Annotated in this window: 47 protein-coding genes and 3 pseudogenes (2 of these 50 cut by a window edge); 21 read left to right on the forward strand and 29 right to left on the reverse strand. The window is 48.0% G+C overall.

What is annotated here, in order from left to right; genetic code table 11:
* A protein-coding gene (locus MJO46_RS19920; protein ID WP_301541994.1) for a S8 family serine peptidase crosses the window boundary here: on the forward strand, window positions 1-4,849 show its 3' portion. 308 nt of this gene lie to the left of the window's left edge; only the last 4,849 of its 5,157 coding nucleotides appear in the window; the start codon falls outside the window, past its left edge; it ends in the stop codon at window positions 4,847-4,849.
* Window positions 4,850-5,031: 182 nt separating this feature from the next.
* Entirely contained in the window at window positions 5,032-6,195 is a 1,164-nt protein-coding gene (locus tag MJO46_RS14385; protein ID WP_253989894.1) for a GGDEF domain-containing protein, read from the forward strand.
* 61 nt (window positions 6,196-6,256) lie between these two features.
* On the opposite strand, the gene MJO46_RS14390 is transcribed toward MJO46_RS14385, so the two are convergent.
* The 4 genes from MJO46_RS14390 to MJO46_RS14405 form a co-directional block, all read right to left on the reverse strand.
* Complete coding sequence (locus MJO46_RS14390) at window positions 6,257-6,841, reverse strand: YSC84-related protein (protein WP_253989895.1); 585 nt, start codon at window positions 6,839-6,841, stop codon at window positions 6,257-6,259.
* A gap of 144 nt (window positions 6,842-6,985) precedes the next feature.
* A complete protein-coding gene (locus tag MJO46_RS14395; protein ID WP_253989896.1) occupies window positions 6,986-7,918 on the reverse strand; it encodes a hypothetical protein in 933 nt (310 codons plus the stop codon).
* A 64-nt stretch (window positions 7,919-7,982) separates the two neighbouring features.
* A complete protein-coding gene (locus MJO46_RS14400) occupies window positions 7,983-8,387 on the reverse strand; it encodes a nitrous oxide-stimulated promoter family protein (protein WP_253989897.1) in 405 nt (134 codons plus the stop codon).
* 117 nt (window positions 8,388-8,504) lie between these two features.
* Complete coding sequence (locus tag MJO46_RS14405) at window positions 8,505-8,864, reverse strand: DsrE/DsrF/TusD sulfur relay family protein (RefSeq protein WP_253989898.1); 360 nt, start codon at window positions 8,862-8,864, stop codon at window positions 8,505-8,507.
* Between the two features lie 273 nt (window positions 8,865-9,137).
* Between MJO46_RS14405 and MJO46_RS14410 the strand changes: the two genes are divergently transcribed.
* From MJO46_RS14410 to MJO46_RS14440, 7 genes are all read left to right on the forward strand, one after another.
* Window positions 9,138-9,983, forward strand: a complete 846-nt coding sequence (locus tag MJO46_RS14410) for a hypothetical protein (protein WP_253989899.1) — start codon at window positions 9,138-9,140, stop codon at window positions 9,981-9,983.
* 124 nt (window positions 9,984-10,107) lie between these two features.
* Entirely contained in the window at window positions 10,108-10,413 is a 306-nt protein-coding gene (locus MJO46_RS14415) for a hypothetical protein (RefSeq protein WP_253989900.1), read from the forward strand.
* Window positions 10,414-10,423: 10 nt separating this feature from the next.
* Window positions 10,424-11,875: a YdiU family protein gene (locus MJO46_RS14420; RefSeq protein ID WP_253989901.1), complete on the forward strand. Its 1,452-nt coding sequence runs from the start codon at window positions 10,424-10,426 to the stop codon at window positions 11,873-11,875.
* 13 nt (window positions 11,876-11,888) lie between these two features.
* Window positions 11,889-12,182: a DUF3630 family protein gene (locus MJO46_RS14425; RefSeq protein ID WP_253989902.1), complete on the forward strand. Its 294-nt coding sequence runs from the start codon at window positions 11,889-11,891 to the stop codon at window positions 12,180-12,182.
* 10 nt (window positions 12,183-12,192) lie between these two features.
* Window positions 12,193-13,233, forward strand: a complete 1,041-nt coding sequence (locus MJO46_RS14430) for a serine/threonine protein kinase (RefSeq protein WP_253989903.1) — start codon at window positions 12,193-12,195, stop codon at window positions 13,231-13,233.
* 106 nt (window positions 13,234-13,339) lie between these two features.
* Window positions 13,340-13,948, forward strand: coding sequence for a thiol:disulfide interchange protein DsbA/DsbL (locus MJO46_RS14435; RefSeq protein ID WP_253989904.1), 609 nt, complete (start codon window positions 13,340-13,342; stop codon window positions 13,946-13,948).
* 461 nt (window positions 13,949-14,409) lie between these two features.
* Window positions 14,410-14,622, forward strand: a complete 213-nt coding sequence (locus MJO46_RS14440; protein ID WP_011070699.1) for a DUF1107 domain-containing protein — start codon at window positions 14,410-14,412, stop codon at window positions 14,620-14,622.
* On the opposite strand, the gene MJO46_RS14445 is transcribed toward MJO46_RS14440, so the two are convergent.
* A complete protein-coding gene (locus tag MJO46_RS14445) occupies window positions 14,619-14,840 on the reverse strand; it encodes a cell division protein ZapB (protein WP_198781992.1) in 222 nt (73 codons plus the stop codon). The genes MJO46_RS14440 and MJO46_RS14445 overlap by 4 nt on opposite strands.
* 179 nt (window positions 14,841-15,019) lie before the next feature.
* On the opposite strand from MJO46_RS14445, the gene MJO46_RS14450 reads away from it, so the two are divergent.
* Window positions 15,020-16,537 (forward strand): Na+/H+ antiporter NhaC family protein, encoded by a 1,518-nt coding sequence (locus MJO46_RS14450; protein ID WP_253989905.1) that lies wholly within the window; start codon window positions 15,020-15,022, stop codon window positions 16,535-16,537.
* A gap of 79 nt (window positions 16,538-16,616) precedes the next feature.
* Window positions 16,617-16,970, forward strand: a complete 354-nt coding sequence (locus MJO46_RS14455) for a RidA family protein (RefSeq protein ID WP_253989906.1) — start codon at window positions 16,617-16,619, stop codon at window positions 16,968-16,970.
* Window positions 16,971-17,088: 118 nt separating this feature from the next.
* On the opposite strand, the gene MJO46_RS14460 is transcribed toward MJO46_RS14455, so the two are convergent.
* Window positions 17,089-17,430 carry a hypothetical protein gene (locus tag MJO46_RS14460; protein ID WP_253989907.1) on the reverse strand — a complete coding sequence of 114 codons (342 nt, stop codon included), beginning with the start codon at window positions 17,428-17,430 and terminating at the stop codon, window positions 17,089-17,091.
* A 13-nt stretch (window positions 17,431-17,443) separates the two neighbouring features.
* A complete protein-coding gene (locus MJO46_RS14465; RefSeq protein WP_253989908.1) occupies window positions 17,444-17,716 on the reverse strand; it encodes a Rho-binding antiterminator in 273 nt (90 codons plus the stop codon).
* 126 nt (window positions 17,717-17,842) lie between these two features.
* Here MJO46_RS14465 and MJO46_RS14470 point away from each other — a divergent pair, with 126 nt between their 5' ends.
* A complete protein-coding gene (locus tag MJO46_RS14470) occupies window positions 17,843-18,934 on the forward strand; it encodes a branched-chain amino acid aminotransferase (RefSeq protein WP_253989909.1) in 1,092 nt (363 codons plus the stop codon).
* Between the two features lie 62 nt (window positions 18,935-18,996).
* On the opposite strand, the gene MJO46_RS14475 is transcribed toward MJO46_RS14470, so the two are convergent.
* The 6 genes from MJO46_RS14475 to MJO46_RS14500 all read right to left on the reverse strand — a co-directional run bounded on the left by MJO46_RS14475 (window position 18,997) and on the right by MJO46_RS14500 (window position 30,774).
* Window positions 18,997-23,529, reverse strand: a complete 4,533-nt coding sequence (locus MJO46_RS14475) for an EAL domain-containing protein (protein ID WP_253989910.1) — start codon at window positions 23,527-23,529, stop codon at window positions 18,997-18,999.
* 299 nt (window positions 23,530-23,828) lie between these two features.
* Window positions 23,829-25,034: a 2-methylaconitate cis-trans isomerase PrpF gene (gene prpF / locus MJO46_RS14480; protein WP_253989911.1), complete on the reverse strand. Its 1,206-nt coding sequence runs from the start codon at window positions 25,032-25,034 to the stop codon at window positions 23,829-23,831.
* A 93-nt stretch (window positions 25,035-25,127) separates the two neighbouring features.
* Window positions 25,128-27,731, reverse strand: a complete 2,604-nt coding sequence (acnD, locus tag MJO46_RS14485; RefSeq protein WP_253989912.1) for a Fe/S-dependent 2-methylisocitrate dehydratase AcnD — start codon at window positions 27,729-27,731, stop codon at window positions 25,128-25,130.
* Between the two features lie 79 nt (window positions 27,732-27,810).
* Complete coding sequence (gene prpC / locus MJO46_RS14490) at window positions 27,811-28,938, reverse strand: 2-methylcitrate synthase (protein ID WP_253989913.1); 1,128 nt, start codon at window positions 28,936-28,938, stop codon at window positions 27,811-27,813.
* Window positions 28,939-29,081: 143 nt separating this feature from the next.
* Window positions 29,082-29,960 carry a methylisocitrate lyase gene (gene prpB / locus MJO46_RS14495; protein ID WP_198782002.1) on the reverse strand — a complete coding sequence of 293 codons (879 nt, stop codon included), beginning with the start codon at window positions 29,958-29,960 and terminating at the stop codon, window positions 29,082-29,084.
* Window positions 29,961-30,012: 52 nt separating this feature from the next.
* On the reverse strand, window positions 30,013-30,774 hold the full coding sequence (locus tag MJO46_RS14500; protein ID WP_253989914.1) for a GntR family transcriptional regulator: 762 nt from the start codon (window positions 30,772-30,774) through the stop codon (window positions 30,013-30,015).
* Window positions 30,775-31,098: 324 nt separating this feature from the next.
* Here MJO46_RS14500 and MJO46_RS14505 point away from each other — a divergent pair, with 324 nt between their 5' ends.
* The gene (locus MJO46_RS14505; protein ID WP_253989915.1) at window positions 31,099-31,674 is read left to right on the forward strand and encodes a hypothetical protein; all 576 of its coding nucleotides are present in this window, start codon (window positions 31,099-31,101) and stop codon (window positions 31,672-31,674) included.
* Window positions 31,675-31,852: 178 nt separating this feature from the next.
* On the opposite strand, the gene MJO46_RS14510 is transcribed toward MJO46_RS14505, so the two are convergent.
* The 5 genes and pseudogenes from MJO46_RS14510 to MJO46_RS14530 form a co-directional block, all read right to left on the reverse strand.
* Entirely contained in the window at window positions 31,853-32,797 is a 945-nt protein-coding gene (locus MJO46_RS14510) for an acyltransferase (protein ID WP_253989916.1), read from the reverse strand.
* 13 nt (window positions 32,798-32,810) lie between these two features.
* Window positions 32,811-33,707 (reverse strand): acyltransferase, encoded by an 897-nt coding sequence (locus tag MJO46_RS14515; protein WP_253989941.1) that lies wholly within the window; start codon window positions 33,705-33,707, stop codon window positions 32,811-32,813.
* A gap of 101 nt (window positions 33,708-33,808) precedes the next feature.
* A pseudogene (locus MJO46_RS14520) lies at window positions 33,809-35,342 on the reverse strand (YifB family Mg chelatase-like AAA ATPase).
* A 140-nt stretch (window positions 35,343-35,482) separates the two neighbouring features.
* Entirely contained in the window at window positions 35,483-36,472 is a 990-nt protein-coding gene (locus MJO46_RS14525) for a diguanylate cyclase (protein WP_253989917.1), read from the reverse strand.
* Between the two features lie 286 nt (window positions 36,473-36,758).
* Complete coding sequence (locus MJO46_RS14530) at window positions 36,759-37,406, reverse strand: ABC transporter substrate-binding protein (RefSeq protein ID WP_253989918.1); 648 nt, start codon at window positions 37,404-37,406, stop codon at window positions 36,759-36,761.
* Window positions 37,407-37,831: 425 nt separating this feature from the next.
* On the opposite strand from MJO46_RS14530, the gene MJO46_RS14535 reads away from it, so the two are divergent.
* Window positions 37,832-38,977: a DUF1963 domain-containing protein gene (locus tag MJO46_RS14535; protein ID WP_253989919.1), complete on the forward strand. Its 1,146-nt coding sequence runs from the start codon at window positions 37,832-37,834 to the stop codon at window positions 38,975-38,977.
* A 16-nt stretch (window positions 38,978-38,993) separates the two neighbouring features.
* On the opposite strand, the gene MJO46_RS14540 is transcribed toward MJO46_RS14535, so the two are convergent.
* The 9 genes from MJO46_RS14540 to gmk all read right to left on the reverse strand — a co-directional run bounded on the left by MJO46_RS14540 (window position 38,994) and on the right by gmk (window position 48,201).
* The gene (locus MJO46_RS14540) at window positions 38,994-39,590 is read right to left on the reverse strand and encodes a DNA-binding response regulator (RefSeq protein WP_253989920.1); all 597 of its coding nucleotides are present in this window, start codon (window positions 39,588-39,590) and stop codon (window positions 38,994-38,996) included.
* The gene (locus MJO46_RS14545) at window positions 39,590-40,669 is read right to left on the reverse strand and encodes a sensor histidine kinase (protein WP_253989921.1); all 1,080 of its coding nucleotides are present in this window, start codon (window positions 40,667-40,669) and stop codon (window positions 39,590-39,592) included. The genes MJO46_RS14540 and MJO46_RS14545 overlap by 1 nt, the downstream gene beginning before the upstream one ends.
* A 105-nt stretch (window positions 40,670-40,774) precedes the next feature.
* A complete protein-coding gene (locus tag MJO46_RS14550; RefSeq protein WP_253989922.1) occupies window positions 40,775-41,476 on the reverse strand; it encodes a hypothetical protein in 702 nt (233 codons plus the stop codon).
* A gap of 186 nt (window positions 41,477-41,662) precedes the next feature.
* Window positions 41,663-42,613, reverse strand: a complete 951-nt coding sequence (locus MJO46_RS14555) for a calcium/sodium antiporter (RefSeq protein WP_253989923.1) — start codon at window positions 42,611-42,613, stop codon at window positions 41,663-41,665.
* Window positions 42,614-42,795: 182 nt separating this feature from the next.
* Entirely contained in the window at window positions 42,796-44,460 is a 1,665-nt protein-coding gene (locus MJO46_RS14560; protein WP_253989924.1) for an AMP-binding protein, read from the reverse strand.
* Between the two features lie 221 nt (window positions 44,461-44,681).
* Window positions 44,682-45,065 (reverse strand): RidA family protein, encoded by a 384-nt coding sequence (locus tag MJO46_RS14565; protein WP_253989925.1) that lies wholly within the window; start codon window positions 45,063-45,065, stop codon window positions 44,682-44,684.
* 25 nt (window positions 45,066-45,090) lie between these two features.
* On the reverse strand, window positions 45,091-47,196 hold the full coding sequence (gene spoT / locus MJO46_RS14570) for a bifunctional GTP diphosphokinase/guanosine-3',5'-bis pyrophosphate 3'-pyrophosphohydrolase (protein ID WP_253989926.1): 2,106 nt from the start codon (window positions 47,194-47,196) through the stop codon (window positions 45,091-45,093).
* A 44-nt stretch (window positions 47,197-47,240) separates the two neighbouring features.
* Window positions 47,241-47,519: a DNA-directed RNA polymerase subunit omega gene (rpoZ, locus tag MJO46_RS14575; protein WP_007651394.1), complete on the reverse strand. Its 279-nt coding sequence runs from the start codon at window positions 47,517-47,519 to the stop codon at window positions 47,241-47,243.
* Between the two features lie 58 nt (window positions 47,520-47,577).
* Window positions 47,578-48,201: a guanylate kinase gene (gmk, locus tag MJO46_RS14580; RefSeq protein WP_198782018.1), complete on the reverse strand. Its 624-nt coding sequence runs from the start codon at window positions 48,199-48,201 to the stop codon at window positions 47,578-47,580.
* 244 nt (window positions 48,202-48,445) lie between these two features.
* Between gmk and MJO46_RS14585 the strand changes: the two genes are divergently transcribed.
* The 4 genes from MJO46_RS14585 to MJO46_RS14600 all read left to right on the forward strand — a co-directional run bounded on the left by MJO46_RS14585 (window position 48,446) and on the right by MJO46_RS14600 (window position 53,425).
* Window positions 48,446-49,888 carry a hypothetical protein gene (locus MJO46_RS14585; RefSeq protein WP_253989927.1) on the forward strand — a complete coding sequence of 481 codons (1,443 nt, stop codon included), beginning with the start codon at window positions 48,446-48,448 and terminating at the stop codon, window positions 49,886-49,888.
* 139 nt (window positions 49,889-50,027) lie between these two features.
* Complete coding sequence (locus tag MJO46_RS14590; RefSeq protein ID WP_253989928.1) at window positions 50,028-50,900, forward strand: NTP transferase domain-containing protein; 873 nt, start codon at window positions 50,028-50,030, stop codon at window positions 50,898-50,900.
* The gene (locus tag MJO46_RS14595) at window positions 50,893-51,957 is read left to right on the forward strand and encodes an aminoglycoside phosphotransferase family protein (RefSeq protein ID WP_253989929.1); all 1,065 of its coding nucleotides are present in this window, start codon (window positions 50,893-50,895) and stop codon (window positions 51,955-51,957) included. The genes MJO46_RS14590 and MJO46_RS14595 overlap by 8 nt, the downstream gene beginning before the upstream one ends.
* 43 nt (window positions 51,958-52,000) lie before the next feature.
* Entirely contained in the window at window positions 52,001-53,425 is a 1,425-nt protein-coding gene (locus tag MJO46_RS14600) for an MFS transporter (protein WP_253989930.1), read from the forward strand.
* Between the two features lie 128 nt (window positions 53,426-53,553).
* On the opposite strand, the gene MJO46_RS14605 is transcribed toward MJO46_RS14600, so the two are convergent.
* Entirely contained in the window at window positions 53,554-54,342 is a 789-nt protein-coding gene (locus MJO46_RS14605; protein WP_253989931.1) for a sulfotransferase family protein, read from the reverse strand.
* A gap of 290 nt (window positions 54,343-54,632) precedes the next feature.
* Here MJO46_RS14605 and MJO46_RS14610 point away from each other — a divergent pair.
* A pseudogene (locus tag MJO46_RS14610) lies at window positions 54,633-54,791 on the forward strand (DUF4172 domain-containing protein); the annotation flags it as partial.
* Window positions 54,792-54,819: 28 nt separating this feature from the next.
* A protein-coding gene (locus MJO46_RS14615) for an IS3 family transposase (protein ID WP_253987867.1) occupies window positions 54,820-56,048 on the forward strand; the annotation gives its coding sequence in 2 pieces (ribosomal slippage) (window positions 54,820-55,162 and window positions 55,162-56,048; 1,230 coding nt in all).
* Window positions 56,049-56,221: 173 nt separating this feature from the next.
* On the opposite strand, the gene MJO46_RS14620 is transcribed toward MJO46_RS14615, so the two are convergent.
* The gene (locus tag MJO46_RS14620; protein ID WP_253989932.1) at window positions 56,222-57,544 is read right to left on the reverse strand and encodes an ATP-binding protein; all 1,323 of its coding nucleotides are present in this window, start codon (window positions 57,542-57,544) and stop codon (window positions 56,222-56,224) included.
* Between the two features lie 114 nt (window positions 57,545-57,658).
* Here MJO46_RS14620 and MJO46_RS14625 point away from each other — a divergent pair.
* A pseudogene (locus MJO46_RS14625) lies at window positions 57,659-57,671 on the forward strand (Fic family protein) (its annotated part continues 451 nt past the right edge of the window); the annotation flags it as partial.

Below are 57,671 nucleotides of genomic sequence, written 5' to 3' on the forward strand. Positions count from 1 at the left end.
CGCAACTTACGATGGTCGCGTATCGGGTTTTGAAGCAACCGCCCAGGCGGTGATCCGTAATGAACTGACGACACAAAGTGTACAGCGTGGTATGAAACGTGGCGCTGATCAAATTTCTGCCGCTGAAGTTCGCGGAGTACAAGAAAGCCGCATCAGTGTTTATGAAAACTTCCTAAACAACAAACAAGAATCCGTGATCGCACAGGCACAACGTCTGGGCGTTGCAACTGATAGTAGTAGCAGATTTACCCATGCCATCAACGGCTTTGCGATGCGTATGACGCAGCAACAGGCTGCTCTGCTGGCTGAATCGTCTGAAGTTGCCTTTATCCAACGCTCTGAAATGTTACAGATCCAGACCGACCGTGGACCTGAATTTATTGGGGCGAAAAAGGTTTGGGTTGGCCAGACGCCTGATGCAAGCAGCTTTAAAGGTGAAGGTGTGGTGGTCGGTATTATTGATACCGGTATTAACTCAGATCACATCGCATTCCAGGATTTAGGTGAAAACGGTGGCGATGGCTATGACCATACTAACCCGCTGGGGAAAGGCAATTATCTGGGTGAATGTGCCACTGGCGTCAAAGAATGTAACGACAAATTAATTGGTATCTACAGCTGGCCTGTGATTACTGACAGCTACGAAGGTAAAGCACCGGCAACGGGTGAAGACTATAACGGCCACGGTAGTCATACTGCTGGTACCGCTGCGGGTAACTTAATTGAAAACGTGCCTATGCAGTCTGGTGGCAATGTCGATGGTACTAATACCAGCGATGGTCGTGATTATGGTGTCACTTTCGCCTCAGCCTCTGGTGTAGCACCAAACGCTAACATAGTCTCCTACCAAGTGTGTTTGGCTAATGGTGGTTGTCCGCAGGAAGCGCTGTTACTGGCCTATGAACAGGCCATTAAAGATGGTGTCGATGTTATTAACTTCTCCATCGGTGGTGGCGAACAATTTCCGTGGGATGACCCGGTAGAACAGGCGATTTTATCTGCCCGTGAAGCGGGTATTTCGGTGGCTGTCGCTGCCGGTAACAACGGCGGTAACGGTCAGACGGTGAATTTCTCCAGTATCGGCCACAGCTCACCATGGTCAATGGTAGTGGCCGCCAGCACCCATGATCGTACTATTGATAAAGTGAATAATGGCGTCAGTTTTATCGGCGGTAAAAGAGCGCCTTACGTCAGCTACAACCCTAGTAAACCTGCAGATGATGCCATTGCCGGTTACTCCACTGGCTCTGTTACTGGTCGTCCGGTACTTGCTGCCGACTTTGGTGATGAACTCTGTAAAACTAAGTTTGCCCCAGGCACATTCCAGCCAGATGAAATTGTTATTTGTAAACGCGGCGAGAATGGTCGGATAGAAAAGTCTGAAAACGTTAAAGCCGGTGGTGCTGGTGGTTTTATTTTGTATAACGACAAATTCAACCCTGCCGTACCGACAGATAATCATATTAATGATGATTTCTTTGAACTGCCAGGTCTGCATGTGACCAACAGCGCGGGAACTCAGATCCTGAACTGGTTGAAGGATGGTAATACTGATCATCAAATCACCATTCAGGGGGGATCCATCACCATTGGTGTGGATAAAGTTAAAGCCGATATGCTGGCTGAGTTCTCTTCCTTAGGCCCATCTCGTTTTGCCCTTGAGAATGGCTACTCGATGCCAATGGTGCCACAGGTTTCTGCACCTGGTGTCGATATTCTGGCTCCCTATGCCGATGAACATCCGCTGGACCCTGCGGGTGCAACCACTTCACGTGATTGGGCTATTATCAGCGGTACGTCGATGGCATCGCCCCATGTGGCTGGTGCTATGGCTCTGGTACGCCAAGCCCATAAGGATTGGACTCCAGCTGAAGTCCAATCCGCACTGGAGATGACTGCTTCTAACACAGTACGCCGTGGCGCGGCGTTAATCGGCGACGACATAGGCTTCCCGGCTACTCAACATCGCGCCGGTTCTGGGCGGATTGATGTGCATGCTGCGATAAACAGCGGCCTGGTGATGGATGAAACTGTGGCGAATTTTATTGCCGCTAACCCGACTAAAGGCGGCGATTTACGTCAACTTAACTTACCACAACTGGTAGACAGTTCCTGTAACCGTGGTGTGTGTAGCTGGACCCGGACGGTTAAAGCTACCCGCGATGGCAGCTGGACAATGTCTGGCGGCGAATGGGCTTACGATCGTTGGAATATTCCATCTTATGGCGAAATTGATATGAATAACGCCAAGCTGGAGTTTTTCCCGGCGCAGTTCAGCCTCAAAGCCGGTGAGTCGCAGACTATTGTCATCAAAGCCAATATCCAGGACATCCAGTGGAAAGATGCCCTGTTACTACGTAGTGCACAAGGTCTGGAAACGCTAGAACTATGGAGCCAGGTGCACCTGACGCCGGATAATAGCGATATTCCTGCAGCACACTGGCCTGTGTCGGTCAACTTTGATCGTAATAATCTGCCTGACTGGTTAAGTGCAAAAATGCACAGAAATACAGGTGCTTACCATATTGCCGGCCTGCCTTTGCCAGCGAGTGACAGTTTGGAGTTCAGCGCAGTGGGACATGCTATTGCTGATACCTTTGAACTGACTTTACCGCAAGACAATAACCATTTCCCTGTTTACATGGACAATGATTATACCCCGGGTCATATCGACACTCGGATTATCAATGTACCAGCGGACAGTGCCCGTTTAGTGGTTGAAGTACTCAAACACGTGGAGGGTTTAGGGGCGTCGAAATATGGCAATATTAATGGTGCTTTACAGATTTTTATCGGTAAAGACAGCAATAACGATGGTAAAGCCGACTTTAACGACGAGTGGCTCTGTGGGTCGATGACCGAGATTGAGTTGAACTACTGCAGCCTGACTAATCCAGAACCGGGTAATTATTGGGTGATGTTGTCCAACACCAGAACTCAGGCACCTGACAATGTCACTATTCCAGACCTGAAAGACACCTATAAAGTGGCTACTGCAGTTGTGCCTATGGCTGCTGGCAACATTACCGTGTCAGGCCCTGCAACGTCGGATGGTGTTAATCCTTCGAGTCTTGATGTTCAATGGGATATCGATGAGTTGGAACAAGGTGATGTGGTGTATTCAGCTATAAAGCTGGGTACCACTGGCACACCTGACGGTATTGGTACTATTCCGCTAAAACTGACCCGCGAAATGGACGATATCAGTATCAGTGCACCGACCAAAGTGAAAGGCGGTGAAGTCATTGATGTTGCGTTGCATGTGGTAGAAAACAACAGCGGTATGGACCGTGACTTTGACTTAAGTGCCAAACTGCCAAAAGGTCTGACCTTAATTCCAGGTTCTGTCACTATCAATAATGCTCAGCAGAAAGCCAACTTAACGGTTGAAGGCGATACCATTCGTATTGCCGGTGTGCAACAGGATTCATCCAACTGGATGCATACCTACAATGTTACCGACAGTGATACAGATCCATTGTGCCGCGTACCAAACTATGGCCGTAATGGTGAAGGTTTTGTTGGTCTGGCGAAAAACTACGGCTATGTGCCAGGTTTGGGCGGTAAGGCTGATGACTGGGCCGGTATGATTGTTAATAACAAGTGGGTCGATCCGTTCCAGATCAACCTTGCCGACTATTGGGGAGCTGATGCTAGCCTGTCGTTCTTCAACAACGGTGCCTACAATACCTACGACAAATTCCGCGTATCACCTCAGGGTTTTGTGTTTTTTGGTGATGCCTGGTTTGATTACCAGCATTTAATGCAATCGAAGTTCCCCTACTATATGAACCCATACGGGCCATTTATCGCGCCGTTCTGGCGTGGTCAGGTCGACGAAAACTTCGTAGGTTTTAATATTCCGGTGGAAGCGCTGAGTACGCCGCTGCAACAAAACAGTAGCAAACCATGGGAAGGTTCAGGTATTACCCTAGGATTCAGCGACGATGAAATCATTGTCGAGTGGGTTAACTCTCGAACCGAGCGTTTTACCTTTAACCAGTTTGGCGCTAAGCCGACTAACCCGGAAACTATCCGTGATGACCGTTATACCTTTGATCTGATTATGAACCGTAACTACCGTTATGGTGAAGGTCAGTTTGAAATTATGATGGCCTATGACACCATGGACTTTGGTACACAGGCTGACTTTGGTTCTATCGGTATGCACGGCCACTACGGCCCGCTGGATGTCTTCAATATTCCTTATACTCAGGAAACGGGTATTCAGTACGCCTTTGGTGGCCTGAAAGACAAAGTGAAGCAAAACAAAGTAGTTTGTTACGACTACACAGGTCCTGAAGCGACTCAGTTTGATATTAGCTTTAAGGTTCGCGTAGCAGAAACCGCTGCGGGTCAGACGTTGAATATGGATTGGATCAGCGAAGTAACGGGTCTGGAGCAGGTAACGGTGGCGCATCCTATTGAAGTGGTTGGTACTATTTCAATGGTTGGACTCTCAGACCTGACAATGGATGAAAACGGTACTGCGACCTTTGATGTGATGTTCTCTGATACTGAAAATGATGCCAAAGTCATTACAGTAACAGGTGAAAACTTCACCAGCACTATCAGCTCACATGAGAACGACGCCACAGTAACACTGACGCCAAACAAAGATTGGCACGGTAGCACTATGGTTACTGTGACTGTTGCTGATAAAACAGTACCTTCAGATCTCGCTTCTCAAAGCTTTGAACTGACAGTGACTTCAGATGGTGTTGACCCTGTCGTAACACCTCCACCGGCACCTAAGCCTAAGCCAGAAGCGGAGTCATCTGGTGGTGCCATGGGCGGTCTGCTAGCGTTACTGCTGCCGCTAATGTGGGTCCGTCGTCGTAAAATGTAAGTGATGTTATATAAGTGATGTTCTCTTGGAGCGGCGACGGTTAACCCCTTAGCCAAACCACAATCTTTAAACTTAGTGTAAAAGCCCGGTTGCTTAAGTGGCCGGGCTTTTTATATATGATGAGCACATAGGCTCTGCTACTATTTCTCCCTAAATCTAGGCATCAAGCATTAGTCCAAAATATGATAGCACTCGATTCACCAACGCTTATTATCACGCAGGCGATTATCCAATGGCTGCTTGCTATATTACTTATGGCAGAGAGGGGAACAGATCAAGGGACTAAATTTTGGGTTATAGCGCTGTTCATCCATGGTTTCGCTAACCTACTGCTTTTTGCTCGTCCCCATTTACCCCCTGTAGTTGCCATTGTTTTTTATAATTTTTGTGTCAGTTTGGCGTTTTCATTCAGCTATTTAGCGTTTGCTCGCCTAGTCGATAAAACAGTCTCAAGCTGGCTATTTGTATTACCCATATTGCTGATGCTCATAAGTATGTCGATTTATATCGATGACATTGTTATGCGGGTCATTTTTGCCAGTGTTATCGTTGGCATACAGCTGATGTTAATGTCATTAATTTTGACTAGAGGCTGCTGGTCTGGCAGCGAAAAATTAAAGAAATGGCTGATTTATGCAACGGGATTATTAGGGCTAGGATTTTTCGTAAGAGCTTTATTTTGTTATATAAAACCAGAACTATTTATCCAAATTATCGCCAAAAGCACTATTCAAGGTAGCTTAGTGATTGCTGGCATCATTTATATGATTTTCAGCACTGTGATCATACTTTTAGTTAGATTGTATAAATTAAACAAAGAGTTATCCACATTAGCGTCCCTAGATGGTTTGACTGGCCTATTTAATAGAAGGGCGTTTATTGATAATGCCAAAGACATCATGGTCAGTGAAAACTTGCCCCTGAGTGTTTTGATGTTGGACCTTGATAATTTTAAGAAAATTAATGACGCCTATGGGCATAATGTCGGCGATACTGCGCTCAAGTTCTGCGCCCATGCATTGCAGGATGGTGTAAAACAACAGGGTATTATTGGCCGCTTAGGTGGTGAAGAATTTGCCATTATTTTGCCTGGAACCGATAGCAAGCAGGCGCTAGCGGTAGCCGAAAAATTGCGGTTTGCGATTGAAACCCTTGATGTCCATCCCGATATCACCTTATCAATGAGTATTGGTGTGGCGACATCTAGCACAATCTCTAGCATTGAACCGTTACTCGTTAGTGCGGATAAAGCTTTATATGACGCTAAAGCTAAAGGCCGAAATCGGGTGACCCATGCCGATTTGTTGGCAACCGAGTTACTCTTGCAGCGACAGATTGTAGATTGACAATATAAAAAACGGCGAGCACTGGGGCTCGCCGTTAGTTTTAAGCATGCCACTTTTTGCGTTAGTTTGCTTTCGGCTCGAAGCTAAAGCTTTGACCTGCGAGCGCCGCCTCAAACATTAGGCCGCCCTTAGCCGCAGTAAATACCGCCATACCATTGATGTATGCGCCTTTGGCCGATTGATTACCACCGGATTGTCCAGCACCCGCAGAATTCCCCGTCGTGCCCACCTGCGCATTCGCGCCTACATTAATGGCAACAGCCGAGGCTTGGGCGTCAAACTCAAATGTACCGCTGGTGAAGTCATCATAGGATTTAGCATCTTTAAAGAAGATGATCTCGCTGTAGGCTTGCCCACCGAGTTGGAATCCAATAGAGAGTTGGGTCAGGCTAGAGTCCCCCATATAAACACCGCCTTTAAAGACGCGACCTTTACCATAGGCTGCGCCTATTCCAATGCCGCCTTTACCCACAGTGGGGAACAGGGCATAACCATAGGCAGTGTCGAAAAATTTACGTGTTTCTTTTGCTTGCTGAAAATTGGCTATGGCTTGATCGTAGCTTTCATCCGCTTGTACCGCGGGAGCGCTAAACAGGCTGGCTAATAGGCATGTGGATGCGGCAATGGCAGTTAAAAATGATTTCATGGGTTTCCTCCTCGAGTTTTTGTGCTATCAGACTACTCTTTGTGGTTACAAATGACAGCCTAAGCTGCAGAAATATCAGCTTAGGTTCAGCTTGTGTGGATGAGTTAGTGGGCGCGATATACCTTTTGAGGTTGCATTGGGCTTTTAGTTCTTAGTATCGGGGGTTATCTCGGCAGATTTTGGGTTAACTTCGTTTGATTCTTTTTGAAGCTGTTGAATAAATTCAAATTCCTCTGACGTTAACAGTTCCGTTGTCTGGGGCTCAACTTTAGGTGCCGGCGCCGCGATATGGCCTTTTAAGTAGGCCGTACGGGTAATTTGTTTAAGGCCATATGCGGCTAGGAAATAAAAACTCAGCAGTAAGCTTAAACGCGGCAATGCATGGGATAAGGGGGAGTGAATATCCCCAAGATAGAAGGGAAGTATCACCACAAATACACGAATTAACCAGTTAAGCAGCATGGCTACAGTCAGGCCAAATAACCAACGAAAATGAATTAACCTTAGGGTTTCCTGCGGGGCATTAACGGACTGGCGTTGGTGCTGTTGGTGTCGGCGAAACAAAAACCAGAGCGCAACAAAGTAACAGCTAGTTTGAATAAACAGAAATAGCGGGAGCGCTAACCCCCAATGGCTCAGATCTATACGTTGGCGATACAGGAAGAACTCAGCTTGGAACCAGATAGCATCATTATGCAGATTAAACCTAAGCGAAATATCCAGTATGGCAAGGCATAGGGTAAGGAGAGAAGGCCAATAATGCTTAGAAAATCCAATGGGTTCAGTGCTCTGCTCTAGGCTGCGTTTGCAGTAAAGGTAGAGCTGGGGCATGAGTAAAAAATAAATAGGGTTAATTAGGTTAAATAGGATATGTATAGGTATGGGGGAATTATCCCGGTTCAGCATACCCGTGAGGAAGTAAAGGGCGATAAGGCTTAAGAATCCAGCGAGCAGTTTTTGATTACTATTGGCTGAGTAAAAATAACGAATATAAATAGCTAACGCGAGGCAATGTAAGCCCCCAAATAACGACAACCACCAGTAGGCTTGAGCGAAAAAAGTATTAAATTCGTCCATTCAATCTGTTCATGTGCGATACCTCGAGCCCTGTTATAACAGGGAAATTCGAGGCGCAAAAGTGTTACTCAGTATTTTTCTGCGAAATCGCAATGCGTTGATGTCTATTGGATGCGGCTTCGGGGACGACTTCAGGCACGGGCGTCCGCTCTGCCAGTAAGTGCTTGATTGCGCGTATGGGATGCGGTAACAACATGCGGGGGCCAGAGAAAATCATGATCTCTTTGACCATTTTCTTCTGCTCAGGTTTGTAGCAATGCACTGGACATTTGTTGCAGGTCGGCTTGTTTTGACCATAGGGGCAGCGATCGAGGCGTACCGCGGCATAATCTAATAGCGCTAGGCACTCGTCACACAGACCGCTTTCACTTTGGCCTTGGTGTTTCGCCCGGCAGTAGATTTTCATCATGGCGGCAATCGTTTGGTGTTCGTAAAGCAGTTTACCCGTCAGTAGTTCAGCTGAGCCCATGGGAATACCTTAGTGTGTTACTCGGATATCCCATGATAGGCAGTGAAGTTGGCGCTGACAAAACAGAAGCGCCAAATTATGAAGATGCGCACAAAATAATGCTTTAAACCCATCCTATTAAATATGTATGACCTTATCGGCTTCTAAGGTCCAGCGGGTAAGATCCTGTAATGTTCCTATTTGTGCGCCATCGATAATCTGCTCCTCCGTCACGCCCCGCGCTTGGGCGCAGGTCTTACAGAGTAGGATAGGCACCTGCTGCGCTCGGAGTATTTCGAACATCTGCTGTAGGTTGTAGCTTAAGTCGGGGGTGGTTTGATGCTTGAGTACACCGAATACGGCATCTGACATTAAAAATAGTTTTAGATCAACAGCTTGTTCATCACAATCCTTTAGTGCTAAGGCAATGCGTAAGCTATTAAACAGTTTTTCAGTGCCATAGGGGCTCGCGTGGGCGACGATCAGTATTTTTTGCATAAGCTTTTCCTACTTTAAATGGGCATTCGCTAAGTCGTAGATTAAAGGGAGAGGTAAAGCGTCAGTCTACTGCAGTTTACTATAACGATTTGAGCGTAAGATCGTATAAAAAGGCATAAATACTTGATTTACACTGACACTATGGACTTTAATAGCGGTTAATCTCTGCTCAATTTTTGGATAGACCCCATTGCCAGCCACCTTATTGGTTTCGGTTTGGCAAGCCAATTGACAAGGCTTTGGACGAGAAGCGGCCATCAAAGGTGAACAAGAATGAAGATTTTAGTCGTATTTATACTGATCGTAGTCGGTGTGTTTTTATTTCGTCGCGCCCAGCGTTTGGCGAAGGAAGAACAAGCGGCAAGGATGTCTAAAGAGGCGGCTGACAAATCCGTTGCCGAGGTGACTTCTATCGATTCAACGGTAGAAGTCGTTGCTAATGATGAGGTGAAACAGTCAGTTATTAAGCAAACCGAGCCTCTGAACGTCACCACAGTGGAAGCAGAGCTGCTGCCCCGAGAATCCCAAGAGCAGATAAATCATACTGAGATCACCGAGGATATTATCGATGTCGATATGCCTGCGGCGCACAATAAAGACGCAGTGATCATCCTAGGTGAAGCCCCCGCAGAGCCAGAGGTTCTGACATCCGCCGCGGCAACCGAGCCTGTAATACCAGAGTCTGTCATTCCTGCCTCGACTCAGCCAATGGATATAGCTACCCCAGGCTCTTGGGGAAATATTACGCTGCAGCGGGCATTCGAAGAATACCAACAGGCTACATCTGTACTTGAGCGTTACACTGCGCTGCAAAATATCATTGCTGAATGTTATAAACAGCGAAAATCCGCCGACTATCTTAACTATGGGGCGCAACTTGCACAGCCTTATCTCCTTCTTTTCCGCAATGCTTGCGCCGAACAAGGTAAAGATGTTGAGCTGAAAACCTCAGGTTTTTTACACTTGGCCACATTACTTAACGATACCCAAGCGTTCGATGCTGCCATCGCACTATGCCGAGAGGCATTAACTCTGGGTCTTAGCGATGGCACTGTCACTGGGTTTGAGGGGCGCATAAGCCGTATCGAGAAAGCGCAGGCAAAGGCTACTACGGCATGATCTATTAGCGGGATAAACCCTTAGGCGAAAAGCGGTTATTTCCCTCGCCTAGGCAGTGTAGAATCCCTGTTAACTGAATGCGCAAAAGGCGAACTAAGGTTCGCTTTTTTTATGGGTTAACACGATGAAACTAAGTTTTGCCACGCCGAGGCTGTTCCTTACGCTAGGGTTAGTATTTTTGGGTGCTTGCACTAAAACGCCCGAATGGACCTTGTTCTACTATAACGATGTGAGCGCCTTACCTGTGGCACCGCTGCAAACTGAGGATATTCATGGCTATTACGACACCTTGGAACAATGCCAGCGCAAAGCCCAGGGTATGCAGCGTTTAAGGCAGGGGGATGATATGGGCGCGGGTGTTTATCAATGTGGGCACCTCTGTGGGCTCGATGATAAGTCGGTGCTTGTGTGTAAGAGCTTGAGCCAATAGGCGGGTAGAGATGAAGTTCAAACAGGATTTTTTTAACCAACTGCCAGAGTTCTATTCCCAAGTTTATCCCCAGGGGATAAGCCATCCCCATTGGCTTGCCTGGAGTGACAATGCCGCGCAATTAATTGGCTTAACGCAGCCCAACGATGAGTTATTGCTGGGGCTCTCTGGTAATGCCGCCGTCGATGGCGCAACTTACTATGCCCAAGTGTATAGCGGCCACCAATTTGGGGGTTATACACCGCGTTTAGGGGATGGCCGGTCGATCATTCTCGGCGAGGCGATAGGGCCTAATGGCGCATGGGATGTGGCGCTAAAGGGCGGAGGTCCAACGCCATACTCGCGCCATGGCGATGGCCGTGCCGTGATGCGCTCAGCGGTGCGGGAGTTTTTAGTCTCTGAAGCTCTGCATCATTTACATGTGCCAACGACCCGAGCCTTGGCGGTAATTGGCTCTGACTTACCCGTGTGGCGCGAGAGTCAAGAAACCGCAGCTATCACAGTGCGCTTAGCCCGTAGCCATATTCGCTTTGGTCACTTTGAATTTTTTTGCCATAGCGAACGTGGCCGCGCCGATAAGCTGATCCAATTACTCAATTTCACTATCGCCCAGCATTATCCGCACTTGAGTTGCGATCCATCGGGTTACAAAGCGTGGTTTTTACAGGTGGTACAAGATACCGCCAGAATGATAGCCCATTGGCAGGCAATAGGTTTTGCCCATGGGGTGATGAACACGGACAATATGTCGATTTTAGGGGAGAGTTTCGATTTTGGCCCCTTCGCGTTTCTCGATACCTTTCAAGAAGATTTTATCTGTAATCATTCTGATCCCGAAGGTCGCTACGCCTTTGGCCAGCAGCCCGGAATTGGCCTGTGGAACCTGCAACGCTTAGCGCAGGCGCTCACGCCCCTGATCCCATCCGATGATTTGATCGCCGCGCTCAATCAATACCAAGATGCCTTAGTACAACCTTATCTGCGTTTGATGCGGGCAAAGTTAGGTCTGCCAACCTTGGCAATACAGGCGGAGCAAGATAAACAAGATCTAGAGCTTATTGGCCGATTCACTGTGTTAATGGAGAAAAATCAGCTCGACTACACTCAAACATGGCGTCGATTCGGCAAAATAGATCCAACCAGTCAATGGAGTTCACTGCGGGATGATTTTATCGATACCAGTGAATTTGATGCTTGGTATCAGGCTTATCAACGGCGATTGGGATCTGTCGCAGATATTAACGCTTGGCAAGCCGAGCGTAATAGCGTAAACCCCAAGTATATTTTGCGTAATTACTTGGCCCAAGAGGCCATTATCGCGGTAGAAGAGGGGAATTTGGCACCGCTGCATAGGTTGCAAAAGGTGCTGAGTCAGCCCTTTGCCGAACAAAACGAACATGAAGACTTGGCCAAGCGTCCACCGGACTGGGGCCAAGGTTTGATCATGTCATGCAGCAGTTGAGCGAAAAGTCAGGATGAAATTACAAGCTATTCATTTAGATAGAGCGGCATTAAGCCTAGCGATTAGTGCCGAGATTGATTTTGATCGTTTCACCGATTTTGCCGAACCACTGGTGGCGGCATTAGATTGCCATGTGCGCGAGCGTCAATGGGGCGCCGATAGGCATCAATGGTTATTGGAGTTTGAAGGGAGTCAGTTATGGCTCAATTATGAGTTTTACGGCAACATTTGCTGGCTCTCGACCGAACGGGAAGCCGATTTCGAGGTGTTGGAATACCTGGCCACTTTGCTAAAACCTTACCTATAAGTGAATCAATATGAGTCAAAATGTGGTTAACCAAAACAATTCGCTACCCGAGAGTCAAGACGACAGGGGGGCCGAGTTTCATTTTCAGGCCCTTACTCCGGATTTGATCTTAGATGCCATCGAGAGCCTTGGTATTTATCCCGAGACAGGGCTACTGGCACTCAACAGCTACGAGAACCGCGTCTATCAATTTCGCAGCGATGAAGGGCTGCGCTTTGTGGTGAAGTTTTATCGCCCTAATCGCTGGAGCGATGCCCAAATTCAAGAAGAGCACGACTATGCGCTTGCCTTAGCCGCTGAAGATATTCCCATGGCGGTGCCCGTTGTTTTAGACGGTAAAACCCTGCACTACTATCAAGGTTTTCGGTTTACTTTATTTCCTTCCCTCGGGGGGCGAGCCTTTGAAGTCGATAACTTAGAGCAGTTGGAATTAGTGGGTCGTTTTATCGGCCGTATGCATCAGTACGCTGGGCAGGAAGCGTTCAGTGAACGTGAACCGCTTAATCCGCAAATATTGGGTGCTGAGCCGCTTGCGTGGTTAAAGCAATCTGAGCTTGTACCGACAAATCTGCGGGTGGCATTTTTTACTGTGGTAGAACAAGTGTTAGCTAAGGCGAATGCCATTTGGGCCCGTCAAGGCTTTGCGGCTATTCGACTCCACGGGGATTTACACCCTGGCAATATCCTATGGACGCCCGATGGCCCAGGTTTTGTGGATTTGGATGATGCTCGCATGGGGCCAGCTATTCAAGATCTGTGGATGATGCTAACGGGCGACCGAGCGCAACAACTTATGCAGCTTGAGATTTTACTCGAAGCTTACGAAGAGTTTTGTGAGTTTGATACCAGGCAATTGGCCTTGATTGAACCGCTGCGCGCGTTGCGTATGGTGCACTATAACGCTTGGATTGGCCGTCGCTGGGACGATCCCGCTTTCCCGATGAACTTCCCTTGGTTTGGGGATGACAAGTACTGGGAGCAACAGATCTTGGCTTTTAAGGAGCAATTATTTGCCCTCGATGAGCCGCCATTGAGCCTAATACCCTATTAAAGAGATATCCTGTGACATTAGATTGAACTCTTAGGCTTGAGTTACACTCGAAAAATAGAATATGTTAGGCTCCAGCTCATTTATACAATTGATTTAAGGAATTTTTATGAAAAAAGTATTACTCATGGCCGCTGCGTTGTTATTGGCACCACTGGCGGCGTCGGCTGTGGAATACCAAGAAGGTGTACATTACACAGTGATCAACGATGGCCCCGCCACTGCTAAGCCAGAGATCACCGAGTTTTTCTCTTTCTATTGCCCACATTGCTACAGTTTTTCTAAAACAGTCGTACCAAAAATCTTAGCCGAGAAGCCTGCAGGTGTGGAATTTAGTCAGACACACGTCGATTTTATCGGTAAAGAAATGGGCGTAGAAATGTCACGTGCTTTTGCAGTGGCTCACCAACTTAACGTGGGTGAAAAAATCGACGCCGCATTATTTGCTGCCATCCATGATAAGAAACAACACTTTACTAACCGTGATGATGTGCGTGCCTTGTTTGTGGCAAATGGGGTCGATGGTAAAACTTTCGATGCTGCGGCCGATTCATTTATGGTAAAAGCCCAAATGGCAAAAATGAAGCGCGATACTGAAAACGCTAAACTGACTGGTGTACCCGCACTGGTTGTTAATGGCAAATACCGTGTTGAAAACGGTGCAGTTAAGTCCTTTGACGAGCTATTAGATATTGCTTACTACTTAGCGAGAAAGTAATTATCACAGCATTGCAGTGACTTTGTCATTTGCCTGCAATCTAACTCATTGATAATATAAGAGTAATAAAAAGGAGCCTAGTGCTCCTTTTTTTATTGGCGAGGATCACATAGTCCAAAATACGTTGAACCAGTATTTCGGTGTATTCGTAGGTATTAGCTAGAATTTGGCAAAAAAAACCGTACTTCCGATAACGGAAAGTACGGACTTGAGCCATAGGGCTCATTTTTACCCTGAGTAACGCAGTTAATATAGTACTGCGTCAAAAAAATGGCAAGCGTCAATATTTTGACTGTTTGCTATGGGTTGAAGATCTTATAATATAAACCAATTAAATCATATGATTAATGTGTTTTTGTATGAGAGATCGAAAAAAAGAGTGGGGGAGATGAAACTCAATGGATAAACTTTTTGTCAAACAACTGTAATTTAAAATAACAAGAATGCATGTAGGGGGTTATATGAGAGTTTTCCCTGTCTACGCACCTAAGCTTATTGTTAAGCATGCGCGTATTTTCCTGACTGGCGTGATATGGGTTAAAGATTTAGGACGATTAGAATTTGAGAAAGGGCGTTTTTTATTACCAAGAAAAAGCCTGCCAAAAGTGAAGCAGGCTATTTTAGAACTGAACGAATTGATTGAAGCGCAGAACCATCAAACCAAAACAGCTTAGATTTCGCTGTTGAGCAGGCCAACAAGTCCAGTGACTTTTTCGTTCCAAGACGCGAGTTCTTGTTGCAGTTGTTGGTTTTGCTCGTTCAGTTGTTGATTATGCTCACTCAAGGTTGAAGCTTTTTGCTTCTCTTCTTCAAGCTCCATTTTTAGAAGCTCGATGGTTTCGAGTGCAGCCTGGATTTTGGTTTCCAGTTTGGACAGTAATTCAAGGCTCATCTGGAGAGTCCTATGGTTTCTGGATGGGACTGTGATTCTAGCAGTGCCAAGAGCATAAGGAATAGTGATTATTACCGTTTGGTGAAAAAACGTCCGATAACTGAGTTCTAATTCAAGTTTTTTTGCATTTGTTATTAACTCGTTAGTATTCTTGGTTTTATTTATTATCGGAATGGCTTATGTCACCCAGCCTGCTCGCCATGCTTCCCCTGTTGCTCACCCTCATTTTGGCCCTGTGGCTACGTCGAACCTTGATTGCACTCGGGGTTGGTATTATCTCCGGCGCTTTGATCATTAGTCATTTTGACGTTATGCAAACCGGCGGCTACTTAGCCGAAATTGGGCTAAAACAGTTTTACAGCCAAGGCGCTTGGCAGTGGTGGCATCTTAATGTTTTGCTCGCCATGTTATTGCTCGGTAGCATGACACAGTTATTGGCTCGGGGTGGTGCAGTCGGGCAGTTTGGCGATTGGCTATATCACAGGGTACGCACCGAGCGGCAGGCGCGCCTTGGGATCGTTTTTCTCGGTTGGTTGGTGTTTATCGATGGCATTTTTAGCTGCTTGGCTGTGGGTCATGTTTGTCAGCCCTTGAGTCAGCGTTATGGCATTCGTAATGAGCAGCTCGCCTATCTGGTCGATTCGAATGCTTCACCCCTCTGTGCTTTATTACCCTTTTCGAGTTGGGGCCCCTATGTGATGGCTTTACTCGCGGGGATAAGTTTTCTACCCATCTCACCGCTGCAGGCCTTTATTGAGGTCGCCTTACTCAACTTTTACGCTATCTCCACCTTAGGATTATCCGTGCTGGTCGCTTGGTTTGGGCTGGGATTTCGCCCCTTGAATACGGGCAAGAATCCTCCTCAGATGCAGGAGCTTTCGGCGGCGACTGTCACCGAGGCAGATACAAGGGGCAATCCTTGGTTATTGGCTGTGCCAATGTTAACTCTGCTTGGGGCTTCGGTGGGGTTAACCCTGTGGTCAGGGGCGCAGCAGGTGGCTTCGTGGGATCTGGCAGAGTGGTTAGCTAAGGCCGATATTGGCGCGTCTATGCGCAATGCTTGTCTGCTGGCGACACTGGTCACCCTTGCGATGTTAAGTTTATCGGGGCGACGAATGTCTGCGCTATTTGGAGATCTTAGTCATGGCGTGCGTATGATCACCTTCGCCATCGCTATTTTGCTTTGCACTTGGATGATAGGTGCAGTGATCCAAGACTTAGGAGTGGCAACTTTACTGGCCTCGTGGGCCAAATTGTATCTGTCGGCGCAATTGCTGGTGGCGGGAATGTTTTTGCTCTGTGCCCTTATGGCATTTGCCACTGGCTCGAGTTGGGGCACTTTTGCGATTATGATCCCGATTGGCGGCGAGATTGCCCATACTATGGATGTGAGTTTGTTGCTGCCCGTATTGGGTGCTGTGATGGCGGGCTCGGTATTTGGCGACCATTGCTCACCCATTTCGGATACCAGTGTACTGAGTGCAACCAGTTCTAGCTGTTTACCCCATGATCATGTGGTGACTCAATTGCCTTTTGCCCTGATGGCGGCGTGTTCGGCCCTGATTGGATTTCAATTGGTGAATTTAGATGTGGCGCTACCTTTAGTCTGGCTGGCCGTAGTGGGTTGCGGTCTCGGTTTATTTGCCTTGATGGCGCGCTTCTATTCGCCTTGGCCTAAGTTATCGTCGCAGACATAAGGTTCGTTTATCGCTAAAATGGCCGATTCGATTTGAGCCGAAGCCTTTTTCAAGTGTACTGATTTAAGAGAGCATCAATATGAGCATTACCCGTTTAGACGTTGGCACTCGCATGAGTAGCATAGTCATTCATCAAGGCACTGTGTATTTGTGTGGCCAAGTGGCAAAGGACAAATATCAAAATATCACCGAGCAAACCACGACAATGCTTGAGGAGGTCGATAGCTTGCTCATGCAGGCGGGGAGTTCCCGTGAGCATTTATTGTCAGCGACGCTCTATCTAAAAGATATGAATGACTACGATGCGATGAATGCGGTATGGGATGCTTGGGTGCCTAAGGGCCATGCGCCAGCCCGCGCTTGCGTGCAGGCAGCGATTGTTGAGCCGGAATATTTGGTTGAAGTGTCGATTGTTGCGGCTGTTGCGGTGTAAGCGTGAAGCTACTTTTTCACTCACCCTGTTTCGATCCCTTTTTAAAATCCTGTCGCCGAGTGTCATGACTCGGTGGATTTTTATCCTCCTAACACACTCTATCTAAGCCTGCATATTTTTAGCGCAATAAGTATTCCATTAAATGTGCAGGGACAAGGGGTGGATGATCCACGTATTGCATGGAGAGTGCCGCGGCTATCGCATCAATATTCTGTTGCGCTAAATTCTGTTCGATAATGGCAAACGCCCAAGGAGCCTCGGTTTTGAGTTTGAGGTAATAAGGCGTTTCGACAAATTGTGCGAGTGAGTAAGCCGCGCCGCCTAAACCATGTCCCCAACCTTCGCTGACATGAAAGGGCCTATTTAGGTGCGCCATAGTAAACTCAATAAGATGGGGATATTGACCGTTATGCCCACCAGTCCAGTGACCAATATCAACCGCTAAAATCATTTTTGCCATGTTATCTCCTTAGTTAAGGTTGTTTAGTTGCAATCAGCACCCGGCCAAATTCAGCATTAGGCTCAAGGGGCGTGATGGCGATGATATGGTCGAGTCTAAGGGATTGTTTAGTTTGTTGCTCTTGGATAATAAGCCACTCGGTTTTGTCTGCCCTTGTCTGCGTGGTGATGGCTTGACCTTGGCACTCAGTGCCATCAATCAACTCTATCTTGAGCCGATAACCGCGCAGGCAGGCGAGTTCGAGGTAATCGTAGTGCTCACAGGGGATCATCTTATAATCTGACATTGGCTTATCTCATCTGACTGAAGCTCGCCCCTATTGTGGCAAAAATACTTGTCATTGGCTTTAGCCCCCTTGACTTTATTCCTATCGCTCCCTAGTCTGCTTGTTCAGTAATCAAGGTGGTATGCGATGGAAATAAAATATAATTTAAAACCTGCGTCCGAGCGCCGTACTGAGCAATTCAAGCCCGAGGGGAATGTGGGCTTCGGTAGCCTCAGAACCGATCATATGTTTTTAATGGATTACCGCGATGGTGAATGGCGTGATCCGCGAATTGTGCCCTATGGTCCATTTGAAATGGCGCCGGGTGCAATGGCATTACACTATGGTCAGTCAATCTTCGAAGGCGCGAAGGCCTTTATGCATGAAGATGGCGAGATCTATACTTTCCGGATCAATAAAAACGCCGAGCGGATGAATCGCTCCGCCGATATCGTCTGCATTCCGAATATCGATGAGCAGATGCAAATCGATGCGATCAATGCCTTGATCGATGTGGATCGCCTGTGGTTCCCGATGCAAGAAGGCGCCTGTTTATACATTCGTCCCTTTATTTTTGCGACCGAAGATAGACTATCGGTTAGCCCAAGTTCACGCTATACCTTCTGCGTGGTATTAAGCCCTAGCGGTGCTTACTATGCCGCTGGCGTGAACAAAGGCATACGTTTGTTGATCAGTAAGACCTATCACCGCGCGGTATCGGGCGGGACGGGCGCATCTAAGGCGGCGGGTAACTATGCAGCCTCATTGCGTGCGGGTAAAGCGGCAGCGCAGTTTGGTGCATCCCAAGTGTTGTATCTTGACTCGACCAATCAACAGATTGAAGAAGCGGGGGCGATGAACCACTTCCATATTCTGAAAGACGGCACTGTGATTATTCCAACGTTCACCGATACCATCTTAAAATCCATTACCTCGCAATCCATTATGGAGTTAGGTGAGCTGCTCGGCTGTGAAATTCGCCAAGAAACCGTGATGCTGGATAAATTTATTGCCGATATCGAGTCCGGCGAAATTATCGAGGCGGGGGGCTTTGGGACTGCGGCCGTGGTATCGGCTGTGGGTTCCTATATTTTTGAAGATGGCCGCGTTGTGACTGTGGGCAACGGTGAAGTGGGTGAGCATATTCAGCGCATTTACAAGCTCTATACCGAGATCCAAAAGGGTCATATCAAAGGTCCTGAAGGCTGGGTGAAGCGTGTCGAGCGTATCACGCCTTAAGCGATAAAAAATGCAACAAGAAGGCTCCCAAGGGAGCCTTTTTTATGTCCACAGTTTGCCCTTTAAGACTGCTGCGATAATGGCTTACATTGATTGCCGAGCAGTACGAGGCAATCTTTCGCGCTAAGGGGTTTACTGAGTAAGAATCCTTGAACCTGATCGCAACCCTGTTCGGCTAAGAAGTTGAGCTGCTCTTGGGTTTCGACCCCTTCGGCCACCACATTAAGTTCGAGACTGTGTGCTAGGGCGATAATGGCACTGGTAATGGCCGCGTCATCGGGGTCATTAGTGATATCACGGACAAACTCTCTATCGATTTTTAGGGTGTCGATGGGGAAACGTTTAAGGTAACTTAGGCTTGAATAACCCGTGCCAAAATCGTCTACGGCAATGGTTAATCCTAGGGCTTTTAGCTTAGCTAAAGTCGTCACCGATTCCTGCGGGTTACCCATGATCATCGACTCTGTCAGTTCGAGTTCGAGTGATTGAGCTGGCAGTCCCGACACCGCAAGTGCAACCTCAATCGTCGAAATAATATCTGCTTTGAGTTGCCGAGCCGATAGGTTAATGGCCATGCTGAAGTCTTTAAAGCCCAATTCATTCCATTGGGCTAATTGTTGGCAGGCGTGGTTAATCACCCAGAGACCAATGTGATTAATGATGCCCGTTTCTTCAGCCAAAGGAATAAATTCTACCGGAGAAATAGGACCGAGTTCTGCATGGTGCCAGCGTAGCAAGGCTTCTACGCCCGTGAGTGAACCATCGCGCAGGGAGAACTTAGGTTGATAAACTAGGCTCAGCTCGTTGCGTGCAATGGCCTGTTTTAATCCAGCTTCGAGCTGTACATGGCGGGTGGCTATCTCGTTGAGTTCATGGGTATAAAATTGAAAATTATTTCTACCTAATGACTTAGCGTGATACATGGCGGTGTCGGCAAATTTAATTAATGAGTCCGCATTGTCCGCATCGTTGGGATAGAGGCTAATCCCTATCGATGTTGAGATGGTCAGGGATTTATCATCTAATAAGAAGGGGACTTGGAAGGCCCGTAGTACTTTTTCCGAGATCAGGGTCGCCGCCTTAGTTTTGGCAACACCTTCTAAAATAATGGTAAATTCATCGCCACCTAAGCGCGCAACCGTATCACCTTCTCGCACCGCGTTTTGTAGCCGTCCTGCAACCGCTTTGAGTAGCAGATCGCCTATATGGTGACCCATGGAGTCATTGATATGTTTGAATCGGTCAAGGTCTAAGAACAGCAGGGCAACTATGTTCTTCGATCTATGGGCTTGGGTAATGGCATGGTTGAGCCGATCCTGGAAAAGAGTTCGATTCGGCAGGCCTGTTAAAGTATCGAAGCTAGCGAGGAAACGCAGGTCTTCTTCGGCTTTTTTACGCTCGGTAATATCGGTAAAAACCGCAACAAAATGGCTAGTTTCGCCTTTGATATCGATGACTTGGTTTATTTCAAGCCAGACTAACAGTGCCTTGCGCCCCCTATTGCGGATCCAAATTTCACCGGCCCAATGTTTATGGCGTAATAGTTGTTGTTCTATGTTGTTAAATAGGCCCCTTTGTTGCCGGCTATAGGCTAGTTGCACTAGATATTTATCGCAAATTTGGCGCTCTGTATAACCCGTAATGGCACAAAACGCCGGATTCACCGAGCGGATCCGATAATCTAAGCTGGCTACAACCACGGCCTCGTTCATGCTGTTGAGCACTTGAGAGGAGAGTATTAGCTCATTTTCAATCAGTTTACGGGAGGTGATATTGCGACTTGTGCCCGTCATGCGTATGGCTTGATGGTTACCGTCACTCTCTACCACTTTGCCGCGCTCTAAAATCCAAACCCAGTGACCTGGTGAGCGTTCAATGCGATATTCCACCTCAAAAAAGGGCGTGCGTCCTTGCAGATGCTCGGTTAATTCATATGTAAACTTTTCCCTATCTTCGGGATGGATGTTTTCATGTAACAGATGATCACAGCTCCACTGGGGAATAGCGCTATCCATATTCGTTCGGTAGACGCGGTTTTCTTTGATATTCCAGTCCCACATTCCATCCCCAGATGCCCATAGGGCGAGTTTGAGGCGTTCCTCCGAAGCGCGGATACTGGTTTCAAACTCCCGTTGCCGTTGGCGTTTGCGCTTGCGCCAGAGAATGCTCCACACCAATAAGACGATAGCGACTAGGCAGTAAAGGGCATAGGCAAGTTGAGTGCGATAGAAAGGGGCTTGCACTTTTAAGTCGACGAGTAGAGCGTAAGTGCCTTCGCTATTGTATTGCAGTGAATGGCGAACATGTAGCACGTATTTCCCGGGGTTAATATTGGTAAAGGTGATTTCATTACCCGCAGGTAAGTCGTGCCATTGGTTATCAAAACCTTCGAGGAAATAGCTAAAACGGTTTTTACCCGCATAACTGAAGTCCAATGATGTCACTTCAAAACTCACCAGCTGATCGTCGTAGTGCATCACTATTTGTGGGGGGCGGCTTAGATCTAAAATAGTATGTTTTTTGCCTGCGATCTTATAGGCAGTTAAAGCCACTCTGGCCTCACTGCGTTGATTGGGAATAGCATTGGGATTAAAACGGTTTATGCCATTAATGCCACCAAACCAGAGGTCGCCATCACTGTCCTTGAGTTTAACTCCACCATTAAACTCTAATGCCTGTAGGCCTTCTTGCTCATTGAAATTGATGATCTTGTTAGTTATGGGGTTTAGTTTGCCAACACCCGCGTTACTGCTGAACCAAATATCATGTTTTTCATCTTCGAGTAGGGCATAGATAGTATCGCTGGGTAGACCCTGTTCGCGGGTATAGTGGCTAAACCCCATATCGGATGTATTAGAGGAGAGCTTGCTTATCCCGCCATGGGTTGCAAACCAAACATCACCATTAGCTGTGACTAAAATATCTCGTATACGGTTATTGATAATACTGTTCTTGTCATCGGGTTGATGGGTAAATGCTTGGCCCAATCCCGTTTGCATATCGAGCTTCACTAAGCCATTGAGTGACCCTATCCATAGGATATTTTTGTCTGCTTTGAGGGTAAATAACAGATTTTGTGCGGGATAAAAACCTTCAATATCGGTGAGCGGCACAGAGATAAACTCATCTTTATCTGTGGCTTTGCGATAGAGGACGCGGGAAGTGGCAATCCAAAGCCTGTCTTGGTTGTCTATTTCGATACTGCGGATATAGTTTGCCTCTGGGCTCTTATCTTGACTGCTGACATTAAGCAGAGTGAATTTACCATTGGAGGTTAGCTTTCCTAAACCATAGTTGCTAGCAAACCAAAGGATCCCCTGCTTATCCTGGGCTATGTCGCGCAGTGTTAAATTTAAATTTTGCGGCTCTACCCCTAGCGCCTTAGCAAAGTGAGACGAATAATACTCGTACTTGTCGCTATCGGCGGGTAGCCGCTTAAGGCCTGCACCTTCAGTACCTATCCAGAGTGCACCATCCTGGCTACGAAATAGGGTGCGTATGTTATTACTTTGCTGAGGTTGTTCAGTTGTATATTCAAAGAGATGCTGAAAATACTGGCGGCGCGTGTTGATCTTATTTAGCCCTGAGTAGCTGGTGCCGAGCCATAGATTACCAAAGGGATCCTGTAAGATGCTTAAGATATTGTTTTCACTGATACTGTCTGCGCGTTTCGTCTCGTATTTATGATAGGTTGCCGTTAGCTGCCCTCCCTCTCTATCGAGTTGGATAAGGCCCGCCCCGGGACCTACTACCCAGAAGTGTCCGAGGGGTGTTTGAATAAAATCTCTAATGTAAGCAACGTTATTTTCGGTTTTCCATAGCATGTCACCCTGTTGGCTGATGAGATCGTAGTGCCATAGTTGATTACCGAGCGCCAAAGTAATGGAGCGTGTCGAATTGGCTTTTATCTGGTGTGCGGTCAAGTTTTGCGGCACATTGATACGGGTAATAGTGTTACTGCTTACCGCAAAGGTGCCGCTATTTTGCGAACCTGCGAGCAAATAGGTGTTTTCAACATTGGCAAGGCTGGTGATATAGGGCTCGGCATTGACACCTAAGTTGACTTTACTGATCCGCTGCGTTTTGGTTGATAGGGAAAATAGCCCCCCCTGAGTGCCTATCCAGAGAGTATTGCCAACGATATTGAGTTTAGTCACCCTCAGATCGGTTAACCCTTGCTCTTGTCCGAAACGCTCAAAGGAGCCCGTCTTGAGATCGAGTCGATTTATCCCCTGGCTAAAGGTGCCCACCCAAATGTAGTCATCGGCATCTTGGATGATATCTGAAACATAACTTTCAGAAATGCTGGTAGGGTCAGTAGGGGTGTGGATGAACAAGTTAAAGTGATGGCCATTGTAACCATGCAGACCATCTTGCGTGCCAATCCAAAGCATGCCTGCACTGTCGATAAAAAGACTGGTGATAGTGTTTTGATTGAGTCCGTTTTCGCTACGGATATGTTCAAACTTAAGTTGAGTGTTAGCTGCACTTAAAGGTATGGCTAGCCCTTTGAGTGAGAAGCTAACTAAACTCAGGACACAAAGCGTGATTAGCACTAGTCGATGGATTGGTAGACTCAAATTTACCCCTATCAAATAACCCTTTTATCCCCTTAACGTGGGTGTTGTTCACCTTGGTTTTATTGGGAATTGGCGTATAACCGAGAAAACACGCCCATTCAGTAAAACAAAGAGCGATCATCGCAATATAGACGTATTTACAGGGTATTAGTATGTTTATGGCCTTGGAAGCTTAGCATTTTTTACAGTACGCCAACATACAATTAGTCGTTCTTTTGTGAAGGAATATACATAAAAAAAAAGACCTTGCCGGAAGGGGGGAAGCAAGGTCTTTGGTTGAACTGTTTTAGGTAGATCAAATAACTTAGGGAGCACTATGCCGCGGGTACTCGCACAAAACCTTCCATCAGCACCCGGGCGCTACGGCTCATAATGGCTTTAACCACTGTCCATTCGCCATCAACGAGTGACGCCTCTGCGCCAACCCGTAAGGTGCCGGAGGGATGGCCGAAACGCACCGCGCTTTTTTGACCGCCACCTGCGGCTAAGTTGACTAAGGTGCCGGGAATTGCCGCCGCAGTACCAATTGCTACCGCCGCTGTGCCCATCATGGCGTGGTGCAGTTTACCCATGGACAGGGCACGCACTAATAAATCGATATCCTCTGCCTCCACCGATTTTCCGCTCGATGAAACATAGGCTTTTGGCTTAGCGACAAAGGCAACCTTAGGTGTATGTTGGCGTGTAATGGCTTCATCAATATGTGAAATTAAGCCCATACGCACGGCGCCATAGGCGCGAATGGTTTCAAACTTAGCCAGCGCGGCGTTGTCACCGTTAATATCATCCTGCAGCTCAGTGCCTGTGTAGCCTAAGTCTTCTGCATTGATAAATATGGTGGGAATGCCTGCGTTGATCATAGTGGCGTTAAAGCTGCCAATCCCCGGCACGTCTAGCACATCGACAACATTACCCGTTGGGAACATACTGCCACTCCCTCCGTTAGAATTGGCATCTTCGTCGGCAGCCGGATTCATAAATTCGATTTGCACTTCGGCGGCGGGAAAGGTCACACCATCGAGCTCAAAATCACCGGTTTCCTGCACTTCACCATTAGTGATGGGCACATGGGCGATAATGGTTTTGCCTATGTTGGCCTGCCAAATTCGCACGGTACAAATGCCATTTTGTGGAATACGTGCCGCATCAATTAAACCATTGCTGATGGCGAAAGCGCCGACGGCGGCGGTTAAATTGCCACAGTTGCCACTCCAATCGACAAAGGGTTTGTCGATAGCCACTTGGCCAAAGAGGTAATCCACATCGTGATCCGAGCGGGTGCTCTTAGAGAGGATCACCGTCTTGCTGGTGCTAGAGGTGGCGCCGCCCATGCCATCAATTTGCTTACCGTAGGGATCTGGGCTGCCAATTACGCGCAGTAATAGCGCATCGCGGGCGGGACCGGGGACTTGGGCTACTGTGGGTAAGTCCTGCAAACGAAAAAACACGCCCTTACTGGTGCCGCCGCGCATATAGGTTGCGGCGACTTTGATTTGGGGCGGGAAAATATTGTTACTCATGCTATTAACTCCAAGGGGAATCGCGATACAGGTTAGCGTCGATATCAAAGGCGGTGATGCTCAATTGGCATGACCGCCTTTTTAGCGCGAGTGTTACTTCAGGTTTAACTCTAAAAAGTCTTGCGCGAAGCGTTGCAATACGCCGCCCGCCTCGTAAATTGACACTTCTTCGGCGGTATCGAGACGACAGGTGACGGGCACTTCGATGCGCCCACCGTTTTTACGGCTGATAACCACAGTCAAATCCGCTCGTGGCGCTGGCGTGCCGAGCACATCGAACACTTCTGTGCCGTCGATAGCGTAGGTTGCACGATTGTCACCCGCCTTAAACTCCAGTGGTAACACCCCCATACCCACTAAGTTAGTGCGGTGAATACGTTCGAAACCTTCGGCAACAATGGCCTCAACACCCGCTAAACGCACGCCTTTGGCGGCCCAGTCTCGGGACGAACCTTGGCCATAGTCGGCGCCAGCGATAATGATCAGCGGCTGCTTACGTTCCATATAGGTTTCAATCGCTTCCCACATGCGGGTCACTTGGCCTTCGGGTTCGATTCGGGCAAGTGAACCTTGCTGTACTTTACCGTCAACCAGCGCCATTTCGTTTTTAAGCTTAGGGTTAGCAAAGGTCGCGCGCTGGGCAGTTAAGTGATCGCCCCTGTGGGTGGCGTAGGAGTTAAAGTCTTCCTCCGGCAAGCCCATCTTGTGCAGATATTCGCCGGCGGCGCTGTCCATCATAATCGCGTTCGATGGCGATAAATGGTCTGTGGTGATGTTGTCACCCAGCACCGCTAGCGGTCGCATTCCCTTAAGGGTGCGCTCGCCCGCTAAGGCGCCTTCCCAGTAGGGTGGGCGGCGAATATAAGTCGACTGCGGGCGCCAGTCGTACAGTGGGCTAATTTGCTCACCGTAATCGACGGCTAAATCGAACATAGGTTCGTACACTTTGCGGAACTGCTCAGGTTTAACACTTTTGGCAATCACGGCATCGATTTCTGCATCCGATGGCCAAATGTCGATAAGTTTGACTGGCTTACCGTCTTTATCTACTCCCAGCACATCCTTTTCGATATCGAAACGTATGGTGCCGGCAATCGCGTAGGCGACCACCAATGGCGGCGATGCTAGGAACGCTTGTTTGGCATAGGGATGGATGCGGCCATCGAAGTTGCGGTTACCGGATAATACGGCGGTGGCGTACAAGTCGCGGTCGATGACTTCTTTTTGAATAACCGGATCCAGTGCGCCGCTCATGCCGTTACAGGTGGTGCAGGCAAAGCCGACGATCCCAAAGCCAAGTTGCTCAAGCTCAGGTAATAAATTGGCCTCTTCTAAATAGAGTTGTACCGCTTTGGAGCCGGGGGCCAGTGAGGTTTTGACCCAAGGTTTACGGCTCAAGCCTTTGGCGTTAGCGTTACGGGCAATCAGGCCGGCGGCAATTACGTTGCGTGGATTACTGGTATTAGTACAGCTGGTGATCGCCGCGATAATCACAGCACCATCTGGCATTAGGCCAGGTTCGTTTTCGACTACGCCGCTAATGCCGCGTGCGGCCAATTCTGATGTTGGCACCCGTGCATGTGGATTAGACGGGCCGGCAATGGTGCGCACCACTGACGAGAGGTCAAAGTGTAATACGCGTGGATATTCGGCCTGTTTTAAGTCATCGCTCCACAAACCTGCAGTTTTAGCATAGGTTTCAACCAGTTTGACTTGGTCGGCTTCGCGGCCGGTTAAGGTTAAATAATCCAGCGTTTGCTGATCGATATAGAACATGGCGGCGGTGGCGCCAAATTCAGGTGTCATATTCGAAATCGTGGCGCGATCGCCCAGTGTCAGCGCCGCGGCGCCTTCGCCGAAGAACTCTAGATAAGAGGACACCACTTTTTGTGCGCGTAAAAATTCGGTGAGCGCTAATACAATATCGGTCGCCGTGATGCCAGGCTGCGGCTTGCCGGTTAGCTCGACGCCGATAATGTCCGGCAGACGCATATAAGAGGCGCGCCCTAGCATCACACTTTCGGCTTCTAAGCCACCAACACCAATGGCGATAACGCCCAGTGCATCTACGTGTGGTGTGTGGCTGTCGGTGCCGACTAAGGTATCGGGGAAGGCTACACCGTCGCGCGCATGCACTACAGGTGACATACGCTCTAAGTTAATTTGGTGCATGATGCCGTTACCCTGAGGGATAACATCGATGTTTTTAAAGGCTTTTTGCGTCCAATCAATAAAGTGGAATCTGTCTTCGTTACGTCTATCTTCGATGGCGCGGTTTTTGGCGAAGGCGTCTTTATCAAAACCGCCAAATTCGACGGCGAGTGAGTGATCCACAATGAGTTGGGTTGGCACAACTGGGTTCACTTTAGCGGGATCGCCACCCTTGGCGGCAATCGCATCACGCAGACCCGCAAGGTCAACGAGGGCGGTTTGGCCTAAAATATCGTGGCACACAACACGGGCGGGAAACCAAGGGAAGTCCAACTCTTGTTTAGATTCAATAATCTGTTTTAGCGAGTCGGTCAAAACGGCCGGATCGCAGCGGCGGACTAAGTTTTCCGCCAGCACGCGCGAGGTATAAGGCAGCTTGGCGTAGCTGCCTGGCGCAATGGCTTCCACGGCTTCGCGGGTATCGAAGTAATCGAGTTTGGTGCCTGGTAAGGGCTTGCGATATTGGGTGTTCATAACAGTGCTCATAACATCATCCATTTCGGAAAATGAAGTCGGCGCGAGAATCACATTGGTGAAATCTCGCGCCAAGTGGGGTCAGTTTTGCTTAACGGTTGGCAATCGGTACCACTTTGCGCGGTGCCACGCCCACATAATCGGCACTTGGGCGGATGATGCGGTTGTTAGAGCGTTGCTCCATCACATGTGCCGCCCAACCCGTTACCCGTGAACATACGAAGATGGGCGTGAACAATTTAGTCGGAATATCCATGTAGTGGTAAGCGCTGGCGTGGAAGAAGTCAGCGTTACAGAAGAGTTTTTTCTGTTCCCACATTAGTGCTTCGCAGGCAACCGATACCCGGTATAGACGATCGTCACCGTTGGCGGCAGCCAGTTTTTCTGACCATTCTTTGATAATGGCATTACGCGGATCCGATTCACGGTAAATCGCGTGACCAAAGCCCATGATCTTGTCTTTACGCTCTAATTTACCCATTAAGATGTCGCGGGCATCGGCTTCATCTTTCATATCTTGGATAAGTTCCATCGCCGCTTCGTTCGCGCCGCCATGGAGTGGACCGCGCAGTGAACCGATAGCGCCAGTCACGCAGGAATGCATGTCCGATAGGGTTGATGCGCATACGCGAGCGGTGAAGGTTGATGCGTTAAACTCATGTTCTGCATAAAGAATTAACGAGACGTCCATCACTTTTGCGTGCAGTGCTGAGGGCGCTTTACCGTGTAATAGGTGGAGGAAGTGCGCGCCAATTTGCTCGTCTTGGGTTTCGGTGTCGATACGCACGCCATCATGGCTAAAGCGATACCAGTAACAGATGATCGATGGGAAGGCGGCCAGTAAACGGTCGGCAATTTCACTCTGCTCGCTAAAGTTATGTTCGGCTTCTAAGTTACCCAACATTGAACAGCCAGTGCGCATCACATCCATTGGGTGAGTGTCGGTGGGAATACGCTCTAACACTTCTTTTAATGCCTGCGGCAGGCCGCGTAGACCTTTGAGTTTGGTTTTGTAGGCATCAAGCTGAGCTTGAGTGGGTAGCTCGCCGTAAAGGATCAAGTAGGCGACTTCTTCGAAGGTGGCGTTTTCGCCTAGATCCTTCACATCATAACCGCGGTATGTGAGGCCGCTGCCTGAAACACCCACTGTACTTAATGAAGTTTCACCTGCGCTCTGACCACGTAATCCTGCGCCACTTAACTTTTTAGCTTCTGACATAATTCTTCCCTTCCGTTAACTCTGTTTAGTATTGCCAGACCTTACTAGGCTACTGGCTTTTATGGGTTAATGCTGCAAGGCATAAGGCCTGAACGGTTGAGTACCTATTGGCTTCAACCGAGTGTAGGGTTGCAGCTTGTCGGTTATTTATCTTGGTTAAACAGTTGATCTAACTTGTCTTCAAAGGCGTGGTAGCCCAAATACTTATACAGATCCGTGCGACTCTGCATAGTGTCTAATACATTGCGTTGATGACCGTCATTCATCAGCGCCTGCATCACCTTCAATGCCGCTTGGTTGGCTGCACGGAAAGTACCTAGGGGATAAAGCACCATATCGGCGCCCGCCTCGGCGAGTTCTTCTTTATTGAACAATTGGGTTTGGCCGAACTCGGTCATATTCGCCAAAATTGGTGCGTTTACTTGCGCCTTGAAGTGGCGATATTGGTCCAGCTCGGTTAAGGCTTCGGCGAAAATCATATCGGCACCCGCGGCGATATAGGCTTTGGCGCGCTCGATCCCTGCTTCTAAACCCTCAACGGCGACCGCATCGGTACGCGCCATGATCACAAAGTTAGGATCGGTACGGGCATCGACGGCGGCTTTAATGCGATCGACCATTTCTTCTGTGCTGACTACGGCTTTATTGGGTCTATGGCCACAGCGTTTTTGTGACACTTGGTCTTCCATGTGTACGGCGGCGACGCCGATTTTTTCGAATTCTTTGATGGTACGGGCGATATTGAATGCGCCGCCCCAACCGGTGTCGATATCGACCAGCAGTGGCAGTTGAGTTGCTGAGGTGATACGACCCGCATCGATCAGCACGTCATTCATCGAGGTCATGCCTAAGTCGGGTAAACCGTAGGAGGCGTTAGCGACACCGGCTCCAGAGAGGTAAAGGGCTTGAAAGCCGGTTTGCTCAGCCATTAAGGCAAAGTAAGCATTGGTTGTACCAAGGATTTGCAACGGTTTAGCGTTGGCGAGGGCTTGGCGAAAACGTAATCCTGCGCTTTGGGTCATGGTCTTTGTCCTTATCTTTTCTATAGGCATATTGGGCCGCATGTACTTAGCGTTAGTTAGCTAAGGTTTCTTTAGCGGCGGCATTGGCTTGTAATTCAATCAAACGTAATTCGGTATTTTTGCGGCCTTGTTCTATATGGCGGCGCATGAGGAGTCCCGCTAGTTCACCATCGCGCTGGGCTATGGCTTCCACTATGCGTCTATGTTCGGCAATGGCTTTAACGGGGCGATTCTGATTAGTGCACTGGTAACGGTACATCCGCAATAGGTGATACAGGCCGCCTATTAAGGTTTCCTGCAGATGTTTATTGCCACTGGCTTGAATGATTTGGTAGTGGAAATCGACATCACCTTCCTCTTGGAAATAGGTATCTCCCTTGATGAGCGCCGCTTCTTGAGCCGCGAGAAGATCTTCTAACTTAGCTAGCTGCTCTGGGGTGATACGGCTGGCGGCCAGTTCGCAGGCCATGCCTTCGAGTACGCTACGCAGTTGATATAAATCGTTAAGTTCGCTCACTGTTAGTTGGGCAACACGGGCGCCAATATGGGGGGCTCGCACGACTAAGCGTTGTCTTTCTAAGGTTTGTAGGGCTTCGCGGGTCGGTCCGCGGCTAATGCCGTATTTTTCGGCCAGTGCTTGTTCGTTAATCTTGCTGCCCGCTGGCAATTCGCCCTTGATGATGCTGGTTTGGATCTGCACCAAAATTTGATCGGCTAATGTGGTCGACGTCTTATCTGCCGAGGTTGATTTAACCTTGTGCAGGTGGGGAACTTGAGTGTCATCGGGAACGAACGTCGTGTCTTGCTTCAACATAGAGCGCATCACTATTAATAGGATTGTCGACAATGGGTAAAAAAATAGCCCTCCCTTTATCTATTGTCAACAATGTGTTTACTTAGACGTAAGTCTATACTGTAGGTTGTTTTTATTTAAAATTATGATTTTAAAGGTTTAATCTTGAGTTTGTCTAATTTAATATTTTTAATTACGCATTTTTAAATATTAAATTGTCGACAATTTTGTGTGATTGAATCGTTTTGCTTGTTTGATTCCGGCGGTGTTGGGGCTGAGTGTTGGGTATGTTATGTTTCATAAATGGGTGTACGTAAACGTCAGCATCACATATACGGATGAAATATGAATGTAAAAATCATTGTTACTGTATTTCTGGTTATAGGATTATTGGGCTGCGCAGCAGCGGGTGTTCCATATACAAATGATCCATGGAAAAAACTCGCTTATGCATTCCAGCTTATGCAATTAGAAGGTCGTGCATTACCTGCCGAAAAATTGGGATTACAAGCTTTAAACGATTTCGAAAAAGAGCAAAATTGGTATGGTATTGCCGAAGCAGAATATTTTTTGGGTAGCTTTTATAGAAGTCCTGCATATCGAAGCTATCAAGATTTCTATTCAAAACACAATGAATATGACCCAACTGGACAGAAAGCCATTTCACATTACCAGAAATCTATCATGGCATTTGGGAAAGATGGTGATTACTGGGGCGTGGCAAAATCTACTTTTGAAATTGGCATAACATACTTACGCGATAGTGATGTTGAAAATGCATGTATAAGTGCTAATGAGTCATTGGCAACATATAAAAGCGACAAAAATATTTTTAAAGGCAGGATGCATCCACATAATCAAAAGTTTGAATCGTTTGATGCAATGATTGAGGCTTTTATTAAGGATAATTGTCCCACTTAATCAATCATGTAGTTAAGCCTGCTGCCAAAAATAGAATAGTTAGGATCGTTTTGTGAGAAGTACTAATGGCGGCGGAACGTAGCGCCGCATTGATAATCGGATTCGTTAAATGAGCTCAATGAAGCTGAGTTATCTGATGCGGCATTCGTTGCAGAGTAAGACGCTAGCAAGCTAGAGTTTAGCTTGCCTGAGTGTTATTGGGGTTTTCGGCTTTATTATTCACATTTTGGTGTGTTTGGAGTAAAGCATGAATTTGTTGATCTTTTTCAGCCCACACTTGGTTTAACCAGCGTTGGAATTCGACGCGGTACTCAGAATCAGAGAAATAACGTGTCGCATCCACCTGAGGCACTGGCAGGGCGTTAATTCGCACAATAATCTTGCTGACCTTGCCATTCATCACCCCAAATAGAATATCCTCAGGTGCATCTGGATAAACAATTGTCATGTCTAGTAGATTAGTAAATTGCTCACCCATGGCCGACAGGGTAAAGGCAATGCCACCGGCCTTGGGGCGTAATAAATATTGGTAGGGCGAATCCTGACGCTGGCGCTTATCCTCGGTAAAACGGCTGCCCTCAACATAGTTGATAATTGAGGTAGGCATATTCTTAAATTTTTCACAGGCACGGCGAGTCGTGGCTAAGTCCTTCCCCCTCAGCTTAGGATTCTTTTTGAGTTTTGCTGGGCTGGTTCTGTCCATAAAGGGCATATCCAGCGCCCAGCAGCCTAAGCCCATAATAGGAACATAGATGAGTTCTTTTTTAAGGAAGAACTTCAGCATAGGAATGTGGTTACGTAACACATACGTTTGCGCGGCGATATCGAATCCACTGAGGTGGTTGCTGATCAGCAAATACCAGCTATTTTTGTCAAGTCCATCAAGCCCTTGAACATCCCATTCGATTTTAGCAATCAAATACAAAATGCCACCGTTACAACAGGCCCAAGCCCACATAAAACGGTTCATTAGTGCGGTGATCGCATTACGGGCCCCTTGCACTGGCATCAGTATTTTCACTAATCCGCCGAGGCAAACCAGCGAACCCCAAAGGGCGGTATTAATGATCAGCAAGCTTAAACTCAGGATAAACAGCACAGGACCGGGAAGAAAATTCAACATATTGGCGTCACCCTTATTCTTTATGCACTTGGTCAGCGAGTTGGCTTATCACTTGATCCTTAGTGAGCCAGAGCTGATTTAACTGTTCTTGAAAGCCAATTTTGAAATCACGGTCATTTATATAATCACCGCGCATGGCGGGATCGATATCGGATATTTTTATGTGTACTTTAACGCTGGGCAGCTTACCTGTCAGGTAGTCCCAATAGCTGGGAACCTGATCGGGGTAGTAGATAGCCACATCCACTAATTTATGGATTTGATCTCCCATGGCCGATAGCGCGAAGGCCATGCCGCCCGCTTTGGGTTTTAACAAGTGTTGGAACTGAGAGTTTTGCTTCTTATGCTTGGCTTTGCTGAAGCGTGTGCCTTCAACAAAATTCATTACACTCACGGGCTTAGCTTTAAATTTAGCGCAAGCTTTACGTGTAATTTCAATATCTTTGCCCCTTAACTTGGGGTTTTTCTTAAGCTGCGCTGTGCTATAACGGCGCATAAAAGGGAAGTCCAGCGCCCACCAAGCGAGTCCGAGCACGGGTACAAAAATCAGTTCCTGTTTTAGGAAGAATTTGAGGAAGGGGATCTTGTGGTTAAATATGCGCTGCAGGATCAAAATATCCACCCAAGATTGGTGGTTAGCGATTACCATGTACCACTCTTTGGTTGAAAATTGGGTATCGCCCGTTAGCTCGATTTTTACCGGATGCAGCAAACGCTCAATGACACCATTAACACTAATCCAGGCACTGGCGCAAAAATCGAGCACATAGCTGGTGGCCGTTCTTAGTGGGGCAAAGGGGATAAGTTTGATCACACTGCCCAAGATAATGGGGATCGCCCAAAATATCGTATTAACGACATAGCCTAAGAAGGCTATACAGCCTTTGATCTGTGAAAACAGCGTCACTATTTAGCGCCCCCTGACAAAAATTGGAGGCCTATGTTACTCGGTGTCGGCCTTTGGCTCAATCATCGGTCAGCTGGTCGGTGCATTTGTTAACATTTTTTGTCTCAATATTGCTGGGATAATCGCGCTAACAGCCTATCCATGGCGCGGTAACCTAAGGCTTGAGCTAAGTGACGTCTTTCGGTATTAGGTGCTTGCTCGAGGTCGGCAATAGTGCGGGCAACCCTTTGGATACGATGAAAACTGCGCACTGAGAGCCCAAGTTTAACTACGCTTTGTTCTAGAAAAATCAGATCGGCCTCGCTTAGGCCACTGAACAGTTTTAGCTGTTTCCCCGTAAGTTCGCTATTGAGTACCCCAGCCCTTGCGAGCTGAATATCCCGAGCCTGCTTAACGCGTTTGGCGACCTCTTGGCTGGTTTCGCTCGGCGCCGTGGCTTGGGTGAGTGTGCCAGCGGGCAGTTTTGGCACTTCAATGGTAAGGTCGAATCTATCTAAAAAGGGGCCGGACAATCTTGCAAGGTAGCGCTGCACTTGATCTGGGGTGGCGCGGTTATGGGAATCTATATCGCCGCTGGGGCTAGGGTTCATCGCTGCGATTAATTGGAAGCGGCTTAAAAAGGTGAGTTTAGCGGCAGCGCGGGAAATCACCACTTCGCCCGTCTCCATAGGCTCACGTAGACAGTCGAGCAGTTTCAGGAAAAAAAGTTTCTATAACCACATCATCTAAAAATAATACGCCGCGATGGGCGAGGGATATTTCCCCTGGCTTAGGTATGCTGCCACCGCCAACAAGGGAGATGGATGAACTTGTGTGGTGAGGTGCCCTAAAGGGGCGTTTTAAAAAATGTTGCGGCTTGATATCGAGTCCGGCAACTGAGTGAATGGCGGCCACTTCTAAGGCTTCTTCATAACTTAAGGCGGGGAGTAATGCCATCATGCGGCTCGCCAGCATGGTTTTCCCGGTTCCCGGTGGGCCTAACATCAGCAAGTTATGGTTGCCTGCGGCGGCAATCTCCAGTGCTTGCTTTGCCTGATATTGGCCTATCACATCACTTAGGCAATGCTCTGACTCTGGTGCGGCTTCGCTCACCCATTCAAGGTGATTATCGAGTTCTGGTAGTGGTGCTTGGCCGAGCAAAAAGGCTGCAAGGCTCTGTAAATGCGAGCCAAAAAATACTCTGTGATAGCCGACTAACTCGGCATCGTGACGATTTTCTAACGGTAAAATCAAAGTGTTGTTTTGTCGCTTGGCCGCAATAATCGCGGGCAGCAAGCCTTGGCAGTACCGAATGTGCCCTGATAGGGCTAGCTCACCTACAAACTCGGTATTTTTGAGGCTGTTAGTGGGTATTTGCTCCGAGGCTGCAAGTATTCCTATGGCAATGGGTAAGTCGTAACGGCCCCCTTGTTTAGGCAAGTCGGCTGGTGCGAGGTTAACGGTTATTCTGCGCATCGGGAATTCAAATCCCGCATTGATCAGTGCGCTGCGGACTCGCTCGCGCGCTTCTTTGACTGAAGCTTCGGGTAATCCCACTAGGTTAAATGCGGGTAGGCCATTGCTGAGGTGCACTTCAACCGTGACTTCGGGGGCTTCGACCCCGCAACTGGCTCGGGTATTGACGCAGGCAATCGCCATAAACAAATCCTTTTGTAGAGATATAGCGCAGAATTTGAGTGTAGCAGCAATTGGGGCGATGACTTTGCAATCAGTACGTTATTCTTGCTTCAGCAATAGGTCATCCGTGTTTACCTTAGCGCTGGCAAGCATAATTACTTTTAGGGCTGATTTTTATGTAAGTTTTTTGCCGCATACATACGCTTATCGGCCAGTTCCAGTAGTTGGTCGGGTTCCATACCATCCTGCGGCAATACAACGGCGCCAATACTGACTTGTAACTGGTAGTTGCGGCCTTCAAATGTTAAAGGTGGCGCCATGGCTGCTTCGATACGCAGGAGCGCCGCTGTGACTGCCTCTGGATTTTCTAGCGGCGTTAGAATGACCCCAAATTCATCCCCGCCTAGTCGGGCCACGAGATCTGTGTCGCGGGTTGTCTGTTGCAGGCGCTTGGCAAACTCTAACAACACGGCATCTCCGGCGCGGTGACCATGCGTATCATTGATCTGCTTCAGCCCGTCCATATCCATCATCAACAGGCCTGTGGGGAGTTGTTCGCGCTTCGCCCGGGCGATCGCATTGTGCAGCCTATCCATAAATAATGCCCGGTTGGCAAGGCCCGTCATGCTGTCGTGGGTGGCTTTGAAAAATAAATTATCACTATCGTATTTGACCGAAAAGTACATGGCGGCAGCCACGACTTCCGATAGCATATTCAGCAGTGTGATATCGGGTTGTTGAAACTTACCGACATGCCGCGATACGGCTTTAAGCACACCAACTGTGGCACCTTGGTATGTTAGGGGCATGACCAGCATAGAGCGTAAACCGACTTTATTGCAGGCGGCGAGATCGACTCGGGTGTCAGTTGCCGCATCGATGCAGGCGAGTACTTCTCCTGTTTTAATGCACAATCCAGATAAACTGGCGTCAACCTTTAGTCGTAGGCCAAGCTGAGGTGCGGCTATGCCCGAAGCTGCCCGGTACACCATGTCGCCCTCTTCGGCTAACTCAATTGCGGCGCCATCGGCATCGATCAAAGGCAGTGTTTGCTCCACGACATATTGCATTACCCCGCCTAAATCGAGCCCTAGCTTGGCTATTTCAGTTTGAATATTAATTACTTGTAGCAGTTGCTCGCGTGATGGCATGCTTTAATTCCGAATAATTGATTTTTGTCGCTTAATAGAAAAAGCAGATAGAAATTTCCATTGTCACGCTGAAGTGTAGTACGTAAGTTGCAGTGGTTGGTAATCTCTGTTGCACTGGATTATATGCTGGGCACATTATTGCTGCGCTTCTTTCTTATCGCAACATTTAGTCATTCAGTATGTTTTCGCGGTAGCCAATTTCAATTTTCCATCCATTGGATAGTGCCATCGGGTACTGAGGTGGTCCGAAGGTTTAGCCCTTCTGCCGTTCTTCACCTCAGTGGAATTAATTAAGGGACAACAGCAGCTGATCATATTGACCATTCTGTTTCATCCGCTGCAAAACCTGGTCAAACTGAGGTATCAGCTGGGCATGTTTATTGTGGAGTATGTGGTAGACATTAAAAGTGGCAATCGATAAGCGTTCGACGCCGACACTGTAAACCGGAGAGTTTGGAAACGCCGTGCCCATGAGCGCAATATCTATGCGTTGCCGCTCCAGCATTTGTGCTAATTGCTCGTGTGTGGTCACGGCAATTGTGTTGTTTGGGGCACTTTTCACAAAGTCTGCGGCGACACTCATGCCGATCACATAGCCGATGCGATATTGCTGCAGATCATCCGGGTTGCTTAGCTGGATATCGGCATCTTTGCGGACCATAGCCACGAGTCGTACCGTGAGTAAGGGCTCCTGGGAATAGGTCAAATTAGGGTAGTTGACGGCAATATCTGGGATCCGCCCGACTTCAGCATCGTAGTTACCCTGATCGACGAGTTGCATCGCCCGAGCCGAGGGAAGGGTTTCAAATGTAACCTGAAATCCCAGTTGGGCATAGATGGCCTGCAGTAACGGGAAAAAACGTTCATCTCCCTCTTGCCCGGCAATCTGTAACTTCCCATCGGCGAAAACAGACAAGGCTGTGATAGTTAACAATATTCCACTTATTTTTTGCAGTAATGACAAGTTAACCCTGTGCCGCATAATCCCTCGCTTAGCCAAACTTTCACGCTTTGCTGAGCATAATACTAGTTCGTAATCTAGAGCTGCGTGGGCCAATTTCTGCCAGGGTGGCTTGCTTGATGGTTTGGTCTAATTGCTTGAGTTCTGCGAGGGCGCGGCATACAAACCTCCTTGTTCAATGCTTAACCAAAGTACAGTCGGAGGTTAACTGAAGCACCATTAAGGATGGATGTCTCAGTTTTCCTTCCATGATTAAGGTTGGGTGTGTCTTCGTTTTCCCCTGTTTTTCCAAGTGGCCGGATTGCTGATGGAGGATCAAATCGGCCAGTAAGGTATTCGACGGTGGCAAATTGTTGATAGAAATGATAAAAAGCAGGCATTGGAGCAGTGAGGTAGATATGGATATATTGTTAGCAGAGAATTCCCCCATTCGTCGGCAGTTGCTAGAGCAAAAGCTGGCGCAGTTTAAAGACCCAAACCTTGCCCACACACTATCGGCGTTTATTCGCAGTAGTGTCGATCTCTATCCCTGTGCAATTGAAGACTATACCCAGTTAGGTAATAGCCGGTTGGGTGGTTTACCTGATTTGCCCGTGGGAATGGCTTATCCTGTCACTCTGGTCGGACGGGAGGATATGCTTGATGGCTATGTTGAGAGCTTTGGCCATACCCGCGAGTTTATTAATGAGCATTGGCGTGAGGACTGGCAGGACGATTGGGAGAGAGATGAGGCGCATCTTTGGGACTGGGACGAGGCAGCGCAAGCCTTCCGTGTGCCCATGCAATTTATCGCACAGCTCAACTGTAGCGACCTGAAGGCGTTACAATCCTACTTGCCCCGAGAGGGGCGATTGTTGTTCTTTTTGGAGCGCTGGCGATTCTCGGAAATGCTTCGCGGCCATGTTTATTATGTCGCTGAAGATCAGCAACTGAACTCTGGGAAAGCGATTGCCGAACTTAAGTTCGACGATGCTGTATGTGCAAACTATGAGTATGAGGCGGCTTATCAACTTCAGGGGATTGCCAGCATTAAGATGATAGCCCCTGACATGATTAATAGTGACAACCCGCATTTAGTAAGGTTAGCCAAGGCACGTTTACAAGCGCTACCTGAACCGCAACAAGCTATGGTGTTGGAGGCCATAGAGGTTGTGGATGATGAATTAGCTCCAGAGTGGCAAGATCAGCTCAAGGGCTATGAGCTGATACAATTGAATGAGCACGGGTTAATCCCCGGTCAGATTCTCACTCAATCGCAATGGGCTAATACCGAGTGGCAGTCATCCAACTTTCGGGCATTGCTCGTCCCCGAGCAGCAGCTGCCGTATTACGATGGTATCGCCAGCATTAATGGCCATGGAGATAGTCGCTATAAAGCCCCCGAGCTCCATGCTGCGGCTGAATTAGGCGGCAATGCCGAAGATTATCTGGTGCTGTTCAAAGTCGTCTATAGTGAGCACTCGATGCAGTTGAATTTTATTATCCACCAAGCGGATTTAGCGCTAGGCAAATTCGATCGCATTTACTGCATATATGATTATTAGTTTATTGAAAGGTTGGCTATAGCCAACCTTTCTGTCTGGCGATACGCGCCGCATCGATGCGGTTGCTGGCATTGAGTTTGGCTATGGCTTCCGATAGATAATTGCGCACTGTACCTTCGGCAATAAACAGGGTTTCGGCAATCTCTGCGGTGGATTTGCCTTCGCTGGCAAGGCGTAGGGCGCGGCGCTCTTTATCGTTGAGGGGATCGATATCGCCTATGGCCATCATGGCAAGCTCAGGATCGATCACCCGTTTACCCGCAATCACTTGCTGAATCGCATTGACTAAGGTTTCCGAGGGCGCATCCTTTAGCAGAAAGCCACCGACGCCTGCTTCAATGGCGCGTTTGATATAACCTGCACGGCCAAAGGTAGTGATCACTACCACTTTAGTGTGGCTTTGTTGGTCTTTAAGCCAAGCGGCGAGTTCTAGGCCAGTGCGTCCCGGCATTTCTATATCCGTGAGTAAGAGATCAAAGCTCTGCTGTTTGAGTAAGTTGAGGGCCTCATCGCCGTCACTGGCTTGGGTGATAGTAAAGCCACCCGCTAGGGTTAATAGGGCTGCGAGCGCGCCACGTACCATGGCTTGGTCTTCAGCCAGTAAAATCTTCATTAAGTTGCTTCTCCCTGCAGAGGTAAACTGACGCTAAAGGCGTATCCTTGGTCGAGATTGTAGTTCAAGCGGCCGCCTAGGCTGTCTAAGCGTTCGCGGATCCCTGTGAGTCCATTGCCTTCGACCAAGGGTTTAGTCGCCGCATTGTCTTTGACCTCAACCAGTAACTGATCGGCTTGTTTATCAAAGGCAATATAACATTCACTGGCACCGCTATGGCGGAGAATATTATTCACCAGCTCGGTGAGGATCAAGCCCAGTTGGCTCTCCATTCTGGTGGGCAGTTTAGGGATCTCACCATGGAGTTCGACACATAATCCTTTATCCCTTAAGGATTTACAAAGCTGTGTGACGCAACTCTCTAACCCTTTGTGCTTGTAGTCTGAGACTGTATGACGAATTTGACTCAGGCTTTCCCTTGCGATTTGCCCGAGCTCAATAAGTTGAGTCGAGGCGAGTTCATATTCTTGTTTTGCGATGAGTTTTTCGGCTAGCTCGGCCTTAAGGGCAATGGAGGATAAGCTGTGACCCATAATATCGTGTAGATCCCGCGCGATACGCTCCCGTTCGAGCATTGTGGCTAAGGTACTAATTTCTTGGGAACTTTGTTGAGCCTTTAACTTATGTTGATAGCGCTTGCGTTCGGCCAGCCCCAACATACCGACACCGAGCACCAGTGCTGAGCCGTAGAGTGGGAAATAGAAATTTCCAAAGTGACACACCTCATTTAAGCCAAATAACAAACCCACTAGGCCGAGCAGGAAGAATATGCTGGATTTGAGTGGGTAAAAGAAACCGATAAAAAAGCCCGCAAAGGTGAACAGTGAGATAGAGCCAGGGTTGATGGGGGTGATGGCGGCTCCGATGAGCACCATCACCAGAATGGGTTTATAGGCGCTGCGATAGTTGCATTTATAGGCCCAAAAGTAGCTGGCGATAAAGGGAATAAGCACAACTAAGCTTAAGGCAATTTTCCATAAAGGATAGGGGCTTAGAAATAAAGGGATAAGATAAAATACTAAATTTATCAGATAGATCCACGCGAGTTTTCGCTCAATCTGAAGGGGTGTGCTCGTCATAGCGCCTCTGTGAAGCTGTACTGGTTGTTGGATTATCTGCTTCGATTTATTTCGCCTAGGGATTGGCGCCGTGTTCAGCGCCTAGATCCCCGTTTGCTAATATGGCTATTTTGCACTTAATTGCTGATTTTGTTGAAGCAAAAACTTAGCCCAACCGTAATCCGCTTGCACTTTTAGTGCCTGTTGCCAATCTTCAATCGCGCCTTGATTATCGCCAAGCTCCTGTTTCGCGAGTCCTCGCCAAGTATAGGCTTCGGCCTCACCCCAGCAGATGTTATCGCAGGGGGCGGTGAATCTTTCTATTGCTGTGCTAGCCAAGGTCTTCGCATTTTGCATGCTGCCGCCAAAAAGGGCGGGAGTGTTATAGGCGGCAATGGCTTTGACGAGGGCGACTCTTGGATTTTGTGGCTCTAGCTGTTCTGCACTAGCAATGGCCTTGGCGGATTTAAAACCTAACACAGCGCCTTTAGTGGTGTCTAAGGCGATTTGCATTCCATAGACGGAGGATAAAAGCGCTAGGGATTCGGCATTCCCTTGGCTGTCCTGTAATGTTTCCAGTGTGGCTTGGGCCGCCGTCAGTGCACTGCCAGCAAGGGACTTTTGCCCCATCACATTGGCACTGATGGCGAGGCGATAGTTGGCATAGGCTTGATCATAGTCTTGGGTGCTGGCACTCAATTGCTGCAATTTAGCGATATTCATCGAATTGGCAGCGGCATCAATGTGGGTGATATTGGCATTAGATACCGCGGCCAGTGCGGGCGCCGCGATTAAAGTCAGACTAGAGATGAGGAGTAATGCTTTCATGGTATTTCCTTATTGAGTCAGTTTCCCATTGCTTGGGTACGGACTCATTATCAGCAATGCCATAGGTGAAATGCAGGCACAAAGGTCATCAATTAGGCATGACAAATGTCATCGGTTGAATGGATCCTAAGGCCAGATAGCAAAACACCGGAATGGCTCCGGTGTCTTGTGTATTAGCCCTGATCTTTATCCCAAAGCTTGTGTGCTCGCTTGGCTAACTAAGTAACTGGTATAGCCTATATAGCTGAACAACAATACCGCGCCTCTGCGACGGCCGATCTTATAACCAGACCAAGCGAAGGGTAAAACCACTATGGCCAGTGCAAGCATAACGATAAAATCTAGGGGTTGAAAACCGAGTGCTGACACAGGATGCACTATCGCAGTCACGCCCAGAATACCTAATATATTGAACACATTGGAACCAACAATATTACCGATGGCAATATCGCTCTGGCCTTTAAAGGCTGCAATCACTGAGGTGACTAATTCCGGCATACTCGTGCCAATCGCAACAATGGTTAGGCCGATAATCACTTCGCTCACACCGAAGACTTTTGCTAAATCGACGGCACCATCCACAAATAGAATCCCACCACCGACAAGCATGCCAATACCGACCGCGATGAAGAGCATAGAGAGTAAGGGGTTCTTTGGGCCTTCCTCGATAACTTCGCCATCGGCATCCGTAGTATTTTTGGAACTGATATAGCTAAACACTAAATAACCCACCATTAGCGATAACAGCACAGCGCCATCGATTAGGCTGAGTTCGCCATCGAGTAATAAGCCCCAGAACAGCATAGAGGCCAAGATCATCAAGGGAATATCACGTTTTACCATTTGAGACTGCACTTCGATGGGACGAATAAGTGCGGTAATCGCTAGGATTAAACCTATGTTGACTATGTTTGAACCAATCACGTTGCCTAGGGCGATGCCACTGTTGCCAGCTAGGGCGGATTTGACACTGACCGCCAATTCGGGGGCGCTAGTACCAAAGGCCACAATGGTTAAGCCGATAACGAGTGGAGTGATACCTAGGCGAAGTGCGATAGAGCTCGCGCCGCGAACCAATGCTTCTGCGCCTAAGGTTAAAATGATAAAACCGCCAATAATTGAAAGTGCAATTAGCATTTTTGGACTCTGTTAAACCTTGATTAAGTGAATAGGGATCGGGATGGACTATCCTAACCGACAGTTGCACATAATACGTGTTTTTGTCACAGTTTGACAGAATATGTCACAAAAAAGCACGCCATTGAGCGTGCTGTTTTTTAATCTATTATGACACTCACTATCCTACTGTTTTAGATGAATTATTTATTCTTTATTTCATCTTCCCAACAGACTTGGGCACCACGAATACCATCAACGCGCTCACTAAAAGCCTTTTCAAGCACATGGCGTTTGATTTTTAAGGTGGGAGTCAGCACGTCATTTTCAATCGTCCAAGGATCGCTAACCACGACTATGGCATCCACATGTTCGTGGGATTCTAAGTGTGGATTGACGCTATCTAATGTCGCCTTTAGCGAGGCGCGCACTTCTTCGCGGGCCTGTAGACTCGCCCCTTCGGATAACTGCACTAAAGCAACTGGATGGGGCAGGCCAGAACCTATCACACAAATCAATTCCACATGGGGGTCCTGCGCTAATTTACGCTCGATAGGTACGGGGGCGACATATTTACCCTTAGCCGTTTTGAAGTTGTCCTTCACTCGGCCGGTAATAGTCACGCAACCATCGGCATCGATAGCACACAAATCGCCAGTGTGGAAAAAACCATCGGCATCGAATGCCGCCGCCGTGGCTTCGGGTTGCAGATAATAGGCCGTCATCAAGCCTGGGCTCTTAATCAATAGCTCGCCATCCTCACCTTGGCGGATATAGCAGTCCAGAACAGGCTTACCCACAGTGCCAATTTTACGGACATCGAAGGGGTAGTTGATGATGGAATAAGCGCAGTTTTCCGTCATGCCCCAGGCTTCACAAATATCCAGCCCAATGCTGTGATACCAGTGGATTAAAGAGGGCGGGATCGGCGCCGAGCCAGAGCCTAGTAAACGGCAATGATTGAGTCCTAATCCTTTGTGGATTTTGTATTTAACTAGGCTGCTTATGAGTGGGATCTTCAGCAATAAATTGAGCTTACTGACGCCGATTTTATCGATAATGTTCTTCTGGAATAGGCTCCATAAACGTGGCACCGAGAAAAAGACCGTTGGCTTAGCCCGCTGCACATCTAGGACGAAGGAGTCTAGATTCTCGACAAAGGCGACAGTGCTGCCCGAATAAAAAGAGGAGCCTTCAATCGCGACCCGTTCGGTGATGTGGGCTAAGGGCAAATAGGAAAGCAGGCGGTCGTCGCCATCGGTACGCAGATCCCGTACTACTGCCTGGCAGGTCCAACCATAGCTGGTGAAGGTTTGGATTGCACCTTTAGGTTGGCCCGTAGAACCCGAGGTATAGATAAGTGTCATCACTTGATCCGCCGTAGGCAACGGCGCCTCAATCAAGGGATTACCCATATTCAGCAGTTGTTCCCATTGATATTGGGCTGGCATAGTGTCGTAGGGCATGGCAAGGCGCAGCAACTCGCCGCCAACGCCCGCTTCTTGATCGGCCCAATGGTCGAGTTTACCAAGGAAAATCGCTTTAGCGCCGCTGTGTTGCAGCACATAGCGAATCGTATCTGGGTTGGCCGTTGGATAAATGGGCACGCTAATATAGCCGCCGTGCATCAGGGCAAGATCCGTGATAAACCACTCGGCACAGTTTTTAGAGAGCACGGCAATTTTATCACCAGGTTCTAGGCCTAAGTGGCGTAGGGCTCCGGCGAGTTGTTGGACTTTTTCTTGTACTTCACCCCAAGTGAAATCGAGGTATTGGCCCTTGATAGGTTGGCGTAAATAAATCTGATCCCCACGCGTCTTAGCCCAGTGCGCCAGCATTTCAATTGGCGTCTTAATCGCTGTATCCATTGGCAATTCCTTGTTCTTTATTGTTATTTTAACCCCATGACTCTAGGTTCTCAGTATGGCGAGTTTTGTGGGGTCACGCAAATAGTTTGCGAGCTTGTAAAATCCTGAGTGGGAATACGCAGACTATAAGCTGAGTATGAAAATAAGATGAAGAGAAAGGCAAGGGGAAGAATGTGGCGTAATAAAAAAGGCGCCTAAGCGCCTCTGATATCGGGTGAAGCTTACAGCTCCATCACGCCGTCCATTTCAACCTGTGAATCCTTCGGCAATTGCTTCACGCCGATAGCGGCGCGGGCAGGATAGGGCTGGCTGAAGTAACGGCTCATGATTTCATTCACTTTAGCGAAGTGGCTTAAATCGGTGAGGAAGATATTGAGCTTAACGATATCGTTGATCGAACCACCGGCAGCGGTGCAAACGGCAGTTAAGTTTTCAAATACTTGTACAACCTGCGCCTCAAAATCATCGCTCACAATTTGCATTGTGCTTGGCACCAGCGGAATTTGGCCAGATAAATACACTGTATTGCCTACTTTAACGGCCTGTGAATAGGTGCCGATGGCCGCAGGGGCATTGTCGGTCGCTATGATGATTTTTTCTGCCATGACGCTCTCTCTAATATTGAGTTAATTAACGATTACGGGATGTGCGCAACACTTCGGGAAGCACCCTAATACGGCGCATCACGTTGGCTAAATGGATCCTGTCTTTCACCGAAATACGCAGGTTAATCAGATACACGCGGCCATCGCGTTCCTCTGTACTCAGGTTATGGATGTTCGAACCTTCGGCGGCAATAATCGAGGTGATCTTGGCCAGTGCGCCTTGGTGATTAACAATTTCCACCCGCAGATTGGCTTGATACTCGACCCCATCAACATTATCCCATTGTACGGGAATATACTTATCTGGCTCACCTTGGTAACCACGGATGTTGGCGCAGTTTTCCATATGCACCACTAAGCCTTTGCCTGGGCTGACGTGGGCGATAACCGCATCACCAGGGATGGGGCGACAGCAGTTGGCAAAGGTGACTAGCATGCCTTCGGCGCCACGGATTGGCATCAAGTGGGCATCGCGGCTCTCTTGATTTTCAAGGTTATCGCCAATCAAACGTTGGGCGATTACTATGCTCATGGCATTGCCAAGGCCAATATCGGCTAAGAGTGAATTCAAATTGGCATGCTTAGTATCACGGACGACTTTTTCAATCTGTTCCGCAGGAATACTGTCGAGCTTGGTTTTACCCAGTGCATGATTCAGCAGACGACGACCGAGGGCGATCGCATCATCACCCTTAAGGCTCTTCAGCACTTGGCGAATTTTCGCGCGGGCTTTACCGGTGACCACAAAGTTAAGCCAGGCAGCATTGGGACGTGCGCCTTTAGCGGTAATAATTTCAACGGTTTGGCCGGAGATTAATGGCTGACTCAGCGGGTAAGCTTGACGGTTAACGCGGGCACCGACGCAGGTATTACCCACATCTGTATGCACTTCATAGGCAAAATCGACGGCGGTGGCATTAACCGGTAATTCTAAAATGCGACCTTCTGGGGTGAACACATAAATCTCTTCGGGGAAGAGCTCGGTCTTCACGTTTTCAACGAATTCGAAGGAGGTGCTGGCGCTCTGTTGTAATTCCAACAAGCTTTGCATCCACTTACGGGCACGGACTTGGGTCGTCGTGCCTTGGCCCGTTTGCGCCCCACCTTTGTAGGCCCAGTGTGCAGCCACCCCTTTGTCGGCCATCTGATCCATATCTTCGGTACGAATTTGGATCTCAACGGGCACGCCGTGTGGACCAAACAAAGAGGTATGGAGTGACTGATAGCCGTTGGCTTTAGGGATAGCGATATAATCTTTAAAGCGACCGGGGCGAGGCTTGTAAAGGCCATGCATGGCGCCGAGAACGCGGTAGCAAGTGTCGATGGAATCGACTATCACCCTGAAGGCGTAGATATCCATCACTTCTTGGAATTGCAGCTCTTTACTCTGCATCTTGTTATAGATGGAGTAGAGGTTTTTCTCGCGGCCTTTGACTTTACCGGGAATACCCGCATCGTTTAAGCGCGTATACACAGCGGCTTCGATGCCTTGGATCAATTCTTTGCGATTGCCACGGGCGGCTTTAACCACTTCTTTAAGTACCCGATAGCGCATCGGATAATAGGCTTGGAAACCTAAGTCTTCTAACTCGGTTTTGATATTGTGGATACCAAGGCGGTTAGCGATAGGGGCGTAGATTTCTAAGGTTTCGCGGGCGATACGACGACGTTTGTCGGGACGTAGCGCGCCTAAGGTACGCATATTGTGGGTGCGATCGGCAAGCTTGATGAGGATAACGCGGATATCCTGCGTCATCGCCATCATCATTTTGCGAAAGTTTTCCGCTTGCGCTTCTTTCTTGTCGCGAAATTTAAGCTTATCGAGTTTCGACACGCCTTCGACTAATTCTGCCACTGACTCACCGAATAATTCGGCTAAGTCATCCTTAGTGACATGGGTGTCTTCGATCGTATCGTGTAACAGTGCTGCCATCAGCGTCTCATGGTCGAGACGCATTTCGGCCAGGATGCGGGCAACCGCAACCGGATGAGTAATATAAGGTTCGCCGCTAGTGCGCATCTGCCCTTCATGGGCATCACGCGCAACTTGGTACGCCTGCTTGAGCAATTCTACCTGTTCAGGTTCTAAGTAACCGGAAGCAGACTCCTTTAGACCTTCAAACAGATACAAGTGGCAGCTCTCCTTTTACCTAAACAGGTTTTACTCGATAACGCTTATAGTGAACGACCTTCAGCAATCGCTGCAACCGCTGCAATTTCAGCGGCTTCACGTTCACGCACGGTTTGACGCTCATCGGCATCTAAGGTGTGAGCGTTAACTAAACCTAGTTCGATTTCACGCAGGGCGATAACCGTGGGTTTGTCGTTCATCTCTTCAACCATAGGGTCTTTACCCTGCACGGCGATTTGGCGAGCACGACGCGCCGCAACCAGGATCATATCAAAACGGTTGCCGATTTGTTCTACGGCGTCTTCTACAGTTACGCGAGCCATGTGTTGAAACTCCAGTTTATCTAGGGAAAAAATGACGCAAAATTGTACACTAAGGCAGTTAGCCTGCCAACAGATCGTTAAGCATATCATTTTGCGCGTGGATCTGACTAGCTCCCGTTAAGCGTTGACTGCGAATGATGGCACGCAGATCGGCGAGGGCTGTGTCAAAATCGTCGTTGACGATAATAAAATCATATTCTTTAAAGTGTGACATTTCAGAAACCGCCTGCGCCATACGGCTGGCGATCACGTCTTGGCTATCTTGGCCGCGACCGGTCAGGCGGCGTTCTAACTCTGCCTTTGATGGCGGCAGAATAAATACCCCAACGGCCTCTGGCATCACAGCTTTGACTTGCTTTGCACCTTGCCAGTCGATATCGAGGAATACATCGATACCTTGGGTGAGGGTATGCTCAATCACATGGCGTGAGGTGCCATAGTAATTGCCGAACACTTCGGCCCATTCAAAAAAGGCATTTTCAGCAATCAGTGCTTTAAATTGTTCAACATTAACAAAGTGATAGTGTTGTCCATCGACTTCGCCTGGGCGCGGAGCTCGGGTGGTATGTGATACCGAAACCTGCATATCGGCGGGCTTATCTTTAAGCAGTGCCGAGATCAGCGAGGATTTACCAGCACCACTGGGTGCCGACACAATAAATAAATTTCCGCGTGCGGTCATGAGCTAAATATCCAGTTTGTTAACGCAAGAAGGGCCCAGAAAGCCGAGCATTATACCGATTTTGACCTTAAAAACGCTAGGGCTTGTTGCCCGGCAATTGCGGTCTATTTACTATTTCATGGGCATTTTTGCCTGACTAAGGTCGTAGACACTGACAATTGCGGCTAAATTCGTTACGCTCGTGTCCATACGACGACTGATAGTCGTATTTGCGCTTGGATTATTCAACTATAAAGGAAGGGTCGTGCTGTTAAAATCTCTTTTCTGCCTTCATGGGCGTGATTCCCGTCCCCGTTTTGCCGCTATTAGTGTGGGCGTTTATGTCTGCATTTCCCTTGCTGTTGCAGGGTTTGGGGCGAATTTCTTAATGTATTTATTGGCGCTATTAGGTTTGCCCCTACTGGTATTAACTAGCCTGCGCCGTTTAATGGATGCCAATAAGCCTAAGTTTTTAGCGGCGTTATTAGTATTACCGCTTCCTGTATATCTTGCGCTGTTAATTGTTGGGGCGCCGCCTTTCATTGCGGTATTGGGTTTAGTGTTAGCCGCTGGGGCAACCTTTTGGGGCACGCGTTTACCCTCGCCAACCATAGTGGATTATCGTTTTGGCTATTACGGCCCAGCATTAGATTCACCCACATCGCAGGCGATACCCCGTCGCCGGGTAGAACCTGTGCTAGCCCCTAAAACCGCTGCGACGGTGCCAACCTCTGCCCAAGCCGAGCCTACGGGCGCGCCCACATTGGCAGCGGTGGATTTGGAGGCGCTGCGCCAAGATGAATTGCGTTTCGATGAATTAACCAGAATGACCCAAAATCCGGCGGATTTTGTGGCGCAGGATGCCATTATTGAGGCTCAGGCAGATTTTCGTCCCGCACATCAAGGCCGCGTGGAACAAACACATATTGAAGTGATTGATGTGGATCTCGCGCAGGTGGATTTACAGCACGGCAATTCACGGCAGGCTTCTTTAGATCCCGCCGAACTCAATGATGAGCCCGTGTGGCGTTTTGATCCTGATGATGAGCACCATAGTGCTAGCCAGGCCGAAGATGCAGAAGAAATGCGCCGTCGCCGCGCCGAGGACAAAGATTCGGGCTCTATGACGGAGTTACTCCGTGGTTTAATCGAGTTTCTTTCGCCCTATCGCCGTTACTTAGTGTTGCCTAAGTTTCCTATGCCGAACCGCCGTTATTGGCGTCCTGCGGCAATAGGTTTAGGTGGACTGATGTTGGTGGCTTTAGTGTGGGGACTATGGCCAAGTAGTGATCAACAGGCGCAGGAACAAGTGGTCAGTGCGATACCTGCGGCCCCTATCGCAAGCGATAGAGTGACATTGGAGATGCCCGATGGTTTTTCCGTCGCCTTAGAAGGTGATGTGTTGATCATGCGCTGGTTGGGTGAGCAGGGCAAAGCGCAAAATATTTGGTCATTAGCCACGGCGCAGGGGGATAAGACCTGCCGCGCCTTAGTGTTTAATAATGGCACTGAGTATCGCCCTATGACGGTTGATTTGCAGGCGGATTCAGCAACTGAAGCGCGGTTTTCACCGCTGGATAGCGCAGGTATCATAGTTGACCTTGCCCGCCGCGGCAGCATTGGCCTATGTGGTTACAAGTTTAGCTTAAAGGGTAGCCAAGCGATTTTGGAACAAAATCGTACATTTGCTGATTATTTAGCCCAATAATGGCGCCGATACTCTAGTCACAATCGGAGGGGTAGATTACACTTTTGCTCCTCTTTTTCTCAAACCGTACTTTAGGTTGTTTAGGTCGCTGTGGTTTGGGGAAACACCTTTAAATTTGAACTGAATATATCAATCCAACATGAATACTGAATTGACCTTAGTCATTATGGCGGCAGGGCTAGGCAGCCGTTTTGGCGGCGACAAGCAATTAGCTGCCCTCGGCCCCGCGGGTGAGCCCATGTTGGTGTTATCGATACAGTCGGCGATCCGCAGTGGATTTAAGCGTGCGGTATTAGTGATCCGTCCTGAGTTAGAAACTGAATTAACTGGGATATTGACGCGGTTTTTGCCCGCCGATTTTGAATATCATTTTTGCTATCAAAACATCACTGATTTGCCCGAGGCAGTGCAGTTGCCGGATTATAGTCACAGGCTTAAACCTTGGGGCACGGCCCATGCGCTATGGTGTGCCCGCGATTGGGTAAAAGGTCCTATGGCGGTGATCAATGCCGATGATTTTTATGGTGATAGCGCTTTTGTCTCGTTAGCCAAAGGCTTAACCGCCAGACCCAATCATTGGATGATGGTGGCTTATCCTATTGAGCTGACATTATCTGAACATGGCGGGGTCAATCGTGGATTGTGCCAAGTTGAGCAGGGGCAACTGCGCTCGGTGGCCGAATGGTTAAATATTCAAGCGCAGGATAATGGCTTTGTCGGCGAAGGCCCTTGGGGATTGGCAAAACTTCCGCCACAGTCTTTGGTGTCAATGACGTGCTGGGGCTTCTCCCCAAGTATTTTTGATGTTATTAAACAGGAATTAACGGCATTTATAGGCCAGCAGGGCAAACTGCCTAAATCTGAATGTTACTTGCCCGCCATAGTCCAGGCGGGGATTGATCAAGGTTTGCCTGTATATGTCGATGTTGCCTCTGAGCCTTGGCTTGGCGTGACTTATCCGCAGGACACTGTCTGGGTAAAACAAAAATTAACGGAGTTATTGAGTGATTAAACTCATCAGGCAGTCAGTGTTGCCTCATTTTGGAATTGAAGCCACAGAGGCAAAAATCTCAGCGTTAGGTAATGGTCATATTAACGACACCTTATTAGTGCGTTGGCCTGCTGGCGAATTAGTGCTGCAACGTATTAATACCCAAGTGTTTAAGACGCCACAGGCACTCGTCAGCAATGCCGATAAAATTAGCCATCATTTATGCGCTAAGTCATTGCAGCAGCAATACGGGCTTAAAGTCGTCAGCCCTTGTCTAACCCAAGAGGGTGAATTAGCCATTGATTTAGGCGAGCAGGGTTTTTGGCGTGCGATTAGTTATTTACCCCATAGCTTAAGCATTGAGGTGGTTAAATCCGCAGAGCAGGCGGAAATGGCGGCCAAGGCCTTTGGGCATTTTGCCTCGGCCTTGAGTGATTTTGATGCGACAGAGCTTGAAGATGTGATCCCCCAGTTTCACCATTTGCCTGGGCGTATGGCCTTGCTAAAACAGGCCGCTGAACTCGATAGTCAACATCGCTTAGCGCTCTGTCGTCATTGGGTCGATTATGCGTTATCCCAGCAGGCTTTGCTGGATGAGTTAGCGGAAATCTCCCCTAAACTACCGCTGCGAATTTGCCATAACGACACCAAAATCAACAATATGCTCTTCGATAAGCGCGATATGTCCAGCATGGCGATTATCGATTTAGATACTTGCATGAAGGGTCATCTGATGTATGACTTTGGCGATATGGTGCGCACTTTCTGCTCGCCTGAGGAAGAAGACTCTACGGCCTTGGATAAAGTCCAAGTGCGCCAAGATATTTTCGCCGCGATTTGCCGTGGCTATTTGAGCGAGTTGGGTGACGTCTTAACGGAAGACGAAAAACGCAGTTTATGGCTCGGCGCGCGGGTGATTTGCCTGATGATAGGTGTACGTTTTTTAACGGATTATTTGAATGGTGATGTGTATTTCCATATCCACCGTGAAGGCCATAATCTAGACCGCGCGGCCAATCAGTTTACTCTGTACCAAAGCTTGCTCGATCAAGAGGTTGAACTTAAAGCCAATTTTTAACTAGCGCTGGGTGATATCAGCGCGTGAATATAGGTGTTTTGGTATGGACTCCACTGCGACACCAGCAGCATCAACTTATTCGCGGCGTAGCGAACGCAATTTGTGGTTAAGATGTACCCTGCGCCGCTCGCAACAGGAGGCCGTTGCCTCGTCTATGATGACGGCAACCAGCGATAACTTTTTCAATGCCTATGCCATTTTTCTCGGTGCCAGCCTAGCGCAAATGGGTTTTGTCACTGGATTACCACAGCTTTTTGGCGCACTCTCCCAACTCTTATCCGTTTGGCTCGCGAGCCATTTCTCCCGCCGTACTTTTATTGTGTTTTGCGCGACCTTTCAAGCCGGTATTGTGTTGGCTATGGGTGCGCTAGCCGCGTTCGCCCCTGAACAGGCTGTATGGATCTTTATTGCTTTAGCCGTTGGTTACCATGGATTTATCAATTTAATTCAACCCCATTGGCGGGCGTGGATGGGTTCTATCGTGCCCGAACGCCGCCGCGGTGCGTTTTTTGCCGCACGCACGCGACTCACCATGGGCGCATCCTTAAGCGTGTTTTTTGTTGGTGGCGGCATTCTGACCTTTACCGATTCGATGCAGATGGCGTGGCTGGGCTTTACCTTGTTGTTTTCAATTGCCGCCATGGGGCGTTTTGTGTCGGCTTGGTTATTGCTGCAGATGCACGATCCCGATCCCCGCGAGCCGAAACAGCGCGGGGTATTTGTCCAGACCTTGGGCAATTTTCGCGGCGCATGGAAGGATAAAACCTTTCGCCAATATAGTTTATTTGTCGCCAGCATGCAGGCAATGGTCGCCATCTCGGCACCGTTTTTTGCCGTATATATGTTGGAAGATTTAAAATTTACTTACTTTGAGTTTGTATTAGCCAGTGTGGCATCGATAGCGACGCAGTTTGTGACTCTGAAGTTTTGGGGCAGATTTAGTGATCAATTCGGTAATCGTTTGGTGATGATTATCACCAGTTGTATGATCCCAAGCTTGCCGTTGTTATGGCTATTCTCCGATAACTATTTGTATATCTTAGCTATCCAAGCTTTCTCTGGCCTAGCATGGAGCGGCTTTACCTTAAGTACCGCCAATTACCTTTACGATATTCGTCCCTTTCGCAGTGACTTTGCTACTTACGCCGCCCTACAGGCCGCACTTAGCGCGGGATTGGTGTTTGTGGGGGCGATGGTTGGCGGCACAATTGCCACCCATGCGGCGGAATTTTTAGTCTGGTCAGGCTGGAATAGTTGGCTCAGTAGCCCGATTTTTGTGGTGTTTTTGGTTTCGACCATATTGCGTGCATTCGTGACATTATGGTTTATTCCGCGTGCGGTGGAGCCTAAGGTGCGGCCAAGGCCGCAGTTGCTCCAGCTTATCTTCCGTATCCGCGGTTTTAATGCGATCTCCGGCGTGAGCCTTGACTGGTTGACTGTGGTAAAACGCCGGAAAAATAATGAGTAATTTAGATTTTAGATTTTAGGTTCTAGGAAGAGCGTAGCGCCCTTGATTTTTAAGCCGTCATCCTCGCGAATGTGGGGATCCAGCTCTGTGTATTTAAACTCTAGGCTCTATTCCCTAGCTCCTAGCCCCTAAATCTTATAATCAAAGAACTTACGCTTGTCTGGCCCAGAGGCATTGGCGCTGATCTTATTCGGGTGTTTATATTCATCCCAACTGGCCACATTGCGGCCGACATTGAGCTTAGGAAAGTTCTGCTGATTTTCGGTAGCGGCTAGGCCCATAAAAGCCAATAGCTGACCGAGAGCACCTTGCTGGCTAACATCGATACTCAAGAAGTTATTTCGCCTAGCAAAGTAGTTAACTACCTCTGTTTTATGGCGTTGATAACAATCGATAAGATGTTGTTCATCCTGTGGATTCTCGACTACACCTACGCCAAAGGTATGGCGAAAGCTGCGCTTCATAATAGGATGAAAACGGCCTGTCTTATCATCCAAATGTGGCAACATCCGGCCCAGCAGCATCTGCATCGACGACACCCAAGAGTCTAACTCGCGGTCAAGATAAACAAACTTGGCTCCGGGAAATAATCCATCCAATTGCTTGAAATCACTAAAACAAGGCGCATCGGAAATCGCATCTGCCTGCATAAAAGCGGCTTTGGTAAAGGCCATATGCGCCACTTTTAAGCCTTGTTCCAATAGCGCCACGCTCACGCTCGTCGTCCCAGTGCGGGGCAAGCCGATAAAAATAACCTTCTGTTTATGCTCGGCAATCACCGACTCATGCTTAATTGCATTTGGCTTGATTTCATTTGGTTTAGTTGAATCGCACTGTAGCTGATTGAGCCGCACATCTGCACGATAGTTATGCCCTTGAGAATCGGTAAGGGTGGCAATAGTTGCGTTATCAGGCATGGATTGGGCTCAGCATTCTTGTCAGCGTGGTCGCGATTGGTGTGTAAATTGGGTTTTAACATTAGCGTTTTTTCAACGTTGGCAGTATATCGCAGTGAGTAGGTTTTGGCAGCGCAAAGCAGCTGTTGCGTCGGTATTGCTTTGTAGAGGCAATCAACAGTATAAATCCTTTTATGCTAGAAGCATTTGGGCTAGGAGAGGCGATTGCCGATATTATTTGCCTCATTGTGTGAGGCGAATAGGTTTGTTAATCGACTCATTTTGTGAGGCAAATAAGTGAACCTTAATCAAAAGCTAAAGTAATCAATTGGATGTTAGATGGCGATTTTGAATTAGGGATTAATAGTAGCCAGTATCAAAAGGTCGCTAAGGTGAGTCGCGCCACCGCCACCCGTCATCTTGCGCAAATGGTCGAGCAAGGCTTTTTAGTAAAAGCTGTCCCGTCCTGAAATACGTTGACATAAAGAGGACTTCTTTATGACAACATCAATTAACTCAAGCCGTAAGCGCACACAACGAGATTACACCTTAGCCTTTAAATTAGGCGTTGTAGAGCGTGTTGAAAAAGGCGAAATGACGTACAAACAAGCCCAAGGCCGTTTTGGTATTCAAGGCCGTTCAACCGTACTCGTTTGGCTTCGAAAACATGGTAGACTCGATTGGTCGAAACCTTTTCAGCATCCCCTTATGCCTAAGTCAAAAGAAACCCCTGCCGAAACGATCAAGCGCCTTGAACGTGAGTTAGCAGAAGAGAAACTGCGCAACCAAATCCTCAATGGCATGGTTGATATCATGGACAATGAATATGGAGCTGGCCTCAAAAAAAAGTACTTATCCGGTACGTCTGGCAAGCAAAAGGCAACGGAGAAATAAACCTCGCAGCCGCATGTCGTGCTGCGGGTATGTCGAGGCAAGGTATTTATCAGGCAGTTGCTCGAATGGAACGTCGTAGAGCTGAGCTATCGGTCATCAAAGACTGGGTCCAGTACTGGCGTAAATATATGCCAAGGTTAGGGGCCCGTAAGCTCTACTCGTTGATAAAATCCAAGCTGGTTGAACACGATATTAAACTCGGGCGAGATGGGTTCTTTACCTATTTGAGAAGTGAAGGTTTGCTGGTTAAACCGAAGAAAAGCTACACAAAAACCACGTTCAGCAAACACTGGATGAAGAAGCATTCTAATCTGCTGAAAGAGGAAGGACTACATGATGCAGGGCATGTACTGGTCAGCGATATCACCTATCTTGAGTCAGACCAAGGTGTGCACTACCTGTCACTGGTCACCGATGCGAGTTCTCGTAAGATAGTCGGTCATCACGTGAGTAAAGACATGAAAGCCGAGAGTGTGGTGAAAGCGTTAAAAATGGCCATAAAAGATAAACGCTATATTGGCAACGCGGTGCATCACTCAGACAGAGGCTTACAATACTGCTCAGCAGTTTATCAGAATGCGCTTCAGGCGAGCCAAATCCAGCCGTCAATGACGGATGGTTATGATTGCTACCAAAATGCATTAGCAGAAAGAGTGAATGGCATACTGAAGCAGGAGTTTTTACTGCACCGATGTAGGACATTTGCGGAGCTGAAGATACTTGTTAGAGAATCGATAGCAATATACAACGATATGAGACCGCATCTGAGTTTGAATATGGCAACCCCTAATCAGGTGCACAATAGAAAAGGCCAGCTACTGGAGCTGGCCTAAAAACTGTCAACCTATCTTAGGACGGGACAAGCCGACGCCGGCGGCCGCAGTACCAGATACTTATTGCCGAGTGGGAAATCGGTTGTTGCAATGAGCTTAATTCGCTAAATAAATGGCTAAGCAACCTCAAGTTGTTGAAGTTAGCCGTTTGAGATTGCTTGGCGACGGATCATTTAGCTTAATAAGTGTTTCTTAACGACATGCTCAGTGTAATACAGCGGAAAAACGAGATGTTTTTGCTCAAGGGCCGACGAACCTTGAGTTCCTGTCAACTTGATCGTTTTATGTGGATTGCATTTCTCTATATATGACTGTAGCGATTTAGCTCTTGTGCGTTTGCCACTTTTTACTTCGACAGGGATGATATCCCCTTCATTCGTTGCCAAAATAAATTCGATTTCGGCGCGGGCGTCGTTCCATGAATAACTTGGGTTAATACCAATGGCAGAGAGTTCTTGCTGCACAAAGTTTTCTGCTACATATCCTTTGTATTCATAGTTTTGTTGCTTGATCTCTTTATAACTGCTACCCAGCATATGATTGAGTAGGCCCACATCAAACATAAACAGTTTGATCATATTTTCTTTTTTATAGGCCGCCAGAGGCGATTTCGGCAACCCTTCAATAGGATAGTTCGGCAAGGCTAAGCGGCAACAGTTAAGCCAATGAATTGCGGTTTCAAAATCGCTATAACGAGATTTACGCTCATGCACGTGTTTAAATTTAAAGCGTTTAACGGATTCATCGCTCACAAGTGATAGCTGTGCTGGAATGCTATTGAACACCGATTCAATCAGTGTGGCATCGACCTTGCCAGCGTATTTACCAAAATCCCGGCGGTAACCTTCAACTAAATCGGCATGAATTTTAGATACCTTTTCAACACGCTCTAAAATGCTTGATTCTTTAAACTGATACCAAGCAGAAACCGCTTCCGGCATACCTCCTGTAAAAAAGTAGTCTGTTAGTTTCTCCATCAATTTAGTGTGTACTGCCGCTGTGCTTGCCTTGGCTTCAAAGACTTTGATCAGCGCTTGTTCGTTTGATGCGTAAATAAATTCTTGGAAGGTCAGTGGTCGTAAATTGTATTGCTCTACCTTGCCAACGGGAAAGGTGTTGAGCAAACCAATGTTCGAGCCGCTGGCCGCGACAAAATAGGAAGGTGCTTTTTCAGCAAAATACTTGAGTGAGGTAACGGCACGTTCACATTCGCCAATTTCATCTAAGATCAGCAGATCGGTTTCTGGGTTGAACATCTGGTTAGTCAACAGCTCAATGTTCATTAATAGCTCGTCAGGAGACAATGAGCCATCGAACGCTTGTTTGTAAGCTGGGTTTTCAAGAAAGTCGATACGAAGGACGTTGACAAATGTATTACCAAACAACTCTTGCAGCAGATACGTTTTACCCGTTTGCCTAGCACCATCGATCAATAATGGCTTACGCATAGGTTGGTTTTTCCATGCAATTAAGGCGTTGAGTAAGGTGCGCTGCATTGTCTTTCCTGCCTATTAAGATCGTTAACAGGTTTATACTATAACCTATACAACACTTTTTCGCGCATAAAAGTGTTATTTTTTTCATTTTTATGCGCGTAAAAATGTATTTGACACCCGCTTGATG

Source organism: Shewanella sp. KJ2020 (assembly GCF_024197625.1).
Lineage (GTDB): Bacteria > Pseudomonadota > Gammaproteobacteria > Enterobacterales > Shewanellaceae > Shewanella.

What these genes read in the sequence shown, in the direction of transcription:
- MJO46_RS14385 (WP_253989894.1), top strand. Translation starts at nt 5,032, where the DNA reads ATGATAGCACTCGATTCACCAACGCTTATTATCACGCAGGCGATTATC.
- MJO46_RS14390 (WP_253989895.1), bottom strand. Translation starts at nt 6,841, where the DNA reads ATGAAATCATTTTTAACTGCCATTGCCGCATCCACATGCCTATTAGCC.
- MJO46_RS14395 (WP_253989896.1), bottom strand. Translation starts at nt 7,918, where the DNA reads ATGGACGAATTTAATACTTTTTTCGCTCAAGCCTACTGGTGGTTGTCG.
- MJO46_RS14400 (WP_253989897.1), bottom strand. Translation starts at nt 8,387, where the DNA reads ATGGGCTCAGCTGAACTACTGACGGGTAAACTGCTTTACGAACACCAA.
- MJO46_RS14405 (WP_253989898.1), bottom strand. Translation starts at nt 8,864, where the DNA reads ATGCAAAAAATACTGATCGTCGCCCACGCGAGCCCCTATGGCACTGAA.
- MJO46_RS14410 (WP_253989899.1), top strand. Translation starts at nt 9,138, where the DNA reads ATGAAGATTTTAGTCGTATTTATACTGATCGTAGTCGGTGTGTTTTTA.
- MJO46_RS14415 (WP_253989900.1), top strand. Translation starts at nt 10,108, where the DNA reads ATGAAACTAAGTTTTGCCACGCCGAGGCTGTTCCTTACGCTAGGGTTA.
- MJO46_RS14420 (WP_253989901.1), top strand. Translation starts at nt 10,424, where the DNA reads ATGAAGTTCAAACAGGATTTTTTTAACCAACTGCCAGAGTTCTATTCC.
- MJO46_RS14425 (WP_253989902.1), top strand. Translation starts at nt 11,889, where the DNA reads ATGAAATTACAAGCTATTCATTTAGATAGAGCGGCATTAAGCCTAGCG.
- MJO46_RS14430 (WP_253989903.1), top strand. Translation starts at nt 12,193, where the DNA reads ATGAGTCAAAATGTGGTTAACCAAAACAATTCGCTACCCGAGAGTCAA.
- MJO46_RS14435 (WP_253989904.1), top strand. Translation starts at nt 13,340, where the DNA reads ATGAAAAAAGTATTACTCATGGCCGCTGCGTTGTTATTGGCACCACTG.
- MJO46_RS14440 (WP_011070699.1), top strand. Translation starts at nt 14,410, where the DNA reads ATGAGAGTTTTCCCTGTCTACGCACCTAAGCTTATTGTTAAGCATGCG.
- MJO46_RS14445 (WP_198781992.1), bottom strand. Translation starts at nt 14,840, where the DNA reads ATGAGCCTTGAATTACTGTCCAAACTGGAAACCAAAATCCAGGCTGCA.
- MJO46_RS14450 (WP_253989905.1), top strand. Translation starts at nt 15,020, where the DNA reads ATGTCACCCAGCCTGCTCGCCATGCTTCCCCTGTTGCTCACCCTCATT.
- MJO46_RS14455 (WP_253989906.1), top strand. Translation starts at nt 16,617, where the DNA reads ATGAGCATTACCCGTTTAGACGTTGGCACTCGCATGAGTAGCATAGTC.
- MJO46_RS14460 (WP_253989907.1), bottom strand. Translation starts at nt 17,430, where the DNA reads ATGGCAAAAATGATTTTAGCGGTTGATATTGGTCACTGGACTGGTGGG.
- MJO46_RS14465 (WP_253989908.1), bottom strand. Translation starts at nt 17,716, where the DNA reads ATGTCAGATTATAAGATGATCCCCTGTGAGCACTACGATTACCTCGAA.
- MJO46_RS14470 (WP_253989909.1), top strand. Translation starts at nt 17,843, where the DNA reads ATGGAAATAAAATATAATTTAAAACCTGCGTCCGAGCGCCGTACTGAG.
- prpF (WP_253989911.1), bottom strand. Translation starts at nt 25,034, where the DNA reads ATGAGTAACAATATTTTCCCGCCCCAAATCAAAGTCGCCGCAACCTAT.
- acnD (WP_253989912.1), bottom strand. Translation starts at nt 27,731, where the DNA reads ATGAGCACTGTTATGAACACCCAATATCGCAAGCCCTTACCAGGCACC.
- prpC (WP_253989913.1), bottom strand. Translation starts at nt 28,938, where the DNA reads ATGTCAGAAGCTAAAAAGTTAAGTGGCGCAGGATTACGTGGTCAGAGC.
- prpB (WP_198782002.1), bottom strand. Translation starts at nt 29,960, where the DNA reads ATGACCCAAAGCGCAGGATTACGTTTTCGCCAAGCCCTCGCCAACGCT.
- MJO46_RS14500 (WP_253989914.1), bottom strand. Translation starts at nt 30,774, where the DNA reads ATGTTGAAGCAAGACACGACGTTCGTTCCCGATGACACTCAAGTTCCC.
- MJO46_RS14505 (WP_253989915.1), top strand. Translation starts at nt 31,099, where the DNA reads ATGAATGTAAAAATCATTGTTACTGTATTTCTGGTTATAGGATTATTG.
- MJO46_RS14510 (WP_253989916.1), bottom strand. Translation starts at nt 32,797, where the DNA reads ATGTTGAATTTTCTTCCCGGTCCTGTGCTGTTTATCCTGAGTTTAAGC.
- MJO46_RS14525 (WP_253989917.1), bottom strand. Translation starts at nt 36,472, where the DNA reads ATGCCATCACGCGAGCAACTGCTACAAGTAATTAATATTCAAACTGAA.
- MJO46_RS14535 (WP_253989919.1), top strand. Translation starts at nt 37,832, where the DNA reads ATGGATATATTGTTAGCAGAGAATTCCCCCATTCGTCGGCAGTTGCTA.
- MJO46_RS14540 (WP_253989920.1), bottom strand. Translation starts at nt 39,590, where the DNA reads ATGAAGATTTTACTGGCTGAAGACCAAGCCATGGTACGTGGCGCGCTC.
- MJO46_RS14545 (WP_253989921.1), bottom strand. Translation starts at nt 40,669, where the DNA reads ATGACGAGCACACCCCTTCAGATTGAGCGAAAACTCGCGTGGATCTAT.
- MJO46_RS14550 (WP_253989922.1), bottom strand. Translation starts at nt 41,476, where the DNA reads ATGAAAGCATTACTCCTCATCTCTAGTCTGACTTTAATCGCGGCGCCC.
- MJO46_RS14555 (WP_253989923.1), bottom strand. Translation starts at nt 42,613, where the DNA reads ATGCTAATTGCACTTTCAATTATTGGCGGTTTTATCATTTTAACCTTA.
- MJO46_RS14560 (WP_253989924.1), bottom strand. Translation starts at nt 44,460, where the DNA reads ATGGATACAGCGATTAAGACGCCAATTGAAATGCTGGCGCACTGGGCT.
- MJO46_RS14565 (WP_253989925.1), bottom strand. Translation starts at nt 45,065, where the DNA reads ATGGCAGAAAAAATCATCATAGCGACCGACAATGCCCCTGCGGCCATC.
- rpoZ (WP_007651394.1), bottom strand. Translation starts at nt 47,519, where the DNA reads ATGGCTCGCGTAACTGTAGAAGACGCCGTAGAACAAATCGGCAACCGT.
- gmk (WP_198782018.1), bottom strand. Translation starts at nt 48,201, where the DNA reads ATGACCGCACGCGGAAATTTATTTATTGTGTCGGCACCCAGTGGTGCT.
- MJO46_RS14590 (WP_253989928.1), top strand. Translation starts at nt 50,028, where the DNA reads ATGAATACTGAATTGACCTTAGTCATTATGGCGGCAGGGCTAGGCAGC.
- MJO46_RS14600 (WP_253989930.1), top strand. Translation starts at nt 52,001, where the DNA reads ATGGACTCCACTGCGACACCAGCAGCATCAACTTATTCGCGGCGTAGC.
- MJO46_RS14605 (WP_253989931.1), bottom strand. Translation starts at nt 54,342, where the DNA reads ATGCCTGATAACGCAACTATTGCCACCCTTACCGATTCTCAAGGGCAT.
- MJO46_RS14620 (WP_253989932.1), bottom strand. Translation starts at nt 57,544, where the DNA reads ATGCAGCGCACCTTACTCAACGCCTTAATTGCATGGAAAAACCAACCT.